52 protein-coding genes (2 of these 52 running past the window's edge) are annotated in these 56,318 nt (G+C 65.1%); 26 read left to right on the top strand and 26 right to left on the bottom strand.

Annotation, left to right across the window (positions count from 1 at the left end):
- Positions 1–1,722 carry the 3' portion of a thioredoxin domain-containing protein gene (locus ACNEOT_RS08370; protein ID WP_415973414.1) on the top strand. It extends 288 nt beyond the left edge of the window, so only the last 1,722 of its 2,010 coding nucleotides appear in the window; its start codon lies off the left edge, out of view; the stop codon is at positions 1,720–1,722.
- 111 nt (positions 1,723–1,833) lie between these two features.
- Complete coding sequence (locus tag ACNEOT_RS08375) at positions 1,834–2,745, top strand: GGDEF domain-containing protein (protein ID WP_415973415.1); 912 nt, start codon at positions 1,834–1,836, stop codon at positions 2,743–2,745.
- A gap of 6 nt (positions 2,746–2,751) precedes the next feature.
- On the opposite strand, the gene trhA is transcribed toward ACNEOT_RS08375, so the two are convergent.
- On the bottom strand, positions 2,752–3,417 hold the full coding sequence (gene trhA / locus ACNEOT_RS08380) for a PAQR family membrane homeostasis protein TrhA (RefSeq protein ID WP_415973416.1): 666 nt from the start codon (positions 3,415–3,417) through the stop codon (positions 2,752–2,754).
- A 161-nt stretch (positions 3,418–3,578) separates the two neighbouring features.
- On the opposite strand from trhA, the gene ACNEOT_RS08385 reads away from it, so the two are divergent.
- Complete coding sequence (locus ACNEOT_RS08385; protein WP_415973417.1) at positions 3,579–4,361, top strand: isoprenyl transferase; 783 nt, start codon at positions 3,579–3,581, stop codon at positions 4,359–4,361.
- Positions 4,362–4,448: 87 nt separating this feature from the next.
- Positions 4,449–5,219, top strand: a complete 771-nt coding sequence (locus ACNEOT_RS08390; protein WP_415973418.1) for an AfsR/SARP family transcriptional regulator — start codon at positions 4,449–4,451, stop codon at positions 5,217–5,219.
- Here ACNEOT_RS08390 and ACNEOT_RS08395 read toward each other — a convergent pair.
- Both ACNEOT_RS08395 and coaA read right to left on the bottom strand, forming a co-directional pair.
- Positions 5,188–7,818: a LuxR C-terminal-related transcriptional regulator gene (locus ACNEOT_RS08395; protein ID WP_415973419.1), complete on the bottom strand. Its 2,631-nt coding sequence runs from the start codon at positions 7,816–7,818 to the stop codon at positions 5,188–5,190. The two genes, ACNEOT_RS08390 and ACNEOT_RS08395, sit on opposite strands and share 32 nt — an antisense overlap.
- A gap of 14 nt (positions 7,819–7,832) precedes the next feature.
- Entirely contained in the window at positions 7,833–8,801 is a 969-nt protein-coding gene (gene coaA, locus ACNEOT_RS08400; RefSeq protein ID WP_415973704.1) for a type I pantothenate kinase, read from the bottom strand.
- A gap of 99 nt (positions 8,802–8,900) precedes the next feature.
- Between coaA and ACNEOT_RS08405 the strand changes: the two genes are divergently transcribed.
- From ACNEOT_RS08405 to ACNEOT_RS08415, 3 genes are all read left to right on the top strand, one after another.
- Positions 8,901–10,097, top strand: a complete 1,197-nt coding sequence (locus ACNEOT_RS08405) for a DUF885 domain-containing protein (RefSeq protein ID WP_415973420.1) — start codon at positions 8,901–8,903, stop codon at positions 10,095–10,097.
- Positions 10,098–10,160: 63 nt separating this feature from the next.
- On the top strand, positions 10,161–11,444 hold the full coding sequence (gene glyA / locus ACNEOT_RS08410) for a serine hydroxymethyltransferase (RefSeq protein WP_415973421.1): 1,284 nt from the start codon (positions 10,161–10,163) through the stop codon (positions 11,442–11,444).
- Between the two features lie 425 nt (positions 11,445–11,869).
- Positions 11,870–13,195 carry a PhoH family protein gene (locus ACNEOT_RS08415; RefSeq protein ID WP_415973422.1) on the top strand — a complete coding sequence of 442 codons (1,326 nt, stop codon included), beginning with the start codon at positions 11,870–11,872 and terminating at the stop codon, positions 13,193–13,195.
- 86 nt (positions 13,196–13,281) lie between these two features.
- Here the strand turns inward: ACNEOT_RS08415 and ACNEOT_RS08420 are convergent, their stop codons facing one another.
- A complete protein-coding gene (locus ACNEOT_RS08420) occupies positions 13,282–13,689 on the bottom strand; it encodes a limonene-1,2-epoxide hydrolase family protein (RefSeq protein ID WP_415973423.1) in 408 nt (135 codons plus the stop codon).
- Positions 13,690–13,903: 214 nt separating this feature from the next.
- Between ACNEOT_RS08420 and ACNEOT_RS08425 the strand changes: the two genes are divergently transcribed.
- On the top strand, positions 13,904–14,761 hold the full coding sequence (locus ACNEOT_RS08425) for an acyl-ACP desaturase (protein WP_415973424.1): 858 nt from the start codon (positions 13,904–13,906) through the stop codon (positions 14,759–14,761).
- Between the two features lie 103 nt (positions 14,762–14,864).
- On the opposite strand, the gene ACNEOT_RS08430 is transcribed toward ACNEOT_RS08425, so the two are convergent.
- On the bottom strand, positions 14,865–16,268 hold the full coding sequence (locus ACNEOT_RS08430) for a class II fumarate hydratase (RefSeq protein ID WP_415973425.1): 1,404 nt from the start codon (positions 16,266–16,268) through the stop codon (positions 14,865–14,867).
- A 44-nt stretch (positions 16,269–16,312) separates the two neighbouring features.
- Complete coding sequence (gene glpX, locus ACNEOT_RS08435) at positions 16,313–17,353, bottom strand: class II fructose-bisphosphatase (protein WP_032380529.1); 1,041 nt, start codon at positions 17,351–17,353, stop codon at positions 16,313–16,315.
- Between the two features lie 135 nt (positions 17,354–17,488).
- On the opposite strand from glpX, the gene ACNEOT_RS08440 reads away from it, so the two are divergent.
- Positions 17,489–18,061 carry a DUF4245 domain-containing protein gene (locus ACNEOT_RS08440; protein ID WP_415973426.1) on the top strand — a complete coding sequence of 191 codons (573 nt, stop codon included), beginning with the start codon at positions 17,489–17,491 and terminating at the stop codon, positions 18,059–18,061.
- On the opposite strand, the gene ACNEOT_RS08445 is transcribed toward ACNEOT_RS08440, so the two are convergent.
- The 3 genes from ACNEOT_RS08445 to ACNEOT_RS08455 all read right to left on the bottom strand — a co-directional run bounded on the left by ACNEOT_RS08445 (position 18,058) and on the right by ACNEOT_RS08455 (position 20,197).
- Entirely contained in the window at positions 18,058–18,279 is a 222-nt protein-coding gene (locus ACNEOT_RS08445; RefSeq protein WP_415973427.1) for an exodeoxyribonuclease VII small subunit, read from the bottom strand. The genes ACNEOT_RS08440 and ACNEOT_RS08445 overlap by 4 nt on opposite strands.
- Before the next feature lie 14 nt (positions 18,280–18,293).
- Positions 18,294–19,472 carry an exodeoxyribonuclease VII large subunit gene (xseA, locus tag ACNEOT_RS08450; protein ID WP_415973705.1) on the bottom strand — a complete coding sequence of 393 codons (1,179 nt, stop codon included), beginning with the start codon at positions 19,470–19,472 and terminating at the stop codon, positions 18,294–18,296.
- 95 nt (positions 19,473–19,567) lie between these two features.
- A complete protein-coding gene (locus tag ACNEOT_RS08455) occupies positions 19,568–20,197 on the bottom strand; it encodes a lipid droplet-associated protein (protein WP_415973428.1) in 630 nt (209 codons plus the stop codon).
- Between the two features lie 111 nt (positions 20,198–20,308).
- Between ACNEOT_RS08455 and ACNEOT_RS08460 the strand changes: the two genes are divergently transcribed.
- Positions 20,309–21,316, top strand: a complete 1,008-nt coding sequence (locus ACNEOT_RS08460) for a 4-hydroxy-3-methylbut-2-enyl diphosphate reductase (protein ID WP_415973429.1) — start codon at positions 20,309–20,311, stop codon at positions 21,314–21,316.
- A gap of 133 nt (positions 21,317–21,449) precedes the next feature.
- On the opposite strand, the gene ACNEOT_RS08465 is transcribed toward ACNEOT_RS08460, so the two are convergent.
- On the bottom strand, positions 21,450–22,586 hold the full coding sequence (locus ACNEOT_RS08465) for a DUF6542 domain-containing protein (RefSeq protein ID WP_415973430.1): 1,137 nt from the start codon (positions 22,584–22,586) through the stop codon (positions 21,450–21,452).
- Between the two features lie 20 nt (positions 22,587–22,606).
- Positions 22,607–23,773 carry a DNA recombination protein RmuC gene (locus tag ACNEOT_RS08470; RefSeq protein ID WP_415973431.1) on the bottom strand — a complete coding sequence of 389 codons (1,167 nt, stop codon included), beginning with the start codon at positions 23,771–23,773 and terminating at the stop codon, positions 22,607–22,609.
- Positions 23,774–23,895: 122 nt separating this feature from the next.
- On the opposite strand from ACNEOT_RS08470, the gene ACNEOT_RS08475 reads away from it, so the two are divergent.
- Both ACNEOT_RS08475 and ACNEOT_RS08480 read left to right on the top strand, forming a co-directional pair.
- A complete protein-coding gene (locus ACNEOT_RS08475; RefSeq protein WP_415973432.1) occupies positions 23,896–25,086 on the top strand; it encodes an exonuclease SbcCD subunit D in 1,191 nt (396 codons plus the stop codon).
- Positions 25,083–28,091: an AAA family ATPase gene (locus ACNEOT_RS08480; protein WP_415973433.1), complete on the top strand. Its 3,009-nt coding sequence runs from the start codon at positions 25,083–25,085 to the stop codon at positions 28,089–28,091. The genes ACNEOT_RS08475 and ACNEOT_RS08480 overlap by 4 nt, the downstream gene beginning before the upstream one ends.
- On the opposite strand, the gene ACNEOT_RS08485 is transcribed toward ACNEOT_RS08480, so the two are convergent.
- From ACNEOT_RS08485 to ACNEOT_RS08510, 6 genes are all read right to left on the bottom strand, one after another.
- Entirely contained in the window at positions 28,073–29,308 is a 1,236-nt protein-coding gene (locus ACNEOT_RS08485; protein ID WP_415973434.1) for an AI-2E family transporter, read from the bottom strand. The two genes, ACNEOT_RS08480 and ACNEOT_RS08485, sit on opposite strands and share 19 nt — an antisense overlap.
- An 85-nt stretch (positions 29,309–29,393) precedes the next feature.
- A complete protein-coding gene (locus ACNEOT_RS08490) occupies positions 29,394–29,909 on the bottom strand; it encodes a methylated-DNA--[protein]-cysteine S-methyltransferase (RefSeq protein WP_415973435.1) in 516 nt (171 codons plus the stop codon).
- Entirely contained in the window at positions 29,906–31,372 is a 1,467-nt protein-coding gene (locus ACNEOT_RS08495) for an AlkA N-terminal domain-containing protein (protein WP_415973436.1), read from the bottom strand. Before ACNEOT_RS08495 ends, ACNEOT_RS08490 begins: the two co-directional genes overlap by 4 nt.
- Positions 31,373–31,487: 115 nt before the next feature.
- Complete coding sequence (locus ACNEOT_RS08500) at positions 31,488–31,658, bottom strand: YbdD/YjiX family protein (RefSeq protein WP_121873321.1); 171 nt, start codon at positions 31,656–31,658, stop codon at positions 31,488–31,490.
- Positions 31,659–33,932, bottom strand: coding sequence for a carbon starvation CstA family protein (locus ACNEOT_RS08505; protein WP_415973437.1), 2,274 nt, complete (start codon positions 33,930–33,932; stop codon positions 31,659–31,661).
- Between the two features lie 141 nt (positions 33,933–34,073).
- Positions 34,074–35,255 (bottom strand): ROK family protein, encoded by a 1,182-nt coding sequence (locus tag ACNEOT_RS08510; protein ID WP_415973438.1) that lies wholly within the window; start codon positions 35,253–35,255, stop codon positions 34,074–34,076.
- A gap of 142 nt (positions 35,256–35,397) precedes the next feature.
- Here ACNEOT_RS08510 and edd point away from each other — a divergent pair, with 142 nt between their 5' ends.
- The 3 genes from edd to ACNEOT_RS08525 all read left to right on the top strand — a co-directional run bounded on the left by edd (position 35,398) and on the right by ACNEOT_RS08525 (position 38,278).
- Positions 35,398–37,221: a phosphogluconate dehydratase gene (gene edd / locus ACNEOT_RS08515; protein WP_415973439.1), complete on the top strand. Its 1,824-nt coding sequence runs from the start codon at positions 35,398–35,400 to the stop codon at positions 37,219–37,221.
- A 6-nt stretch (positions 37,222–37,227) separates the two neighbouring features.
- Entirely contained in the window at positions 37,228–37,869 is a 642-nt protein-coding gene (gene eda, locus ACNEOT_RS08520) for a bifunctional 4-hydroxy-2-oxoglutarate aldolase/2-dehydro-3-deoxy-phosphogluconate aldolase (RefSeq protein ID WP_415973440.1), read from the top strand.
- 97 nt (positions 37,870–37,966) lie between these two features.
- Positions 37,967–38,278 (top strand): CD225/dispanin family protein, encoded by a 312-nt coding sequence (locus ACNEOT_RS08525; protein WP_415973441.1) that lies wholly within the window; start codon positions 37,967–37,969, stop codon positions 38,276–38,278.
- A 31-nt stretch (positions 38,279–38,309) separates the two neighbouring features.
- Here the strand turns inward: ACNEOT_RS08525 and ACNEOT_RS08530 are convergent, their stop codons facing one another.
- Positions 38,310–39,080: an SDR family NAD(P)-dependent oxidoreductase gene (locus ACNEOT_RS08530; RefSeq protein ID WP_415973442.1), complete on the bottom strand. Its 771-nt coding sequence runs from the start codon at positions 39,078–39,080 to the stop codon at positions 38,310–38,312.
- Between the two features lie 102 nt (positions 39,081–39,182).
- Between ACNEOT_RS08530 and ACNEOT_RS08535 the strand changes: the two genes are divergently transcribed.
- The 3 genes from ACNEOT_RS08535 to ychF are packed head-to-tail and all read left to right on the top strand — an operon-like array spanning position 39,183 to position 41,940.
- Entirely contained in the window at positions 39,183–40,019 is an 837-nt protein-coding gene (locus tag ACNEOT_RS08535; protein WP_415973443.1) for a helix-turn-helix transcriptional regulator, read from the top strand.
- A gap of 34 nt (positions 40,020–40,053) precedes the next feature.
- Entirely contained in the window at positions 40,054–40,848 is a 795-nt protein-coding gene (locus tag ACNEOT_RS08540; protein WP_415973444.1) for a TIGR03620 family F420-dependent LLM class oxidoreductase, read from the top strand.
- Between the two features lie 12 nt (positions 40,849–40,860).
- Complete coding sequence (gene ychF, locus ACNEOT_RS08545; protein WP_415973445.1) at positions 40,861–41,940, top strand: redox-regulated ATPase YchF; 1,080 nt, start codon at positions 40,861–40,863, stop codon at positions 41,938–41,940.
- A 23-nt stretch (positions 41,941–41,963) separates the two neighbouring features.
- Here ychF and ACNEOT_RS08550 read toward each other — a convergent pair whose 3' ends face one another.
- On the bottom strand, positions 41,964–42,593 hold the full coding sequence (locus tag ACNEOT_RS08550) for a hypothetical protein (protein ID WP_415973446.1): 630 nt from the start codon (positions 42,591–42,593) through the stop codon (positions 41,964–41,966).
- Between the two features lie 138 nt (positions 42,594–42,731).
- On the opposite strand from ACNEOT_RS08550, the gene ACNEOT_RS08555 reads away from it, so the two are divergent.
- Positions 42,732–43,349: a class I SAM-dependent methyltransferase gene (locus ACNEOT_RS08555; RefSeq protein ID WP_415973447.1), complete on the top strand. Its 618-nt coding sequence runs from the start codon at positions 42,732–42,734 to the stop codon at positions 43,347–43,349.
- 78 nt (positions 43,350–43,427) lie between these two features.
- On the opposite strand, the gene ACNEOT_RS08560 is transcribed toward ACNEOT_RS08555, so the two are convergent.
- Genes ACNEOT_RS08560 through ACNEOT_RS08570 form a run of 3 tightly spaced genes read right to left on the bottom strand, consistent with a single transcriptional unit; the run spans position 43,428 to position 45,371 of the window.
- On the bottom strand, positions 43,428–44,600 hold the full coding sequence (locus tag ACNEOT_RS08560; RefSeq protein ID WP_415973448.1) for a winged helix DNA-binding domain-containing protein: 1,173 nt from the start codon (positions 44,598–44,600) through the stop codon (positions 43,428–43,430).
- A 4-nt stretch (positions 44,601–44,604) separates the two neighbouring features.
- Positions 44,605–44,841, bottom strand: coding sequence for a hypothetical protein (locus ACNEOT_RS08565; protein WP_415973449.1), 237 nt, complete (start codon positions 44,839–44,841; stop codon positions 44,605–44,607).
- 23 nt (positions 44,842–44,864) lie between these two features.
- Positions 44,865–45,371, bottom strand: a complete 507-nt coding sequence (locus ACNEOT_RS08570) for a metallophosphoesterase family protein (protein WP_415973450.1) — start codon at positions 45,369–45,371, stop codon at positions 44,865–44,867.
- A 29-nt stretch (positions 45,372–45,400) separates the two neighbouring features.
- Between ACNEOT_RS08570 and ACNEOT_RS08575 the strand changes: the two genes are divergently transcribed.
- The 3 genes from ACNEOT_RS08575 (at position 45,401) to ACNEOT_RS08585 (ending at position 47,565) form a co-directional block, all read left to right on the top strand.
- A complete protein-coding gene (locus tag ACNEOT_RS08575; protein ID WP_415973706.1) occupies positions 45,401–45,478 on the top strand; it encodes a hypothetical protein in 78 nt (25 codons plus the stop codon).
- A gap of 63 nt (positions 45,479–45,541) precedes the next feature.
- Complete coding sequence (locus ACNEOT_RS08580) at positions 45,542–46,888, top strand: MFS transporter (protein ID WP_415973451.1); 1,347 nt, start codon at positions 45,542–45,544, stop codon at positions 46,886–46,888.
- Positions 46,889–46,926: 38 nt separating this feature from the next.
- Positions 46,927–47,565: a hypothetical protein gene (locus tag ACNEOT_RS08585; RefSeq protein WP_415973452.1), complete on the top strand. Its 639-nt coding sequence runs from the start codon at positions 46,927–46,929 to the stop codon at positions 47,563–47,565.
- A 55-nt stretch (positions 47,566–47,620) separates the two neighbouring features.
- On the opposite strand, the gene ACNEOT_RS08590 is transcribed toward ACNEOT_RS08585, so the two are convergent.
- Positions 47,621–48,031 carry an ABC transporter permease gene (locus tag ACNEOT_RS08590; RefSeq protein ID WP_415973453.1) on the bottom strand — a complete coding sequence of 137 codons (411 nt, stop codon included), beginning with the start codon at positions 48,029–48,031 and terminating at the stop codon, positions 47,621–47,623.
- A 240-nt stretch (positions 48,032–48,271) separates the two neighbouring features.
- Positions 48,272–49,645, bottom strand: coding sequence for an FAD-binding oxidoreductase (locus tag ACNEOT_RS08595; RefSeq protein ID WP_415973454.1), 1,374 nt, complete (start codon positions 49,643–49,645; stop codon positions 48,272–48,274).
- A gap of 50 nt (positions 49,646–49,695) precedes the next feature.
- Here ACNEOT_RS08595 and ACNEOT_RS08600 point away from each other — a divergent pair, with 50 nt between their 5' ends.
- The 3 genes from ACNEOT_RS08600 to ACNEOT_RS08610 all read left to right on the top strand — a co-directional run bounded on the left by ACNEOT_RS08600 (position 49,696) and on the right by ACNEOT_RS08610 (position 54,496).
- Positions 49,696–51,456, top strand: coding sequence for a GAF domain-containing protein (locus ACNEOT_RS08600; RefSeq protein WP_415973455.1), 1,761 nt, complete (start codon positions 49,696–49,698; stop codon positions 51,454–51,456).
- Between the two features lie 95 nt (positions 51,457–51,551).
- Entirely contained in the window at positions 51,552–53,465 is a 1,914-nt protein-coding gene (locus ACNEOT_RS08605) for an alpha-amylase family protein (RefSeq protein WP_415973456.1), read from the top strand.
- Between the two features lie 74 nt (positions 53,466–53,539).
- The gene (locus tag ACNEOT_RS08610) at positions 53,540–54,496 is read left to right on the top strand and encodes an alpha/beta hydrolase (protein WP_415973457.1); all 957 of its coding nucleotides are present in this window, start codon (positions 53,540–53,542) and stop codon (positions 54,494–54,496) included.
- Here the strand turns inward: ACNEOT_RS08610 and ACNEOT_RS08615 are convergent.
- The gene (locus ACNEOT_RS08615; RefSeq protein ID WP_415973458.1) at positions 54,405–55,370 is read right to left on the bottom strand and encodes a glycosyltransferase; all 966 of its coding nucleotides are present in this window, start codon (positions 55,368–55,370) and stop codon (positions 54,405–54,407) included. The two genes, ACNEOT_RS08610 and ACNEOT_RS08615, sit on opposite strands and share 92 nt — an antisense overlap.
- A 34-nt stretch (positions 55,371–55,404) precedes the next feature.
- Between ACNEOT_RS08615 and ACNEOT_RS08620 the strand changes: the two genes are divergently transcribed.
- Positions 55,405–55,764: a VOC family protein gene (locus tag ACNEOT_RS08620; RefSeq protein ID WP_415973459.1), complete on the top strand. Its 360-nt coding sequence runs from the start codon at positions 55,405–55,407 to the stop codon at positions 55,762–55,764.
- Positions 55,765–55,817: 53 nt separating this feature from the next.
- Here the strand turns inward: ACNEOT_RS08620 and ACNEOT_RS08625 are convergent, their stop codons facing one another.
- Positions 55,818–56,318, bottom strand: the 3' portion of a protein-coding gene (locus ACNEOT_RS08625) for a PE-PPE domain-containing protein (protein WP_415973460.1). The gene runs 381 nt beyond the window's last position; the window shows 501 of its 882 coding nt (coding positions 382–882); its start codon lies beyond the right edge, outside the window; it ends in the stop codon at positions 55,818–55,820.

Genomic DNA, 56,318 nt, shown 5'->3' on the forward strand with positions numbered 1-56,318 from the left:
ACCGTCGCGATGACCGGCCAAGGCGGCTGGCCGATGACGTGCTTCCTCACCCCCGACACCGAACCGTTCTACTGCGGGACCTATTTTCCGCCGGCCCCGCGCCAGGGAATGCCGTCGTTCTCGCAGTTGCTCACCGCGATCGCCGACACCTGGTCGACGCGGCGCCAGGAGGTGTTCGACGCCTCCGCGGCTATCGTCACCGAGCTACGCGAACACAGCGGGGGCGTGCCCGCCGGAGGTCGACGCGTCGACGCCGATGCGCTGGCCGCCTCGGTCGCAGCGATCTGCGCCGACGAGGACACCACTTTCGGCGGCTTCGGTCGGGCACCGAAGTTCCCGCCGGGTGCACTGCTGGAAGGTCTGCTCCGACACTACGAGCGCACCGGGAACGAAGACGTCCTCGGCGTCGTACGGCGCTCCGCATCGGCGATGGCGCGCGGTGGCATCTACGACCAACTCGGCGGCGGATTCGCGCGCTACTCCGTCGACGCAGAGTGGATCGTCCCGCATTTCGAGAAGATGCTCTACGACAACGCCCTGCTGCTGCGGTTCTACGCGCATGCAGCTCGGGTCGACGACAATCCGCTCGCCCGTCGGGTGGCGTCGGACACTGCGGAGTTCATGCTCCGCGAACTACGCACCGACAACGGTTGTTTCGCATCCGCCCTCGATGCCGACACCGAGGGCGTCGAAGGACTGACCTACGCCTGGACGCCGGAGCAACTGACCGAGACGCTCGGCTTCGAGGACGGTGTCTGGGCGGTCGGCCTCTTCGCGGTGAACTCGGCGGGCACGTTCGAGGCAGGCATGTCGGTGCTGCAGCTACCCGCCGAACCGGAGGACTACGAGCGGTTCGCCCGGGTGCGCAGTACGCTCTCGGCCGCCCGCGCGACTCGGCCGCAGCCCGGCCGCGACGACAAGGTGGTCACCGCCTGGAACGGGTTGGCCATCACCGCTCTGGTGGAGGCCGGCACCGGGCTGGGGCAACCGAGATGGGTCGACGCGGCAGTCGAATGCGGCGAGCAACTGTTCGCCGGACACGTCGAATCGGGGCGGGTCCGCCGCGCCTCCCTCGGCGGTGCCGTGGGTGAGGCCAGCGGTGTGCTCGAGGATTACGCGTGCCTCGCGGTCGCCGCGGCCGCGCTGTTCCAGGCCACCGGAGATGCGGTGTGGACCGAGCGCATGACCTCGATCCTCGATGCAGCGATCGAGCATTTCGCAGTCCCCGACGATGTCGGTGGATGGTTCGACACCGCCGACGACGCCGAGGCCCTCGTCACCCGGCCGCGTGACCCGATCGACGGAGCCACCCCGTCCGGAGCGTCCACGATGGCCGAGGCGCTTCTCACCGCAGCTGCGTTGGTAGATCACATATCGTCGGCGCGCTACGCGGAACTCGCGGCGGCGTCGCTGACGCGTGCGGCTTCGATTCTCGAGCGCGCGCCCAGGTCCGGTGGGCATTGGTTGGCCGTCGCAGAGGCGTCCGTTCGCGGGCCGATTCAGATTGCTGTGTCGACGGCACCCGGGGGTGACCTGCTCTCCGCCGTCAGAGCAGTGGCACCGGGTGGTTCGGTCGTGGTCGCAGGCACGGAGAATTCGTCCGCGTTGCTGCTGGATCGTCCACCCGTCGACGGCCTCGAAACGGCGTACGTGTGCCGTGGGTCCGTGTGCGACCGTCCTGTGACCTCTGCCGAAGAAGTGTCGTTCGCACTGCGGAGATGACCGCGCTCGTCGATGCTGGCGATGAAGAAACGTATTGCCGCATCGGGTGTGCGGCCTGGGGGCAGTCGAACCTCCACCGGTGGATCGGCGACAGTCACGAGTGAGGGTGTCATGGGGGAGAGCGTCACTACGGACGGCATCGTGGACGAGTCGGTCACCGACGAGCAGCGCATTGCCGTAGCCGATTTCGTGGCCGCAGTTCCGATGGCGGTCATGGTGCATTCGATGCGCTTCGAGGTAGTCGGAGCAAACGCACACTGCGAAGATGTTCTCGGGTGCACCGTCGACGACATGGTGGGTCGGCCCGTGGCAGATTTCGTGCCGCTCGGGGATCGAGTATCGGCGAAGCGGATCGCGGATCGGCTCGAAGATCGTTATCCTGCAGGCGATTCCGGTCGACCGATCGGTGTCCTGCGCCGAGTGCGGCGCAGCGACGGAGAAGTTGTTTCCTGCTGGATGCATGTCGGAATTTCCACGATCGCCGGCGGACGGTTCATCGTCGCGCTACTGGACCTGGTCAATCCCGTCGTCGACGACACCGTGCACTGGCGCGATCGCGCCGAGCGCGACGAACTGACCGGATTGTTGAGGCGAGGTCCCCTGCTGGCTCACGTCGACGAATGGATTCTGGCGGATATGCCGGTTGCCCTGGCATTCGTCGACGTCGATCGGTTGAAGTCGGTCAACGATGTGCACGGTCACCCGGCAGGAGACGCGTTGCTCGAGGCAGCAGGTCGACGGCTACAGCAGTGGTCGCCGAGCGGCAGTGTCGTCGGTCGATACGCGGGAGACGAGTTCGTGTTCGCCATGACGTTCGACGCACCGAATCGGCTCGACAGCACCGAACTGGCCGAATCGGTGCGGTCTGCGATCTGCGGCGAACCGGTGCCGTTCGGATCACTCCTGCTCGGCGTCTCGGTGAGCGTGGGCGTCGCGATGCGTGAGGTAGGCGAGTCGAGAGACCTGCTCATCCAACGTGCGGACGCGCTGATGTACCGAGACAAGGCGTCCAGACCGACCTGAGAGGGCTCAGAACAAAACGAGCCACACCGCGACGAGGTGACAGATGGCCGCCAATACCGTTGCCGCATGGAAGAACTCGTGATGGCCGAATGTCGTCGGCCACGGATTCGGCCATTTGGTCGCATACAGCACGGCCCCGATGCTGTAGAACACGCCACCGACGAGCAGCAGCAGAAACGGTGCGTAGCCGACGTGTTCGATCAGTGTGGGGGCGACGGGCACGATCGCCCAACCGAGGATCAAGTACAGCGGCACTCCGACCCAACGGGGAGCGGTGGGCCACAACATCTTCAGGGCCACGCCGCCCAAAGCTCCGATCCACACGACGATCAGCAGTGTGCGTCCCGTCGAGGCCGGAAGACCCAATACGGCGAACGGCGTGTAACTGCCTGCGATGAACAGAAAGATCATCGAATGGTCGGCGCGCTTCATCCAGATCTGAGAGGCCGCGGTCTTCCAGTTGACGCGGTGGTAGGTGGCACTGACCCCGAATACTCCGCAGACGGTGATGGAGTACACGCTCGTGGCCAACCCCGCATCGACCGAGACCATGCTGAACGCGAGGGTGACGAGCGTGATCGCACAGACCACGGCCACACCGAACGCATACAGGTGAATCCACCCGCGCATGCGAGGTTTGACGGGTATCTCGTCCAGTCCGAACATCGTCATGAAAAATGACCTCTCCGTACCGCCGTCGAAACCTACGCCACCGTAGGTTCAGACGCTACTGTACCGGCGGCCGGCTCGCAGACGTCGGCGTAAGGTGATCCCGCAGTGCCGAAGGAGCAGTGGTGATGGAGCAGTGGTGACTGAGCAGTGGTGACGAAGCAGTGGTGATCATTCCGCAGAAGGTGCGCGGCGTCCTGTACAACGTGTACGAGCGGCGACTGCTGAGCCAGCTCGAAGGGGTGCAGCACCCGCGGCACGTGGCAGTGATGTGCGACGGCAATCGCCGCTGGGCGCGAGAGAACGGGTTCACCGACGTCGCGCACGGGCACCGCATGGGTGCGCTCAAGATCGCCGAGATGCTCGGCTGGTGCGACGCCGCCGGAATCGAGATGGCGACCATCTACCTGCTCTCCACCGAAAATCTCCGCCGTGACGCCGACGAACTCGATTCGCTGCTCGACATCATCACCGACGTCGTCGAGGAGATATGCGGACCCGAGATGAACTGGGGCGTCAAACTGGTCGGCACACTCGACCTGTTGCCCGCGTCGACCGCACGTCGACTCAAGGAAGCGGCCGCGCTCACCGAGGGGCGGTCGGGAACGCATGTCAACGTCGCCGTCGGATACGGAGGTCGACAGGAGATCGCCGACGCCGTGCAGTCCTTGGTGACGGAGAAGATCGCCGAGGGCGTCTCCGGGGAGGACCTGGTTGCCTCCATCAACGTCGACGAGATCGGTAGCCACCTCTACACCTCCGGCCAACCCGATCCGGATCTCGTCATCCGTACCTCCGGCGAACAACGACTGTCCGGCTTTCTGCTATGGCAGAGCGCGTACTCGGAAATCTGGTTCACCGAGGCCTACTGGCCCGAATTCCGTCGCGTGGACTTCCTGCGCGCACTGCGTGACTTCGCCGCCAGACACCGACGCTTCGGTATCTGACGAGTTCGGCCGAGCACTACGTACTTATGGTTGTACCACTACGTAGTCGGTGGCGCGGTTGTTCTCCAACTCGGAAAATTTGCGATCGTGGAATACAACGTGCTCGGACCCATGGTGGTGCGCGACGCGACCGGCGTGAAGGCGGTCGGTGGGCTCAAGCAGCGGACCGTGTTGGCGGTGCTGCTCGTGGAATCGGGAAACGTCGTCGAGTTCGACCGTTTGATCGACTTGGTCTGGGATTGCCGACCACCGGCCAAGGCGTTGACCTCCCTGCGCGCCTACATGGCGAATCTGCGACGGGTTCTCGGGTCGGAGGGCGGAGCGCGGCTGGTCACCACGTCCTGGGGTTACCGGTTGGACTTGGGCAGTGACCGATTGGATCTGCGTGAGTTCGAGATGTTGGCCGCTCGTGGGCGTGAGGCGCTCGGTCGTGGCAGGTTGGCCGAGGCCGACGGACAGTTCGGTCGGGCTCTTGCGCTGTGGCGCGGCCGGGCGCTCGTCGAGTTCGGGGATCTGGGCTTCGCCGTCGACGAGCGGGTGCATCTCGACGAGGTACACGCCGTGATGCTCGAGTCGGCGTTCGAGGCCCGCCTGCGCCTCGGCCGACACGAGACTGTTATCGCCGAGATCGAGCGCGCCCTGCGCTCCGCTCCGTTGCGCGAGCACCTGTGGGGACAATTGATGATCGCCCTCGACCGGTCGCATCGGACGGCCGAGGCGGTGGTGGCGTTCCGACGGGCCGAGGCGGTCCTGCAGACCGAACTGGGGGTCGGTCCGTCGCAGTACCTGCTCGACATCGAAGCGTCGCTGTACACCGTCGGTTCGGTCAATCGAGCAGTGAGCCTCGTAGCGATGTGAGCTCGGCGCGGGTGCTGATGCCCAGCTTGCCGAAGATGCGATTGAGGTGCGTTTCGACGGTACGAATCGACAGCACGACGGCGTCGGCGATATCGCGGTTCGACAGGCCGGCCGCGGCGAGAGACGCGATCTGGCGTTCGCGTGCGGTCAGGGCCGGGTCTCGTGTTCCGGCCAGCAGTGGGGTGACGGGATGCCCGCAGCGCTCGGCCAGCACGTGGCCTTGCCTGCCTGCGGTCGCTGCTGCGCGAGGGCTGCTGCGCAACAGCAGGTTTCGAGCATGAAAGTACATCTCTGCGGCGTGCAGGTCGAGGCCGTGCTTCTCGGCACTCGCGGCCACGGCCACCACCTGATCGGCCACCGCAGTGTCCGTCCCGGCCGGTGCCGCGAGCACCTCGACCATGCGTATCTCGGTGCGGGCCAGGTCGCCTTCGATCAGGCCCGCGAGGTGGTTGACAGGAGCTACCACTGCGGCCGCCGCTCCGCAGCGTGCGGCGTCGACGTAGGAGAACAGGGCGGGTAGGTGGTGGTCGATGGCGGCGTGCGCTTCGGCCGAGGCAATGAGCAGCTCGCACGCCTTGTCGACGTCTCCGCACGCTGCGGCGGCCCAGCCCAGCGCTGCGAGCCGTATGCCACGAGCTCCGAACAACGCCGGTGAGGCTGGGTTGTCGAGGTCCGCGGCCTCGATCAGACCGGACGCCTCCTCGGAGCGCCCGGCGAGCGCGAGTGCGCGGACCAGATCGCATGCCACCATCGGCTCCATCGACTTCTGGCCGAGACTGCCCGCAAGCGTGTAGGCCTCGGAGCACCAGCGGATCGCGTCGGAAGCGTGGCCTTGGGAGAGCAACAAGCCTCCGCGGGCCCACCCGAACCACGCCTGCTGCAGCGGCGAGAACTGTTCCACCGCTTCGTCGTATCGATACCGGGCGAGCGCTGTTGCTTCCTCGAAATTGCCTGCACAGGCGATCGTGAAGCACCGCGATAGATCCAGCACCGTCGCCGCCGGATTGTCCGGCTCGGGCTGCACCCTGGCGAGCGCGGAGAATGCGGCCGACAAGCGGCCCGCGACGGTGGCCCCGGCGGCGACGGCAAAGCTGGCCGAGATCAGCGTCGCGCCGTCGAGATCGTCCATCAGAGGTTCGAGCAACTCCAGCGAACCCGCGGTATCGCCGATGGCATGCATCATCAGGCCCCGCTGCGCGCGCAGTTGCGTACGGATGTCGGGGTCGACGATGGCGTGTTCGGTACTGGAATTGAGCGCCAGCGCCCGCGTCGGATCCGCCAGCCGCAGCACCATGTTGTCGGTACACGCGCGCACGGCCGTCGCGCGCCGAATGTCGTTGTCGGCCCCCAGCAGAAGCTCGTCGAGACGCTGCTGCGCAGACTCGGTCATGCCGAGCTGGCTTTCCGTCGTCGCAAGAATGAGCTGGGCGTCGAACCCGCCGCCTGCTGCCGCTGCGGCCGAGGCGAGCTTGTGCGTCGTCTCCGGCGGGACGAAGCGCCACGACAACCGAGCCGCCTCCACCGCCGTCGGGGCATCGAGCGCGAATCCCGCGTCGATCCGCAGCAGTGCAGAGGTGACGCGTTCGCGGGGGCCGAGCCCGTCGGCCGCGCCGTCGAGAGCGTCGGCCACCGTCAGACTCAGTCGACGTCTGCGCAGTGTGGCCATGTCGTCGGTGCGCACCTGAGCAGTGATGGGCGTCGAGAAGGTCACCCGGTCGATGTTCTGATCGGTGCGGATCGTCAGCACACCGGCCGATTCGAGTTCCTCGATCAGACGTGAATCCACTACGGCGGCAGCGGCTCCGAACGCCAGCGAACCGGCGAGCGCGATCATGTCCAGGGCGTCGTCGATCTCGGCGGCACCGGCGTAGTCGGCGAGGGCGATCACCTCGGCCAGATGATCGCGAACCACATCGGCCAGACCGGCCGATACGGGCAGGGGAGCTGCGAGACGCCACACCTGGGACGAGACCGTCAGCGCGTGGCGTTCGACCGCCGTCGCCACCAGATCTCGAAGTACGACGAGGTTGCCCGAGGACAATGCGGCGACGGCGAAAACTGCTGCACTGTCCACTATTTCACCGTCGCGGCGAAGCATCGACTCCATCAGCGAGCGGCACTGCTCCGGGGTGAGCGGCTCGAGATCGAGGCGGTCGATCAGACCGTCCTTCCACAAGGCGTCGAGCACGGGGGTGCGGCGTCGGCCTGCGCTGACGCTGAGCAGTACGAACAATTCCTTCGATCCGACGCGTCGTGCGAGCAGTTCGATGGTCGAATCGGCCAGCCACTGGGCATCGTCGATGACCACGACCGTGCGCCGGCCGCCGTGCGCGTCGGCTAACGTGGCGGCCAGAGCTCGATCCGATTCGACGGGGACGAATCCGGTACCGGTCGGCATCACCGTCACCACTCGGTGGGGATGCCACCCGAGGCGCACCAGCGACCGGACGGCCTCGGTCAAGAGGCGGGTTCGGCCGACACCGGGCGCGGCTTTGACGGCCATCCCGCCGTACGTGCGGGCGGCATCGAGAATTCGCTGCAGCTCGCCGTCCCGACCGATCAGCGGTACCTCGCCGATCGCCCGCTTTTCCACCGCCATTGCGCGATTATGGTCTACAACTTACGAAGTCGCAGCCGGTTGATCGCGTGGTCGTTGTCCTTGCGTAACACCATGGTCGCTCGTGGTCGCGTCGGCAGGATGTTCTCCACCAGGTTCGGCAGGTTGATCGAATGCCACAGATCCTCGGCCGCGATCTGCGCGTGGTCGTCGGACAGGCCGGCGTAGTGATGGAAGTGCGAGGACGGATCGGTGAACGACGTCTTGCGCAGCGCGAGAAAGCGCTTGACGTACCAATTCTCGATGTCCTCGATGCGCGCGTCGACGTAGATGGAGAAATCGAACAGGTCCGAGACCATCAACCGCGGTCCGGTCTGTAATACGTTGAGCCCCTCTACGATCAGGATGTCGGGCTGCCGGACCATGTGGTACTGGCCCTTGACGATGTCGTACGAGACGTGCGAGTAGACCGGAGCGCCCACCTCCTCGGTCCCGGACTTGACCTCGGTGACGAACCTGAGCAGCTTGCGCCGGTCGTAACTTTCGGGAAAACCCTTGCGGTGCAAAATGCCTCGACGCATGAGCTCTGCCGTCGGGTACAGGAATCCGTCGGTGGTGACCAGATCGACCCGCGGATGATGGTCCCATCGGGCCAGGAGTGCCTGCAGCACACGGGCCGTCGTCGACTTTCCGACGGCGACGCTGCCCGCGACACCGATGACGAAGGGGACCTGACGGTCGGGGTGCTTCTCCCCGAGGAACGTCGCGGTCGCGGCGAAGAGCCGTTGCCGGGCGGCGACCTGTAGGTGGATCAGTCGTGCCAGCGGCAGGTAGACCTCGGCCACCTCGTCCAGATCGATCTGTTCACCGAGTCCACGCAGACCGACGAGTTCTTCCTCGGTGAGTACCAACGGCGTGGATTGGCGCAGCGTGCGCCACTGCACACGGTCGAACTCGACGTACGGACTGGACTCGCTCACGCACGGCTCCCCTCGTGCGCGTTTTGCGTACTTGGGGGCATGCAAAACGCGCACGATGGGTCCGGAAGTCGCATGGTTCCAGATTGTGCTCGGTGCCGGCCGATCGCGCACGGGCGGGGTCGTTCGCCGTACTAGGGTTCGGATATGGATGCTGCTTCCCTCGTTCGCGAATACCTGCTGCTGGGCTTGAGTTTCGACCGGCTCGAAGACGGATTCGTCGACGCATACACCGGCGACCCCGAGTTGCGTCGCATCACCGAGAACGCCCCCGCCCCCGAGCCGCGTGAGCTGATTCGTCGAGCGCAGACCCTGCGCGCAGAGCTCGGCAACGTCGATCTGACCCCCGAGCGCACGACGTTCCTGGACGTCCACCTGCGCGCTCTCGAATGCTCGGCACGCAAGTTCGCAGGCGAGGACATCGGCTTCGTCGACGAGGTGTACGCCTACTTCGACGTCCGCATCGCCCCCGGTGATCAGGACCAATACCTGCAGGCGCACCGCAAGATGGACGAGGTACTGCCGGGTCCGGGCTCACTGAGCGAACGGTTGATCGCCCACCGCCAGGCCGACGTGATTCCGGCCGATCGATTGCAGGACTGCGTCGAGGCGTTCTCGTCTGCGCTACGCGACCGCGTCCGCGCCGAATACACGCTCCCCGACACCGAGAAGGTGACCTACGAGGTCGTCGGAGACAAGCCGTGGTCGGGATTCAATTACTACCTCGGCAACTTCCAGTCCACAGTCGCGATCAATTCCGACATCGAACAGCAGATGGCCAACCTGCCACACCTCATCGCACACGAGTCCTATCCCGGCCACCACACCGAGCACTGCCGCAAGGAGACGGGACTCGTCGGCGCAGGTCAGCTCGAGCAGACCTTGTTCGTGGTCAACACCCCGCAGTGTCTGATGGCCGAGGGGCTGGCCGACCACGCCCTCGGTGCGATCGTCGGCGAAGGCTGGGGACTGTGGGCGCAAGAGATCTACGCCGATCTGGGACTGCGATTCGACGGTGAGAAAGCCGAACGCCTCTCGGCTGCTTCGAGCCGGCTGTTGGGGGTGCGTCAGGACGCGGCCCTGCTGCTGCACGATCAACACAAGAGCGAGGACGACGTGGCCGCCTACCTGGAGCGTTGGTCGCTGGCATCGCCGAAGCGTGCCCGGCACAGTCTGCGATTCCTGTCCTCCCCACTGTGGCGGGCATACATCAGCACCTACGTCGAGGGCTACAAGCTGCTCGCGGGCTGGTTGGACCAGGGCACGACCCCGAGCGAGCGCGCGCAACTGTTCGGCAGGCTGCTCGACGAGCCACTGACACCCGGTGCAGTGCGCGTCTCGTAAACTGGCCCAGGTCCGTTGTTTATTGATGCCCCCTTACTCTGCTGTCCCTTGGAGACTCCTGTTATGACTGACGTCAACAACCTGTCACTGGCCGAGCTCGATCCCGAGGTCGCCGAGGCGATGGCAGGTGAACTGGGACGTCAGCGCGACACCCTCGAGATGATCGCGTCGGAGAACTTCGTTCCCCGCGCAGTGCTGCAGGCCCAGGGCAGTGTCCTGACCAACAAGTACGCCGAGGGCTACCCGGGTCGCCGCTACTACGGCGGTTGCGAGCACGTCGACATCGTCGAGGACCTCGCGCGCAACCGCGCCAAGGAACTCTTCGGTGCCGAGTTCGCAAACGTGCAGCCCCACGCGGGTGCGCAGGCCAACGCAGCCGTACTGATGGCGCTGATCAATCCGGGCGACAAGATCATGGGCCTCGATCTGGCGCACGGTGGCCACCTCACCCACGGCATGAAGCTCAATTTCTCGGGCAAGCTCTACGAGGTCGAGTCCTACGGTGTGTCGAAAGAAGACCATCGCATCGACATGGACGAGGTGCGCAAGCAGGCCATCGCCGCCAAGCCTCAGGTGCTGATCGCAGGCTGGTCGGCCTACCCACGACACCAGGACTTCGCCGCGTTCCGCTCCATCGCCGACGAGGTCGGCGCACTCCTGTGGGTCGACATGGCGCACTTCGCCGGACTCGTCGCTGCGGGCCTGCATCCCTCACCGGTGCCCTACGCCGACGTCGTCTCCTCCACCGTGCACAAGACCCTCGGCGGACCCCGCTCCGGCATCATCCTGGCCAAGAAGGAATGGGCCAAGAAGCTCAACTCCGCAGTGTTCCCCGGCCAGCAGGGCGGACCGCTGATGCACGCGATCGCCGCCAAGGCCGTGGCCTTCAAGATCGCCGGAACACCCGAGTTCAAGGAACGTCAGGAGCGCACTCTCCTCGGCGCATCGTTGCTCGCCGAGCGCCTCACCGGCTCCGACGTTGCTGACAAGGGCGTCTCCGTCCTCACCGGCGGAACCGACGTGCACTTGGCACTGGTCGACCTGCGCAACTCCGAGCTCGACGGCCAGCAGGCCGAGGACCTCCTGCACGAGGTCGGCATCACCGTCAACCGCAACGCAGTGCCCTTCGACCCGCGCCCGCCGATGGTCACATCGGGCCTGCGCATCGGCACCGGCGCTCTGGCAACCCGCGGATTCGGCGAAGCCGAGTTCACCGAGGTCGCCGACATCATCGGTACCGCACTGGCCACCGGCGAAGCCAGCGATTCCCTCAAAGACCGCGTCGTGAAACTGGCACAGAGCAAGCCGCTGTACGAGGGCCTCGAAGACTGGAAGCTGCTCGGCTGATCCTGTTTGGGCACCCCGGTCCGCGTCAATGGACCATTGCACCGCTCAGACGTAGGTAGTGGTCCATTCACGCAGCACCCCGGTTCGCGTCAATGGACCATTGCACCGGTCAGACGTGTGCAGTGGTCCATTGACGCATCCGGGGAGGGCGGTTTCGGCACCGATCGGCTGACGACCTGGGGCGGTTCGGCCGTAACGCGTTGTTCACCGACACGCCAGACTTCCAGCGAGCCGAACCTCGATTTCGGCGGTACCGTCGGCAGTAACAGGCAGCGGGGAAGCTACCTGTGCGGGAGGTTCTGATACGTGACTGAGCTAGTGAGCGCGAGAGGGCCGGTACCCGGTCCTCGTGTCACCTGACACATCGGACCCGACCGGCCGAGCGACAGAGTTTGCGCGGTGCCGCGCAGACGTAGGAGCCCCACGTGACCACTTCACGCTCCGTTTCCGCCCCTCTTCGGACATTCGTGCTCGATACCTCGGTCCTTCTCTCGGATCCCTGGGCAGTCATTCGGTTCGCCGAGCACAATGTGGTACTTCCGCTGGTGGTCATCAGCGAGTTGGAGGGCAAACGCCACCATCACGAATTGGGATGGTTCGCGCGGGAATCCTTGCGCATGCTCGACGACCTTCGCGTCGAATTCGGCCGACTCGACCAGCCGGTTCCCATCGGAACATCGGGTGGCACACTGCAAGTCGAGCTCAACCACACCGATCCGTCAGTTCTTCCCGTCGGATTTCGCACCGACTCCAACGATTCTCGAATCCTCGCCTGTGCCCTCAATCTGAAGGCCGAAGGCAAGGACGTCGTCCTCGTCAGCAAGGACATTCCGTTGCGCGTAAAGGCGGGTGCAGTCGGTCTTCCCGCCGACGAGTACCACGCTCACGACGTCGTGCCGTCCGGTTGGACCGGCATGACCGAGCTCGACGTGCCGTCCGCCGCAGTCGACACACTCTTCAACGACGGCATCATCGACCTGGCCGAGGCGCGAGACCTGCCGTGCCACACCGGAGTTCGATTGCTTGCCGGACGGCAGAGTGCGCTGGGGCGGGTCACGCCCGACAAGCAGATCCAGCTCGTGCGCGGCGAGCGCGAGGCATTCGGCTTGCACGGACGTTCGGCGGAACAGCGTGTGGCGCTGGATCTTCTGCTCGACGAGAGCATCGGCATCGTCTCCCTCGGCGGAAAGGCCGGTACCGGTAAGTCGGCTCTGGCGCTCACTGCCGGCCTGGAGGCCGTCCTCGAACGACGCTCGCACCGGAAAGTCGTTGTCTTCCGGCCCCTGTATGCCGTCGGCGGACAGGAACTCGGCTACCTGCCCGGTAGCGAGAGCGAGAAGATGGGACCCTGGGGCCAGGCGGTCTTCGACACCCTCGAAGGTCTCGCGAGCCCCGAGGTGATGGAAGAGGTCATCGCCCGCGGAATGCTGGAAGTGTTGCCACTGACGCACATTCGCGGTCGATCGCTGCACGATTCCTTCGTGATCGTCGACGAGGCACAGTCACTCGAGCGCAACGTGCTGCTGACGGTTCTGTCCCGGCTGGGGTCGGGCTCACGCGTCGTACTCACCCACGACGTCGCCCAGCGTGACAACCTCCGCGTCGGACGCCACGACGGCGTTGCTGCCGTGATCGAAAAGCTCAAGGGCCACCCGCTTTTCGCTCACATCACCCTCACCCGCAGCGAGCGCTCACCGATCGCGGCACTGGTGACGGAAATGCTCGAGGAATTCGGACCCTCGGGAGCCTGACCTCCCTGTCGGCGTGGAGCCTGTGGGTCGTTCCGCAGGCTCCACTCCTGCCTCCTAGTCCGCTACGAAAGTTTCACTCACCTCGGCTACCGTCCCACGAGGGCTCGAAACAACCCTCGTGCAACACCTTTCAAGAAATCGACGGTGTCGAAATAGTCTCGCCACACAGCTACTTTGCCGTCGCGCAGCTCGAAGGTTCCGCACACCCAGAACTCGACGCGAACCCGACGCCAGATGAGGGCGTCGGTGCGTTCGGTGAGGACGATGTCTCCGTCGGCCGCGAGGTTGTGCATCGTGACATCGAAACCGAAGGCCGGCCTGGCGAGCAACGCCAGGAACCTCCCGACGTTCGAGGTACCGCGTACCTTCGGTAACCCGACGTTGTGCCACACGATTCTCTCGTCGAGAAGGCCCAGTGCGCGATCGGTGTCGCGAGACCTCAGTGCATCGAACAGATCTTCCACGATCTCGGTCGCCTGCTGTGTATCGGTCATGTTGTGTGTCACCCCGTCTGTCGCTGTCGAGAATTTCGAGTGTGACAGCGTTCGTCTCGAATGTCGCCCGAGAAGCAAATCGGCCCGCCACCGACACAGTGCGACGACTGCTGGAAAACGCGAAGGAAGACCCGCATCGACCTGGCATTGGGAGAATTCACAGAGGTCAGGGGCACGACGTCGGGTGTTCGGGCGCAGGCGCTACGGTTACCGCATGTCTACGAACCTGTCCGACGGTGATCTGCTGGTCCGTTTGGAGCCCGCGGTCGAAGAGAATCTACGACGCCATATCGAGGCTGCGAGCGAGTGGCACCCCCACGACCTCGCGCCGTTCGACGACGGCAAGAACTTCGCCTTCCTCGGAGGCGAGGACTGGACGCCCGAGCAGTCGCACCTCAGTGATGTCGAAATCCTGGCCGCGACGGTCGCTGTTCTGGTGGCCGACAACCTGCCCGCGTACCACCGCGAACTGGCCCACGCGCTCACCGGCCTCGGAGCCTGGTGGAAGTGGACCGGCCGCTGGACGTCGGAGGAGAACCGGCAGTCGATCGTCTTGCGCAACTACCTGGTGCTCACCCGCGCTGTCGATCCGGTGGCGCTCGAGCGCATCCGGATGGAGCACATGACACTGGGCTACGACGCGCCGAGCCATCATCTGCTCGACATTCTGGCGCACTTCGCCATCGAGGAAGCTGCCGCCGCGCTTCGTCACCGGAACACAGTTGCCCTCAGCAAGGACCCGGTCCTGGCTACCATCCTCGGCAAGATCGCCGACGACGATGCGCTGCAGTCGAAATTCTTCGCGACAATCCTCGACGAGGCCTTTGCCGTGGTGCCGGACCAGGCTGCCCGGGCGATCGCAGACCGCATCAACGGCTTCAAGATCCCCGTCGTCGACCTGCCCGAGCGCGGCAGCAGCACCGTCGCCCTCGCCGAAGCCGGAATCTACGACGCCGATCAGGAACGCGAAAAGGTGTTCAAGCCCCTGCTCGCAGGTTGGAAGATCTTCGACCGCACCGATCTGGGCGAGGACGGCCTGAAGGCACGCGAGGAACTCGCGCACCTGGCCTGAGGTTCGCCCCCCCCTTTCGAAAGCGTGAATGGTCCATCGCACACGTCTCGGCGGTGCAATGGACCATTCACGCGTTCAGGGGTCTGACGGGGCGAACGGAAACCTAGTCCTTGACCTTCGCCATTGCGAGGACGTCGAGGCGCTTGTCGAGTTCGGCTTCGCTGAGCTTGTCGCCGATCAGTCCGCGGTCGATGACCGTCTGACGGATCGTCTTCTTTTCCTTCAGTGCCTGCTTGGCAACGGCGGCAGCTTCCTCGTAGCCGATTGCGGAGTTCAGCGGCGTCACGATGGACGGCGAGGACTCGGCGAGGGTCTTGAGGTGTTCGACGTTGGCTTCGAGGCCGACGATGCACTTGTCTGCGAACAGCACCGAGACGTTGGCCAGCAGCTTGAACGATTCGAGTACGTTGCGCGCCATCATCGGGATGTACACGTTGAGCTCGAATGCGCCCGACGCGCCGCCGAATGCGACTGCGGCATCGTTACCGATGACCTGTGCGGCGACCTGCGTAACTGCCTCGGGCAGAACGGGATTGACCTTACCGGGCATGATGGAGCTGCCGGGCTGCAGGTCGGGGAGGGCGATTTCGCCGAGCCCGGTGAGCGGTCCCGATCCCATCCAGCGAATGTCGTTGGCGATCTTGGTCAGTGAGACCGCGATGGTGCGCAGTGCGCCCGAGGCCTCGACGAGTCCGTCGCGTGCAGCCTGAGCCTCGAACGAATCCTTGGCCGGCGTGAGCGCGTCGATGCCGGTCGACTTGACCAGTTCCGCAACGACTTTCGGGCCGAAGCCGTCGGGTGCGTTGAGGCCGGTGCCGACCGCGGTACCGCCGATGGGCAGTTCACCGAGCCGCGGCAGGGTTGCCTCGACGCGTTCGATGCCGGCTTCGATCTGACGGGCGTAGCCGCCGAATTCCTGGCCGAGGGTGACCGGAACGGCATCCATGAGGTGGGTGCGGCCGGACTTCACGACGTGCTTCCACTCCGTGGCCTTGACCACGAGGGCCTCGTGCAGGTGCCGCAGTGCGGGCACGAGCGACGTCACGGCTGCCTCGGTGGCGGCGACGTGCGTGGCCGTCGGGAACGTGTCGTTGGAGGACTGCGACATGTTCACGTGATCGTTGGGGTGCACCTCGACGCCGTTCGCCTTGGCGATCGACGCGATGACCTCGTTGGCGTTCATGTTCGAGCTGGTGCCCGAGCCGGTCTGAAAGACGTCGATCGGGAACTGGTCGTCGTGCTTGCCGTCGGCGATCTCGGTGGCCGCCGCGATGATCGCGTCGGCCAGTGCGCCGTCGAGCAGGCCGAGGTCCTTGTTGACCTGTGCGCAGGCTGCCTTGAGCAGGCCCATCGCGCGAATCTGAGTGCGCTCGAGAGGACGCCCCGAGATGGGGAAGTTCTCCACGGCACGCTGTGTCTGGGCCCGCCAGAGCGCGTCGATGGGAACGCGAACCTCTCCCATGGTGTCGTGCTCGATCCGGAACTGCTGTTCGTCTGTCTGCGTCATGAGCCTTACTTTGCCAGTGGTGGGTGCGGTGGAGGTGAACGTGGTCAGAACGACGGTGCCTGGCCGGATTCGTCGGCGTCGAAGTCGACCGAGGAGTACTCGCGCAGCTTCTCGAGGCGGTGGTAGGCGTCGATCATGCGGACGGTGCCGGACTTCGATCGCATGACGATGGACTGGGTGTGCGCTCCGCCGCCCGCGTAGCGGACGCCGCGCAGCAGATCGCCGTCGGTGACGCCGGTGGCGGTGAAGAAGACGTTCTCGCCGGAGACGAGGTCCTTGGTGTCGAGGACGCGGTCCAGGTCGTGGCCCGCGTCGATGGCTTTCTGCTTCTCGTCGTCGTCCGTGGGTGCCAGACGCCCCAGGATGGCGCCGTCCATACAGCGCATCGCGGCGGCGGCGATGATGCCCTCGGGCGTGCCACCGATGCCGATCAGCATGTCGGTTCCCGAGTCGGGGCGGGCGGCGGCGATGGCACCGGCGACGTCACCGTCGGAGATCAACCGGATTCGGGATCCGGCGTCGCGCACCTGCTGGATCAGTTCGGCGTGCCGGGGACGATCGAGGATGCACACCGTGACGTCCGAGGCGGATCCCTTCTTGATCTTGGCGATGCGGGCGATGTTCTCGGCGACGGGCGCGGTGATGTCGATGACATCCGCGTAGTCGGGTCCGACGGCGATCTTCTCCATGTAGAAGACGGCGGACGGGTCGAACATCGCGCCGCGCTCGGCGACGGCGAGTACCGAGATGGCGTTGGGCATGCCCTTGGCCATCAGTGTGGTTCCGTCCACCGGATCGACGGCGAAGTCGACGTCGGGTCCGTTGCCGTTGCCGACCTCTTCGCCGTTGTAGAGCATCGGCGCTTCGTCCTTCTCACCCTCGCCGATGACGACGACGCCGCGCATCGAGACCGAGGCGACCAGCTGACGCATGGCGTCGACTGCAGCTCCGTCGCCGCCTTCCTTGTCGCCGCGACCGACCCAGCGACCCGAGGCGAGCGCACCGGCCTCGGTGACGCGTACGAGTTCGAGTGCGAGGTTGCGATCTGGCGCCATGGCGCGAGTGGACTCGGTGCTGGCCGTCATCGGTTTGTAGCCTCCTGTTTGGTGGGGTGTTACCCAGGCGCGATTATCTCACTTCTGTGATGCCCGCGGTGGGGTCGGGTCGGCTGTGAGGCACGCGCCGATCGAGCATCGCCGCGCAGAGGGGATACTGGTGCTGTGGCAAACAGCAAACCTCGGATTCTCAACAACAACCGCGACATGGTCTGGTCGCTCATTCCGCTGGTCATTGCGTGTCTGTTGATCGCGGGGGTTGCCAGCCAATGCTCGCTCAGCCCCGGTGGGCCCAAGCAGGGTCCCATTCCGAATTTCGACGTGAATTCCGCACTGCAGTACGACGCTGCGGAAATCGGCTTCCCGGTGCGTAATCCGGTTGTTCCCGAGGACTGGACGCCCAATTCGGGTAGCCGCGCGACCATCTCCGGCGACAGTGGAGGCGCAGCGTCGACTGTCGGATACATCACCGGCACCGGTGCTTACCTACAACTGACGCAGAGTTCGGCAACCGAGGAACAGTTGGTTCCGTTCGTGGCCGGAAGTGAGACGGCGTACGCGTCGGGCGCGCAGAACGTCTCGGGTCGAGACTGGGTGGTCTACGGCGAGGAAGGCTCACGGACGTACTGGGTTTCGGACTTCGGCGACGTGCGAATCCTGCTGGGCGGCACAGCAGGAACCGAGGACTTCACCACGCTGGCGGCGGCCCTCGAGGTCACCGAACCGCTCGTGCCCTAGCTGTCCTTCTCGGTGCTCGCGAGCGCGGTCTCGATCCGCTTGCGAGCACCGGCGAGCTGTTCCTCGCATCGAGCGGCCAGCTGCTCGCCCCGCTCCCACAGGGCGAGGGAGGCGTCCAGATCGAGCCCGCCCTGCTCGAGGATCTTCACCACACCCACCAGTTCGTCGCGGGCCTCTTCGTAGCCCAATTCCGATACCGGCTTGTCGTTCTCGCTCATCCGTACTCCTTGTGTCATTTGACTCGGCCCATGACTGCGGCGGTGACGGCACCGTCGGCCACCCGCACTCTGATCTGTGTACCCGGTGGTGCGTCCTCGACCGAACGCAGCACCTCGGGATCCGAACCCGCAACCACCCGCTGTACGACGGCGTAGCCCCGGGCAAGTGTGGCAGCAGGCCCCAGCGTCGAGAGCCGGGCCCGTAGATGCTCGACGAGCGTGTCCTGGGTGGTGAGTTCGCGTTGTACGTCGCGTCGAGCAGCGTCGAGCAGGCGTTGCACTTCCTCGCGCCGTTGGTCGAGCGAGGCCAGTGGGTCCGCCAGTACCGGTCGGTGCCGGAGCATGTCCAGTCCGCGGGCCTCGCGCTCCACCCAATTACGTAGCGCGGCAGCACTTCTCGACTTCAATTCCGAGACAAGGGCTTGTTCGGCGACGGCGTCGGGCACCACGAGTTTGGCGGCATCGGTAGGCGTTGCGGCCCGCAGATCTGCGACGTGATCGCTCAGCGGGCTGTCGGGTTCGTGGCCGATGGCGCTGACGATCGGTGTGGTGGCCCGAGAGATGGCGCGGCACAGGGCCTCGTCCGAGAACGGAAGCAGATCCTCGACGCTACCGCCGCCGCGGGCGAGGATGATGACGTCGACGTTCGGGTCGTCGTTCAGGTCCTTCAGCGCGTCCAGAATTGCCGGGACCGATTGCGGACCCTGTACCGGAGTGTTGCGAACCTCGAATCGTACTGCGGGCCAACGCCTCTGCGCGACGGTGAGCACGTCCTTCTCGGCTGCGCTGGCGCGCGCGGTGATGAGGCCGATGGTGCCCGGCAGAAACGGGAGCGGTCGTTTGAGGCGTGGGTCGAACAACCCCTCCGCGGCCAGCAGGGCTCGGAGTCGTTCGATGCGGGCGAGCAGTTCGCCGACGCCAACAGCACGAATATCCGTGGCGCGCAGCGAGATCGTTCCACGGCCGGTGAAGAACGACAGCTTGCCGTAGAGGATGACGCGCGCACCCTCGGTCAGGGGAACGGGGGAGCGGTCCAGCAACTGCGGCGAGCACGTCACCGACAACGACATGTCGGCCGACGGGTCGCGCAGCGTCAGAAACGCGGTGCGGGTGCCGGGACGAGCATTGATCTGCGTCAGCTGGCCCTCGACCCAGATGCTGCCGAGCTTGTCGATCCACCCGGCGACCTTCATGGCGACGGTACGCACCGGCCACGGTTGCTCGGCGGTGCTCGCGCCTGCCTGTGTCGAACCTGGCTGGGTGGGACCGGACTGGGTTGGGGGAGTGCTCACTTGGCCTTGGCGGTGGTGATGCGGTTGGCGAGCATCGTCTGGAAGGGTGCGCGGGAAAGCGTGTCGTTCTCGTAGTCCAGGAGAGTTTCGAGGTCCTCGATCGACAGGGTGCGCAGGCGGGCGCGCAGCTGTGCCAGGGCGAGGGTGTCGAAATCGATCATCTCGACTATCTCCGGCTTGGCAGCGGACGGAGCGCGCTTGGCCGAGGTGTCTTGCACCGGCTCGTCCAGCGGTGGCGTCGAGTACAGCGCAAAGCGGCCGTTCGCGGCAACCGGTTCGGCCACGGGCGCGTCGGGCACATCGACATCGTCGGTGATGGCAGCGTCGTCGAATCTCGAATCGGGATCGAAGGCGGTGTCGAAGGTCTCGTCGCCGTCCTCGTCGAAGCTGGCCCATGCAGGCTGCTCTTCGTGTGGGGTTCCGATGATCGGCAGGTTCGCGATGATCAGATCGCCCTTGATGGCCAGCGCCGTCACCTGTTGCTGCAGCCGCATGCTGCGCGCGAGCGCTTCGCTGACGACGGTCATCGGCAACATCAGGGCGGAACCGGGAAGCTTGCGCGCCTCTTCCACGACGGTCACCGCGACGCCGGCAGCCACACGCGCTGCAAAGGGGACTCGAGTCATGTGCACCAGACTGCCCGAAACGGTGAACTTTGGGTAGCCGACACCCTGTAGCGGGCATCGGGGCCGCGCGGGAGGGAGGCAGCCGAACAGGGTGCACGTATCCTGGACGGTATGTCTTCGGCTGTTCCTCTGAATCTTGGTATTGCACACTCCGCCGGTGCGGGTAAGTCCGCCTATGCAGGGGGTAAGCGAGTGCTGCTCGCTGAGCCGCGAGGTTACTGCGCGGGTGTCGATCGTGCGGTCGAGACGGTCGAGAAGGCACTGGAGCAGCACGGTGCGCCGGTGTACGTGCGCAAGGAGATCGTGCACAACCGACACGTGGTCGAGACGCTGTCCGATCGTGGCGCGGTGTTCGTGGAGGAGACCGACGAGGTGCCGGAGGGATCTCTGCTGGTGTTCTCGGCGCACGGTGTGTCGCCCGCCGTGCACACCTCTGCGGCCGAGCGGAATCTGCGCACCATCGACGCCACCTGCCCGTTGGTCACCAAGGTGCATCAGGAAGCCAAGCGCTTCGCCCGGGACGATTACGACATCCTGCTGATCGGGCACGAGGGCCACGAGGAGGTCGAGGGCACCGCCGGTGAGGCTCCCGATCACATTCAGCTGGTGGACGGCCCCGAGTCGGTCGGCAACGTCACCGTCCGGGACGAGAACAAGGTCATCTGGCTCTCGCAGACCACGCTGAGCGTCGACGAAACGATGACGACGGTCGCGAAACTGCGTGAGCGCTTCCCGGCACTGCAGGACCCCCCGAGCGACGACATCTGCTACGCCACCCAAAACCGTCAGGTCGCGGTGAAGGCCATGGCACCGGAATGCGACCTGGTGATCGTCGTCGGATCGAAGAACTCCTCGAACTCGGTGCGTCTGGTCGAGGTGGCACTGGGAGCCGGGGCGCGGGCCAGCTATCTGGTCGACTACGCGAAGGAAATCGACTTGGCCTGGCTCGACGGGGTCGAGACGATCGGCATCACCTCGGGTGCGTCCGTCCCGGAAATTCTGGTGCAGGGCGTCATCGAACTGTTCGCCGAGCACGGATACGCAGACGTGCAGCCGGTCACCACCGCGAACGAGACCCTGGTGTTCTCCCTGCCCCGCGAGCTACGCCCGGCTCGCTAGAACCAGATCGCGCGCAGGCTGAGCACAAAAAACGCCCCTCGTTGTGATCCACGCCCGGTACTACGGGCTCGGATCACCACGGGGGCGTTTTTCGATTCGTCGTGCGCGCAACGCCCGGCCAGTAGGCCGTTGTTCAGTCCGTGTGGCGGTCGCGGTAGCGGACCTGCGGCACCGGATGCGGGGGAATATCGTCCCGGTGCGAGGCAGGGGCGGCGTGATTGCCGTGGCCGCTGCCGGCGGTCGTGTTGCCGGGAGCACTCATCGGGGGAGTCGCGACGGGCCGCGCTCCGGTGCTGTACGGATCGGCGACCTCGCGAGGAGACTGCACTCGCGCCGAGCGCTCGCGACCAGGCTCCGACGAGTAACGGGGTTCAGCCGAATAGCGGGGCTCTGCCGTGTGCCGTGACTCGGACGACTGCCGGGACTGTGCCTGCGGATACTGCGCGCGCGGGTACTCGGGCTTCTGATAGTCCGGCTTCTGGTACTCGGGCTTGTAGTCCTGCCGGGGGGAGTCGGTGGCGGTGTATCGAGGCTGTGGTGCTGCCGGCGCAGCCGATCGACGAGGGCTCACGGTCGGATCGGTCGCGGCACGCGTACCAGCGCGAGGGGTCGCGCTGGAACGAGGGTCGGTGCGCGGGCGAGATTCGCTGCTCCTGCGGCCGACGTACGGCTCGGGCACGATGTCGGTGGCCTCGGTTGCGGACACGGTGCTGCGATCGGCCGCAGCTGCTCGCCTGCGGGACCGTTCGGGTCGTTCTTCCTGTGCTCGTCGCTGCGCTCTGGTGGGCTTGTCGTCGCTGAGCTTCGGGCTGCGTCGAGCGGCGGGAGCATGTGTGTTCTGTCGTTTGAGCACGATGCGCAGCGCGCCGAGGCCGACCGCAACCACGGTGCCGAGCAGCATCAGAGGAAAGCGGTTGACCAGCGGAATGGCGACGTTGAGGATGATGTCCTTGAGGCTGGTGCCTGCGTTGTCGGTGAAGTACTGGTACGACAGTGGCACGGCCACGAACAGGATCAGCGGGGCTTGCACCATCGCGGTGAACAGTCCGCGGAAGCGAACGAGAAGGACGCCGGCGATGCAGCCGAGGACGTACATGAACGCGAACGCACCGGTCAGCTCGGTTCCACGGGCGGCATCGATGAGGAATCCGAGAAAAGTCAGTCCCGCAGCGATCGCGACGGCACCCCAAGCGGGCACGCCGGGCAGGGTCGCGAGGATGGACCGGTGATCCAGCGGTACCCCGGAGCGGGCACGTTGGGAGGTAGACACCCCCCGAGGTTAGCCGTTGTTCAGCCGACTGCATCGCTGACATGACCGAAGTCGTGCCGGTAGCGGGATGAATCGGACAGTGTGGGTCGCTCGTCCACTCTGGCGATGTCCACGGGATCGGCGTCGAACAGCTCGAGCTCGTGCAGCTTTCTCGCCGTCACACTCACGCGGGTGTCGACCGATCCGACGGTGGAATTGAAGGACTCCACCGCCTTGCCGAGGTGGGCTCCGAGCTTGTTCAGGTGTGTCGAGACGACGCCGATCCGCGCGTACAGCTCGCGTCCCAGTTGCTGGATCCGCGCCGCATCCTCGGCCAGCGACTCCTGCTTCCACGTGTAGGCGACGGTGCGCAACAAGGCGATCAGAGTGGTGGGCGTGGCCAGGATCACGTTCCGGCCGAAGGCGTACTCGAGCAGACTCGTGTCCGAGGTGAGGGCAGCGTCGAGAAACGGGTCGCCGGGAACGAACAGCACGACGAACTCCGGTGTCGGCTCGAACGCCTGCCAGTACGCCTTGTCGGCCAACTGGTCGATGTGGGTGCGTAGCTGTTTGGCATGGCGACGCAGATTCTTCTCCCTGGTGCCGGGATCCTCGTCCTGAGCAGCGTCGAGATAGGCCGCGAACGGCACCTTGGCGTCGACGACGATCTGACGACCTCCGGCGAGGCGGACGATCATGTCCGGTCTGATGCCGTCCTTGCCGACCTGCGTGTCGAAATCGCAGTGTTTGACCATCCCCGCCAGCTCGACGACTCGTTCGAGCTGGATCTCACCCCACCGGCCCCGGATCTGCGGTGCCCGCAGCGCAGTCACCAGCTGGCCGGTCTGGGTGGACAGATGCATCGACGCTCGATGCATGCCGGTGACTTGCTCCGACAGGCCCGCGTACGCCCTGATGCGATTGTGTTCCACCTGCCGCACGTGCTCGGAGAGCGCATCGACAGCGTCGTGCAGCGGCTCGACGAGGTGGGAGATCTGCTGACCGATGACCGTCGAATTGCGTCGCGCAGAATCCTCGTTCACCGCGCCGAGCGACTGGCGGAGCAGCGCCTCGTTCTGGCGAAGAGCAGACAGTTGAGCTTCCGCTCGGACGGCCCGATCGCCCGTCCGAGAGGCATGCAACAGCCAGCCCATTGCCGCGCCGATGCCGAGAGCCACGAGCAGGCCGAACGCGGTGAGAATGTTCATGGCGCAGATGATGCAGGACGGTACCGACAACTTTCGTTCGCGAAGCCCGTCGATCACGCTGGGTTCCGACAGGCCGACTCGCCTCGGAGAGTTTGTCGGTGGTTCCCGATAGCGTCGTCGGTATGAGAATCCTGCACACCTCGGACTGGCATATCGGTCGCACCTTTCACGGTGTCGACCTGTTGGCCGACCAGGGCGCTGTGCTCGAGTCCATCGCGAAACTGGTTGCGGCACAATCGATCGACGTGGTGGTAGTACCGGGCGACATCTACGACCGCGCAGTTCCCAGTGCGGACGCAGTCCTCGTCTGCAATCGCGGACTGGAAGCAATTCGAGCAGCAGGTGCCGTGATCGTCGCGACGTCGGGAAACCACGATTCACCCGCGCGGCTCGGAGCCGGTGCTGCGTTCGCCTCGGCGGGAGGGCTGCATCTGATGACCCGGGTCGGTGACGTCGCAACCCCGGTCGTCATCGACGACGAGCACGGCTGCGTTGCCTTCTACGGCATCCCGTATCTCGAGCCCGAGACCACGCGAGTCGAACTCGACGTTCCCTCTGCGCGCACCCACGCCGACGTGCTCGGTGCTGCGATGGATCGGGTGCGCGGTGACCTGACAGCGAGAAGTGATGCAGGGCAACCCGTTCGCTCGGTCGTGCTCGCCCACGCGTTCATCGTCGGCGGTGAGGCGACGGGTTCGGAGCGTTCGATCTCCTCCGGAGGTATCGAAACAGCACCGGCATCGGCGTTCGACGGCGTCGACTACGTGGCGCTGGGCCATCTGCATTCCCCACAGACTCTCACCGATCGAGTGCGGTACTCCGGTTCTCCCTTGCCGTACTCGTTCGGTGAACGATCGCACCGCAAGGCCGTCTGGATTCTCGACCTCGATGCCGACGGCCTCTGCAGCGTCGAGCGAGTGGACCTGCCGGTGGTACGCGGCCTCGCCCGAATCGAAGGCACCGTCGAGGAATTGACAACAGACACAGCCTATTGCGAGTTCGAGGACCACTACGTCTCCGCCGTCCTCACCGACGAGGTGCGTCCGGTGGACGCAATGCGACTGCTGCAGCGGCGTTTTCCGCACGCGATACATCTGGAGTGGCGTCGCCCCGAGGGTTCCGGCGAGCTTCGCTACCGCGACCGAGTGCGCGGCCGTAGCGATCTCGACATCGCCACCTCGTTCGTGACGGATATGCGAAGCGCACCCACCGCAGCGGAGTCCGCACTCCTGGCTCGCGCGCTGAGTTCCGTACAACGCGAAACCGAGTCCACTCGCGAGCAGGCCACCGCAGCCGACCGCGGCGCCGCATGAGGCTGCATTCACTCGAGATCACCGCCTTCGGTCCCTTTGCCGGTACGGAGACGGTGGACTTCGACGCCCTCGGAGCCGACGGGCTCTTCCTCCTGCACGGCCACACCGGAGCAGGCAAGACGACGGTCCTCGACGCCGTCGCGTTCGCGCTGTACGGAACCGTGCCCGGAGCTCGCCGTGAGGGCAAGCGGCTGCTGTCCGATCACGCTCCCACCGGAGCGGTTCCACAGGTCACGTTGGAAGCGACACTCGGTGGTCGACGCGTCAGGATCGTGCGCAGTCCGGAGTTCCTGCGGCCCAAGCTCCGAAGCACGGGCACCACCAAACAACATGCCAAAGCCAGTCTCACCTGGCTCGACGGCCGTGGGCAGAACCTCACTCGGCTCAGCGAGATCGGTGACGCCGTCAATGCATTGCTCGGAATGAGCGCCGACCAGTTCTTTCAGGTGGTGCTGCTGCCGCAGGGCGAGTTCGCGCGATTCCTGCGCGCCGACAGCGACGAGCGCGGAAACCTGCTCGAAAGACTCTTCGACACAGGCAGATTCGGTGATGTCGAAGAGTGGTTCGCGCGGCGCCGTCGAGAGTTGGCCGCCGAACTCGCCGACGCTCACCACGGCATCGACATCATGCTCGGCCGGGTATCACAGGCATCGGGAGTGCCCGAGCCCGCGAACGAGAACGGCGAGCAACCCGATCCCCTCGAATGGGCCGCCGACGTTCTCGACGACGCACGACAGAACCGGACTCTCGCGCAAGGTCGGGCGGTGTTGGTCGACGCGGCAGCTCGGCGCGCGTCGGCAGCTCTTGCCTCTGCCTCCACCGTCCTCGATCTGCAGCGGCGGCGTGCGCTCGCCGAGAGCCAACTGGCGCAGTACCGCGACGGTGAAGCGGCTCGGGCAGCGCTGCGACGCACACTCTCGGATTCCGCGGCGGCAGGCCCGATCGCAGACGCCGCAGCCGACCTTCGCCTCGCACGGGCGGCAGCCGATGCGGCGACTGCTGCACTTGCCGCGGCCGACAGCGCTCTGCCCGACACCGCCGAGGGACAGCGCTTCCGCGACGCGTTGCACTGGCCGCCCGCGCCTGCCGACCCTGCGGACGAGCGCACTGTCATCGCCGAGTTCGTGCGCACCTGGACCATCGACGTGGCGCGGCTGCAGTCTCTGCTCGGTCTCACCCGCGAAGCGGACCGGCTCGACGCCACTCTCGCCGACTATCGTGCACAGCAACGCACCACCGCAGCAGCGATAGAACGCACCGTGCAGACACAGAACTCGATGCCCGAGAAGATCGCAGCCGTCGAATCGCGGATGGCACGAGCCTCCGCGGCTGCGGCAGAGCTGGCGGGCCTGGAGGAGCGCTGCGTACGGGCCCGCCTGGCAGCGGAGTCTGCACTCGAATTGGTGCGCAAGCGTGCCGCTCTGGCCGAGGCCGAACGTGCCCGCGACACCGCTGGAGCGGCCCACAACAAGGCCTGGGAGCATCTGCTCGATCTCCGTGAGCGCCGCATCGATGGGATGGCGGCCGAGCTGGCGGCTCGGTTGTCTGCGGGCGAGCCCTGCGTGGTGTGTGGGTCGCAGGTGCACCCGCATCCTGCTGCGGCGTCGCCGTCGACCGTCACGAAGGCGCAGGAAGACAAGGCTGCTGCCGCGGAACGTAAGGCCGCGGCTGTGCTCGATCTTGCGGTCGCAGATGTCGCAGAAGCACGACGCGGCGTCGACCTGCTGCACGACCGCACCGGTGGAGCCTCCACTGCGGAATCGGCCCAGATCCTCGACGCTGCAACCAGCGCACTGCGGGTTGCCCGCGAGAGTGCTGCCGATGTCGACCCGGCACACGCGGAGCTGAGGCGGCTGCGCAGCGAGTCGGCTGCGCTGACGGTCACGCTTCACGATCTCGTCGCCTCGCGCGGCGCCGTGGACGAGCGCATATCGGTCACCGAGGAATCCGTGGCGCAGATGCGCGCATCGGTGGCCGCGGAGGTCGACGAGGGTGTCTCGCTGGTGGACCGAATTGCCGAGCGAGAAGCGTCGATCGACGGTGCCCGAAGAATTCAAGAGGCGCGCATCGAGTGGCTCGACGCCACCGCGCAGGCGGATGTTCTACTCGCACAACTCGATCGACGAGTGGAGGCGTCGAACTTCGATTCCGTCGACGCCGCAGCCGGGGCAGTTTTGGCGGCAGACCGTGCCGAACGGATCGAGGCCGAACTCCGCGCAGCCGAGGAGACCAGAGCACACGCCGAACATGTTCTCTGCGAGCCCGCCATCGTGGCCGTCGCCGGGCAGCCACCGGTTGATCTCGACCCGTTGCGTCTGGCCTGCGAGGAGTTGGACGGCCAGGTCAGGGCTGCCGCCGCGTCGGTTGCGGAATGCCGAAGGCGCGCAGACGATCTGGAACGACTGATCGCCGAACTGTTCACCGCAGCCCAGGCCATTGCGCCGCAGCGGGCCGAATTCGACGAGCTCGCCAACCTGGCGGACGTGGTGGCAGGCCGCGGCCAGAATGCACGCAAGATGTCGTTGCGGTCCTACGTTCTTGCGTCCCGACTCGAGGACGTCGCCGAGTCTGCATCCGCGCGGCTGCGTCGAATGTCTTCGGGGCGTTACGAATTCGTCCACTCCGACGAGGCGGGCGTCCGCGGGAAGCGCGGCGGTCTCGGGTTGGACATCCGGGACGACTACACCGGCGTCGTGCGCTCCGCGAAGACGCTCTCGGGCGGTGAAGCGTTCCTCGCCTCGCTCTCGCTTGCGCTGGGTCTGGCCGACGTCGTGGCCGCCGAATCGGGCGGCGTAGTGCTGGACACCATGTTCATCGACGAAGGATTCGGCACGCTCGACGCCGACACCCTCGAATCGGTGATGGCCGTCCTCGACGAACTACGCGCGGGCGGACGCGTCGTCGGCGTCGTCAGTCACGTCGACGAGATGCGGCAGCGAATTCCCAGTCGCCTCTACGTCAAGCGGGAGCGCACCGGGTCCACCCTTCAGGTCGTCGCGTCCTGACCCGAGGCAGGTTTGTCGGACTTCGACTCGTCCTCGTCCAGACCGGCCTGTTCGTCGGTCAGTCCTTCGGGCGGCGGGATCTCGTCTTCGAGCTCGTCCTGATCCGGTTCGGTCGAGCGTGCGTCGATCTGCTCGGACAGGTACCTGATCAGCACTGCTGCGACCGCTGCGGCGGGCACTGCGAGGAATGCGCCGATGATGCCGAACAGCGAGCTGCCGCCGGCGACGGCCAGCAGCACTATCGCCGGATGCAGGTTCATGCTGCGGCTCTGCAGAATCGGCTGCAGCACATTGCCCTCCAGCTGCTGCACCGCCACGATGATGGCGAGCACGATCAGCGCTGTCGTCAGGCCGTTCGCCACCAGAGCGACCAGTACCGCGAGAGCGCCCGCGACGAAGGCACCGATGATCGGGATGAAGCCGCCGATGAACGTCAAGGTTGCCAGTACCAGTGCCAGCGGAACGCCGAGAATGACGAGGCCGACACCGATGAAGATGGCGTCGATGAAACTGACGATGGCCTGGGTTCGGATGAACCCGCCCAGCGTCGCCCACATTCGCGACAGCACCTCGCCCAGGTGGGTTCCGGCGCGGCCACCGGAGAATCCGTGCAGCCACGGCAAAAATTTCGGTCCGTCCTTGACGAAGAAGAACGTCAGAACCAAGACCAGCGCCAAGGTGACCAGTAGCGAGCCGGCAGCCGACACACCACTGAAGACACCGCTGGCGATGACCTCCCCGCTGTCCTGCAGGCGCGAGACGATGGCCGACACCGCCGAGTCGATCTGGTCGTCGCCGATGTTGAGCGGCGGACCCTTCAGCCAGTCCTGAACCTGTGCGATACCGCCCGACGCCTGGTCGACCAACTCGGGAGCCTGCTCGGCGACCGAGGGGATGATCAGGGTGATCACGCCGCCGATGACGACGAAGAACACGACGAGCGATACCGACGCGGCCAAGGCGGGAGGAAAGCCCAGACGCATCATCAGCTTCGCCGGCGGCCACAACACCGTTGCGACGATCACCGCGAGCAGGACCGGAAGCAGAATGACCCAGAGATGCCCGATCAGCCAGCCCAACACCCACGCTCCGGCGGCGATCGAAATGAGGATCAGCGACCACTTGGCAAGCCACATGCCGCCGACCCCGATGAGGTCACCGCGGTCTCGGCTGGACTCGGACTTCGACGTACTGCCGGGAACTGCCGATTCGGTCACTGTGGGGTCCTCACATTCGGCGGGTGGCGGTTCGTGAAGAACCATAACGTCCCGGCATGCGGTGGGCTCGCGTCACCGCCTTCGATCAGGCGGCTTCATGCGCCAGCAACCACTTCTTCACCGGCAATCCCCAACGAAAGCCGCCGAGGGCGCCGCCGATCCGCACCACCCGGTGGCACGGCACGAACAGCGCGGCGGCATTGCGAGCGCAGGCCGACGCCGCACCGCGGATGGCGGTTGGTCGGCCGGACAGTTCTGCGAACTGTGAATAGGTCACCGGTGCCCCGGGTTCGACGGTTCGCAGCACGCCCCAGGCATGCATGAGAAATTCGCCGGATCGTTGGGCGACGGCAACGGAGTCGATCACGGTCAACTCGCCGCGATGGTAGGCATCGACGGCTCGGGTCACCTCGCCGAGGTCCGGCGCGTCACGCACGGTGTCGGGCCGCATCGTCGGGTGGATCAGTATGCGGAGCTCCTCGACGTCGGCGGTCCATCCGGATGCGAGGACGCGCTGATCGGCGTCGACGATGGTGGTGAACGGACCGATCGGGGTGTCCTGCGTCGCGGCGGTTGCTGGGGTGAAAATACCGGCGGTCATGCTTCTCTTCTTTCCAGTGCGGTGATCCACAGGTGCATCGAGACGTATGAACGCCACGGAGCCCAGCGGGCAGAATTGTCCAACGAGATGTCCAGCGCCTGAGCGCCTTGACGGACGACGAGATCGGTGTCGAGCAGAACATCGGGGTCGCCGAGTAGCCGCATCACGACATAACGGGCGGTCCAAGGGCCGATTCCTTTGAGTGCGAGCAGTTCTCGCTCGAGTTCCGGCCCTTCTCGCGCGGGATGCAGCACGACGCTTCCCGACGCGATGGCGTCGGCGACGCGGATGACGGTCTGTACTCGGGCGGCAGGTCCGGTGAGTATCTCGTGGCCTCGTTCGGCGATGACGGCGGGTTCGGGGAACAGTCGGGTGACGCGTCCGTCGCCGAAGTCCAGGGGTGCGCCGAGGGCATCGACGAGCCGGGCGGTGTGGGTGGCGGCTGCCTTCAGTGAGATCTGCTGCCCGATCACGGTGCGCAGCAACATCTCTGCGCCGTCGACCACTCCGAGGGCGCGGATGCCGGGGTGGGCGTCGACGCTCGGTGCCAACTGCGGATCGCTGCGTAGGGCGTCGTCGACGGCGACTGGATCGGCATCGAGATCGAGTAGGTGTCGGATCCGGGCGACGGCGGGTGCCAGATCGCGCATGTCCTGCAATGTCACTGCGGCACTGATGTATCCGTCCATCACCCGTAATGCCACGAGCCCGGCTGCGTGCGGCAGGGCTAGCGAGCGCACGTATTCCCCATCCTCGGCGAAGGACTCGATGCCCTCGACCACGTGGCCCTTGAGGAACCACTCGATCCAGCCACGGTCCAAAGGTTGGCGGTAAGGCAACCGCAGTGTGACGGTTCCGCCTGCGGCCGAGACGGCGGTGCGGTGTGCCTCGCGGCGCAGCGTCGACGGGTCGACGGCGAAGACTTCCTTGATGGTGTCGTTGAACTGCCGGACGCTGGAAAAGCCGGCCGCGAAGGCGACGTCGGCCATCGACATGTCGGTGGTCTGGATCAGCGTGCGGGCGGTGTGGGCGCGATGCGCGCGGGCCAGAGCGAGCGGTCCTGCCCCGACTTCGGCTGTGAGCACGCGGGTCAGTTGCCGGGTCGAGTAGCCGAGGGTGCCGGCGAGGCCGTCGACGCCACCGCGTTCGACGGCTCCGTCGGAGATCAGCCGCATGGCGCGAGAACTGAGATCCGAGTGGATGTTCCAGCGTGGGGAACCGGGAGTGGCGTCGGGCTGGCAGCGGCGGCAGGCGCGGTAGCCGGATTGTTGCGCCGCCGCCGCGGTGGCCAGGAACGAGACGTTGCCGGGCTTGGGTGTGCGGGCCGGGCAGGAGGGGCGGCAGTAGATGCCGGTGGTGGAGACGGCGGTGAAGAACTGGCCGTCGAACCGTGCGTCACGCGAGGAGACTGCGCGATAACACCGATCGAAGTCCAGTTCTTGCACCTGACTGTCGCTGCTCATACGTCCACTGTGTCAGTGCGGACGTGTCGGAGCTAGCGGAAATCGGACGTGGCTGCGCCCCTCGTGCGCGTTTTGCGTACCTCCAGCTACGCAAAACGCGCACGAGGGCGAAGCCCTAACAGCAGCGGGCCCCCGGGTTTCGGTCCGCCTCTGCGTGGCGGTCCTTCCAGTACTGCCGCACGGTCGGTGGCTGCTGGCCCGGGTGGTGGCGGGCCAGATGGGCGACATAGCGGTCGTAATCGTGGTCGCCCATCACCGAGGTGATCCACCACCACAGCCCGCGCATCTAGTGCGCCGATCCGGGGCGGCGGACGGTACCTGCTTCGATCAGCTCGTCCCATTCGGCCTGGATCTTCTTCTCCGCCGGGGTGAGGACGAAACCGGTGGGGCCGAAGATCTTCGACGGCACCTCGGGCTCCTCGTTGTCCGGAAGATCGACTCCGCGAACGGCTTTGACGCACACCCACACTCCGGCGAACACGACGACCAGCACCAGCACCGCGAAGATGATCGACAGCGTGCCCTGGATGAAGGTGTTGCGGATGACGGCGTCGATGGCCTCGGGGGTCTTGGCGCTGCCGAAGGTGCTCAGGCCCTGCGCCTTTGCGTCGCGGAACTGCGAGTGTTGCGTCCAGTATCCGATGGCCGGGACGGAGGAGAAGATCTTCTGGTACGACGCCGTCATGGTGACGATGAGGTCCCAGGCAAGGGGGAGTCCGGGGATCCAGGCCCACTTGTAGAGGCCACGCTTGACGACGATCACCAGCACCACCGTCAGTGCGATCGCGGCGAGAAGCTGGTTGGCGATACCGAACAGCGGGAACAGGGTGTTGATGCCGCCGAGTGGATCGGTGACGCCCATGAGAAGGATTGCGCCCCATGCTGCGACGACGATGAGGGAGCAGATCCAGGCACCGGGACGCCAGGACGGATCCTTGAACTTCTTGGCCGTCGAGCCGGGCAGGTTGCCGATGCTGTCGGAGAGCATGAAGCGCGCGACGCGGGTTCCGGCGTCGACCGTGGTGAGGATGAACAGTGCCTCGAACATGATCGCGAAGTGGTACCAGAACGACTTGAGCCCCGGCCCGCCGAACACCTGGTGCAGTACCTCGGACATACCGAACGCCAACGTCGGTGCGCCGCCGGTGCGCGAGATGATCGACTCCTCGCCCACATCGGCTGCAGCCTGGCTCAATTCGGCGGGGGTGATGGCATCGCCGCTCAGCGGCAATTTGCTGACGTACTCCGCCGCAGTCTCAGGTGTGCCACCGGTCAGCGTCGTCGGAGCGTTCAGTGCGAAGTAGATGTGCTGATCCAGAACGCAGGCCGTGATCAACGCCATGATGGCGACGAAGGACTCGGTGAGCATGCCGCCGTAGCCGATCATGCGCATCTGCTTTTCCTTCTCGAGCAACTTCGGCGTGGTGCCGGAGGAGATCAGAGCGTGGAACCCGGAGAGCGCACCGCAGGCGATGGTGATGAACAGGAACGGGAACAGCGATCCTGCGAATGCCGGGCCGTTGCCCTCGGTGGCGAAACTCGTCATTGCCGGCATCTGGATCTCGGGACGTGCGATGAGGATGCCGACGGCCAGCAGTGCGATGGTGCCGACCTTCATGAACGTCGAGAGGTAGTCGCGCGGTGCGAGCAGCAGCCACACAGGCAGGATGCAGGCGAGCAGGCCGTAGCCGATCAGCAGCCAGGCGACGGTCACCTTGGAGAGGGTGAACCAGTCTGTGCCCCATTCGGTTTCGGCTACCCAGCCGCCGGAGACGATCGCGAGCAGCAGCAGGACGACGCCGATGAGGGAGACCTCGGTGACGTTGCCCGGTCGCAGGAAGCGCAGGTAGACGCCCATGAACAGTGCGATCGGGATGGTCAGCGCGATGGAGAAGACGCCCCACGGGCTTTCGGCGAGTGCGTTGACGACGACGAGGGCGAGCACCGCGATGAGGATGATCATGATGACGAACACCGCGACCAGGGCGGCGGTTCCGCCGATCACTCCGAGTTCGTCTCGGGCCATCTGTCCGAGGCTGCGGCCGTGCCGACGCGTCGAGATCCAGAGCACCAGGAAATCCTGTACGGCACCGGCGAACACGACGCCGATGATGATCCACATGGTGCCGGGCAGGTAGCCCATCTGAGCGGCGAGGACGGGTCCGACGAGCGGTCCGGCTCCGGCGATCGCGGCGAAGTGGTGGCCGAACAGCACCCGACGGTCCGTCGGCATGTAGTCCCTGCCGTTCTCCAGAATTTCGGCGGGCGTGGCGCGGTCGTCGCGCGGGAAGACGATCTTGCGTTCGATCAGCCTGGCGTAGAAGCGAAAAGCGAAGATGTACGTGCACACCGCGGCGATGACGAACCAGACGGCGTTGGGGTTCTCACCGCGGACGATGGCGATGATCGTCCAGGCGACGCCGCCGAGCAGGCCGATGGCAACGAGCATGAGCCGCTTGATCGTGGTCATCGGATGTGACTCGACGACGCCGACGGGCGGTAGATCGGGATCTGTCTTCAGCAATTCGACGTGTGGTTCGTCGGCCGCTTTCAGTGACATGTGTGGGGTCTCCATGGTCGCAGGTGTGACTGCGATCACCCTATGTGCGGCGCGGGTGCACGTCCTCGAATCGACGCATCGCGGTGCGCTCGGCGGTTGCTGGAGTGCGACGAGCGGCAACCCTGCCGAGATGCCCGCAGATCAGCCGCCGAGGGCGTCGTCGACGGCTCGGGCGCTGAGTACCTGGTCCAATACCAGTGCTGCGCTGCCGATGACCCCGGAGAGGTCGCCGTGGGTGGTGGCCTGGATGGTGAGGGCCTTGGTGGCCAGGGCGGTGGCGTTTCCGTAGACGGTTTCACGCAGCCCGGCGACGAAGATGTCGTAGGCGTTCGCCATGTCGCCGCCGATGATGAGCACTTCGGGGTTGAGCAGGTTCACGGCACCGGCCAGAGTTTCGCCGATGTGGCGGCCACTGTCGCGGATGAGTCTGCGCGCTTCCGGGTCTCCGCTCACCGCGAGGTCGACGACGCCGCGGATGTGGCCGACATTGCGCCCCTGCTCGTTGAGCGCGCGCACCAGTGCCCAGCCGCCGGCGATGGCTTCGAGGCAGCCGCTGTCGCCGCACCTGCACGCGACGCCCACTGCGGCTGCAGTCTTGGTGTGGCCGAATTCGCCTGCAGCTCCTAGTGATCCACGCTGCAGCGCGCCGCCTGCGACGATTCCGGCTCCCAGGCCCGTCGACGCTTTGACCAGCAGGGCATTGCGGAAGCGATCTCGATTGTCTCGGCGTTCGGCCAGGACCATCGCATTGGCGTCGTTGTCGAGAAACACCGGAGCCGATGTGGTGTCGGCGAAGAACGGCGCCAGCGGCACCCCGTCCCAGCCGTGCATGATCGGCGAATCCAGGCTGCAACCCCGGTCGGTGTCCGCAGTGCCGGGGATGGACAGACCGACCCCGAGGATGCGGTGGCCGGTTCGCTGCGATTCGTCGAGGAGTGCTTCCAGACGCTTGGTGATCTGCGGCATCAGCTCGTCCGGGCCGACGCCGATCTCCTGGTCGACGCTGTCGCTCGCGAGCAGTTCCCCGCCGAGTGTGAAGACTCCCAGTTGGGAGCGACTGCGTCCGATCGCGGCGGCGAGTACGACGCCGGCGTCGACGTCGAAGGACAGCCGTGCGGGAGGTCGGCCGCCGGTCGAATGCGTGTCCTCGGTTTCGACGACGAGGCCGAGTTCGGTGAGCGCGGCGACGCGGGAGGCGACGGCCGACCGGGAGAGGCCGGTGATCCGGCCGAGTTCCGTGCGGGTTTCGGCGTCTCCGTCGCGAACGAGAGCGAAGATGCCACCTGCCGTTGCAGGTGGAGCGCTCAGGCGCGGCATCGACATGGACGCCATTCAACCAACTGGCAACTTTTCCGGCAACAGCCTAAGAAGTGCCACTTATAACTTCGAAAAACATAAGTTGGGTTGCTGGACGACCCAAGCGGCCTTAGGGTTGATCGTGAGAGACCGAACATCGGAGATGCTCATGGACACACTTCATCCGGTTCTGCGGCAGGTCACCGACCGCATCGCAGACCGCAGCCAGTCCGCCCGCACCACATATCTCGCTCGCATCGCAGACGCGGGGGATCGAGGCCCCGCCCGAGGACGCCTCGCCTGCGCCAACATCGCCCACGGCTTCGCTGCCTCCGGCACGGCCGACAAGCAGGCCCTCCGCGGCATGGTCAAACCCAACATCGCCATCGTGTCCGCGTACAACGACATGCTCTCGGCGCACAAGCCGTTCGAGACCTACCCCGCCGTGCTCAAGAAGTCCGTTATCGACGCCGGTGGCATCGCGCAGTTCGCCGGCGGCGTTCCCGCCATGTGCGACGGCATCACCCAGGGTCGCGACGGCATGCAGCTCTCGCTCTTCAGTCGCGACATCATCGCGATGTCGACCGCAATCGCGTTGTCCCACGACATGTTCGACGCCACCCTCATGCTCGGGGTGTGCGACAAGATCGTCCCCGGAATGCTCATCGGCGCACTGAGTTTCGGTCATCTCCCCGCGGTGTTCGTGCCCGCGGGACCGATGACGTCCGGACTCCCCAACGGGGAGAAGGCAAAAGCGCGCCAGCTCTACGCCGAGGGCAAGGTGGGCCGCGAGGCGCTGCTGGACGCCGAGGCCGCGTCGTATCACGGCAGTGGCACGTGCACGTTCTTCGGAACGGCCAATTCCAATCAGCTGCTCATGGAGGTCATGGGTCTGCACCTGCCGGGATCGTCGTTCGTGAACCCCGGAACTGCGATGCGCGACGCATTGACCCGCGAGGCCGCCCACGTCGTCACCGGCCTGACGTCGCTCGGTGACAATTACACGCCGGTGGGGGAGATAGTCGACGAGAAGTCGATCGTCAACGGCTGCGTCGCGTTGCTCGCCACCGGTGGTTCGACCAACCACACGATGCACCTCGTCGCGATCGCGAAGGCCGCCGGCATCACGTTGACCTGGCAGGACCTGTCCGATCTGTCGGCCGTCGTACCGCTGATGGCGCGGATCTACCCGAACGGCAAGGCGGACGTCAACCACTTCCACGCGGCAGGCGGTCTCGGGTTCGTCATCGGGTCTCTGCTCGACGCGGGGTTGATGCATGAGGACGTCACAACCATTGCGGGCAAGGGTCTTTCGCGCTACACGCAGGAACCGAAGCTGGACGGGGACGGCGTCATGTGGCAGGACGGCACGCGAATCAGCCACGACGCCAGCGTGTTACGTGGAGCGAGCGAGCCCTTCAGTGCCGACGGCGGACTGAAGATGCTGACCGGGCCGATCGGCAAGTGCGTGATCAAGACCTCCGCGGTGGCGCCGGAACATCGGGTGGTCAGCGGGCCGGCGCGGGTATTCGACGACCAGGCGGACTTCCTCGCGGCTTTCGACGCGGGGCTGCTCGACTCCGATTTCGTTGCGGTGCTGCGCTATCAGGGACCGCAGGCCAACGGAATGCCCGAGCTGCACAAGCTCACCCCGGCACTGGGAATCCTGCAGGATCGAGGCCGGTCCGTCGCCCTGATCACCGATGGCCGGATGTCGGGAGCCTCCGGGAAGGTCCCTGCAGCAATTCATTTGACGCCCGAGGCCGCGAGTGGCGGACCGATCGCGAAGATCCTGGACGGTGACGTGATCACCCTCGATTCCCTCGGTGGAACATTGTCGATCGACGTTCCGCTCGCCGAATTCGAGGCACGGCCGGTCACCGGTCGTGTGTTGGACGCCGACGAGTGGTCGAGTACCGGTCGTGACCTGTTCTCCGGGATGCGTGCGATCGTCGGTCCGGCCGACGAGGGTGCCATGTTCGTGATGCGTTGACCCTCGATGGCTCAAGAAAAAGGTAAGAAATTGACTGCATCCCTGCTCGACCGCGTACCCGTCATCCCCGTCGTCGTCATCGACGAACTCGAACACGCCGTTCCCATAGCCCGCGCCCTGGTGGCGGGCGGAGTGCCCGTAATCGAGCTGACCCTGCGGACGCCGGTGGCCCTCGACGCCATCGAGCGCATCGCCGCGGAGGTTCCCGAGATCCTGATCGGTGCAGGCACGATCGTCACTCCCGGTCAGGCGAAACAGGCCGCCGACGCGGGCGCTCAGTTTCTGGTTTCGCCTGGCTGCACGCCGTCACTGACCAAAGCGATGCGAGACACCGGGCTGCCCCACTTACCCGGCGCTGCAACGGTATCCGAGGTGCTCACCCTCCTCGAGGCCGGCTACACCGAGCTCAAGTTCTTCCCGGCCGAGGGGTCGGGCGGCGCGAATTTCTTGAAGTCCATTTACTCGCCGATCCCCGCCGCAAAATTCTGCCCGACGGGTGGCATCTCCACTGCCAACGCGTCGAGCTATCTGGCGTTGCCGAACGTCGGCTGCGTGGGGGGATCGTGGCTCACCCCGGCTTCGGCCGTCGCGCAGGAGGATTGGGACGAGATCGTCGCACTGGCGGCAGCGACGGCCGACCTCGTCTGATCCAGCTCGACTCCGACGATTCTCGATTCGATGGAACCGGACGCGTCGATGCCGCGTCTTATAGCTGTCCGTCATCGAACAATCGGGGGAAATTTTCATGTCGAGTCCGTACGAGCAGTCCGAGTTTCAGCAGCCGTTCCCAGCAGCCCAGCCCTACGCGCAGGCACCGGCCCTGCCGGCCTCGAATGCAGGGTGGGCCGTGGTGGCCGTCATCTTCTTCTGGCCGTTGGCCATCCCGGCGTTCAATCACGCGCTGAAGGTTCATCCGTTGTGGCTGATGGGTGACGTTCAGGGTGCACAGTATTCGTCGAGCCGTGCCGGATTCTTCGGCAAGCTCTCGCTGGGCATCTTCGTGGTCTTCATCGTCCTCTACCTGGCATTCATTGCCCTTGTCGTCGCGAACATGTGACCGGTGGCCTGCGGATGGCGGCAAGCGCTGCTCATCCGCGGGTAACCGAGATGCCGCCGTCGACGTAGAGGGTTGTGCCGTGCACCATCGCGGCGTCGTCCGAGACCAGGAACAGAACGCCGTCGGCGATGTCCTGCGGCGAGAGCACTGTGCCCGCCGGCGTGCCGGCCGTCATGGCGTCCAACACCTGTCGTGCATCCTCGTTGCCCGGCGTCAGCGTCGCACCGGGTGCGAGGGCGTTGACCCGCACACCGCGTGGCCCGAACTCTGCGGCCCAACTGCGAGTGAGCTGTTCGTCGGCGGCCTTGGTTGCGGAGTACATCGCAGCGAACGGGCTTCCCATCGTGGCCATCCACGATCCGATGTTCACGATGACGCCGTTGCCGCGCTCGGCCATGGCCGGTGCCAGTTCACCGACGAGCACGTGCGGAGCCCGGATGTTGACGGCAAGCATTGCGTCGAGTTGGTCGTCGGCGAGATCTGCGGTTGCGGTGGCGGGATAGATGCCGGCGTTGTTGACGAGAATGTCGACTCGGCCACCGAGTGCGTCGGCAGCGCGTCCGGCGAAGTCTCGGATGTCCTGGTAGCTGCCGGAGAGGTCCACCGGTACGAAGGTCGCCGTGCCGTCGGCTGCGGTAATTCGGTCCACTACTGCCGAACCTTTCGCGGAGTCGCGGCCGCTGACGACAACCGATGCGCCGTGAGCGGCGAGAGTCGACGCGATGGCGGCACCGATACCGCTGGTGGATCCGGTGATGACGGCGGTCCGTCCGAAAAGTCGCTGTGGTGCAGAAGAAGTCATGACGTCATGTCTACGGGCGGTGGGCTCGACCAACCAGGCGTCGCTCTGCCTAGGTCTGTCGTGACCAGGTTGGCTATCGCCCGTGTCGCTACTGTGGATTTCGTGAGCAACGACAGGTCCGCCCTCAGTGCGTTTCTGCGTGATCGGCGTGACCGCATGACCCCGACCGAAGCCGGGTTGCCCACCTATCCCGGTGCCCGACGGGTGCCGGGGCTGCGGCGAGAAGAGCTGGCCGCGCTGGCCGGGGTGAGTTCGGATTACTACAGCAAACTCGAACAGGGACGCCAGGCCAACGTGTCGAACGAGGTGCTCCGAGCGATCGCGCGAGCACTGAAGCTGGACGAGGTCGAATGTGCACATCTACTGGACCTCGCCTCTCCAACGGGGCCCGTCGGCGACGCCTCGGAGCGACCGGATCCGGGATTGCTCCAGGTCATGAAGGCGCTCGATCACGTCCCGGTGCTGCTACTCGGACGCTCGGGCACCATCCTGGCCAGCAACGCACTGGTTCGTGCGGTGTTGAGTCTGCCGTCGTCTACCGGGGATTCGTTGTTCCACTACCTCTTCCGTAATCCCATCGCGCGTGAGCGGATCGTGAACTGGTCGCATTTCGCGGCCGCCTCGGTCGCAGCGCTGCGTCGCGATCTCGCTCGTCGACCAGCAGACCCGACCCTGACCGCGTTGATCGACGAATTGCGTTCGTCCGAGCCTTGTTTCGAGCAATGGTGGATCGATCACGAGGTCGCCGACTTTGCAGGTGCAATCAAGATCATCCAGCACCCGGCGGCAGGCACCCTCCAATTCGGAATCGAGTTCTTGACGTCGCCGAGCGCACCGAACCAGAGTCTGATCGTCTATACCGTCGAGGAGGGGTCGAGTACCTCGAAGGTCCTGCCCATCCTGGCCAGCTGGGATCCGAATTCGGCGATCACCTCTTGACCTGAACATTGCTCGAGGTTCTAGCGTCGCAGACATGGACACCCTGAACCTCGGCAGAATCGGCATTTCGATCGACGTGTCACCGTCGTATCTCGACGATGCGCGGACGTTGGAGTCATATGGCTTCACCGCTCTGTGGCCCGCGGGTGGGCAGATCGATCGACTCGGCAGGTTGGTGGACCTGGTTCGAGCCACCGAGACGGCCATCATCGTTCCTGGCATCGTGCCGGTCGATGTGTTCTCGCCCGCGCAGACCGGGGAACTGTTCGACGAACTCTCGGACTCCGGCCGATTCGTCCTCGGCCTGGGCGGACCGCAGACTGCTCGACCTTTGGCGGGGTTGCGTAAGTACCTCGACGAGCTCGAGGTGCCCGCCGATCGCATACTGCTCGCGGCGCTGGGTCCCAAGAAGTTGGAGATGGCCCGAGACCGCGCAGCCGGCGCAATCGGTTTGCTCGTGACACCCGAGTGGACGGCTCAGGCGCGGCACTCTCTGGGGGCGGCCGAGCTGGTCGTCGATCAATTCGTCATGGTCGAGTCCGATCCAGACCGTGCCCGCGCTGCAGCACGGGAGCCGCTGAGCTTTCTCGCGACGGTCCCCGGCTATCGGCAGAACTTCCTACGTATGGGGTTCACCGAGGCTGACGTGGACCAGCTCAGCGACCGCTTGGTCGACGCCCTGGTCGTGTGGGGGAGCATCGAGGACATGGCCGATCGGGTGGCCGCCCACCACGAAGCCGGAGCGGATCACGTGGTTCTTGCACCGCTCGGCGCGTCGAGCATCGATGCTGGCCGGGCACTGTCCGAGCTGGTGGTGTCGTCAAAGTAGACTCCATAGACCGTGAGCCTCACCCTCGGAATCGTCGGACTGCCCAACGTCGGCAAGTCCACCCTCTTCAATGCACTGACCAACAACGATGTGCTGGCCGCGAACTATCCGTTCGCCACCATCGAGCCCAACGTCGGTGTGGTCGCGCTGCCGGATCCTCGGCTCGAGAAGCTGGCCGAGGTGTTCGGTTCGGAGAAGCTCGTGCCCGCGCTGGTGTCGTTCGTCGACATCGCAGGCATCGTCAAGGGTGCGTCCGAGGGCGCTGGCCTTGGCAACAAGTTCCTCGCCAACATCCGTGAAGCCGACGCCATCTGCCAGGTCGTCCGTGTCTTCGCCGACGACGACGTGGTGCACGTCGACGGTCGCGTCGATCCGACCGCAGACATCGAGGTCATCGAAACCGAACTCGCGATCGCAGACCTACAGACTCTCGAGAAGGCCATCCCGCGTCTCGAGAAAGAGGTGCGGATCAAGAAGGATCGCAAGCCTGCACTCGACGCAGCGCTGGCAGCGCAGGCCGTGCTCAACGACGGCAAGACGCTGTTCTCCGCGAAGGCGAAGCTGGACTTCGAGTTGCTGCAGGAATTTCAGCTGCTCACCACCAAGCCGTTCCTGTACGTATTCAACGCCGACGAGTCGATCCTGACCGACGACGCGAAGATCGGCGAACTCGCACGTCTCGTCGCCCCTGCTGATGCGGTGTTCCTCGACGCCAAGATCGAATCGGAACTGCTCGAACTCGACAAGGAATCGGCAGCCGAACTGCTCGAATCCGTCGGTCAGACCGAGCCCGGTCTCGACGCCCTCGCCCGCGCCGGCTTCCACACCCTGGGCCTGCAGACCTACCTCACCGCCGGCCCGAAAGAGGCCCGCGCGTGGACAATTCACCGAGGCGACACCGCACCGCAGGCAGCGGGCGTTATCCACACCGACTTCGAGCGCGGCTTCATCAAGGCCGAAATCGTTTCCTACGAAGACCTCATCGCCGCGGGATCGATGGCCTCGGCCAAGGCTGCCGGCAAGGTGCGCATCGAGGGCAAGGAATACATCATGTCCGACGGCGATGTGGTGGAGTTCCGCTTCAACGTGTGACGGACTTCGGCGCGTCAACCGCCTCAAGGTCCAGGTGACCAGTAGCCGCCGCCTTCTGCGCCGTCGGAGACGCAGAACATGTCGAGTCCATCCGGCGACACCGCAATGCCTCGGACAGTCGGATCACATGCCGATCCTGCCGCCGCGTTGTTGTCGATTATCGGTGCGGACTGTACCCAGCGTGCGCTGGTCGACCCTGCATAGGTGCATTTGAGGAATGTGCCATCGGCGGAAGTGTCGTGATTGTCGGTGCTTGGATCGCACGGACCGTCCAACTCGGGCTGAGAGACGATGGGTACCTCGGTCGCGTCGTCGGTGGTCTCCGCCGGAGGTAGAGGCGTCGTGGTGAACGGAACCGTCAACATCGCGGTTGCCGGTACCGAGTACGGCGTCAATGTTTCGGTGGATGCCGAATTGCTCGGCGTGAGAGATCCGAACCCGTACAGGAACGTCGCGACAACGAGCAGTTCGATCACCCCGATCGCCAAGCCAGCGATGGCAATTCCTCTACCGGCAGGTCGCCAGAAGGCCAGGATCCCGAACACTATCGCGACGGGAAACAGCCCAAGGAGAGCTGCCACCAGTGAGATCACGGCGTACAGGTTGACCGGTCCGGCGGCGCGATCGTCGCCTTTGGTGAGATCTACGGTCATCGACTCGTTCCCCGTTCACGGTGCGGAAAGTCATTCGGTGCGAACGCTACAGGTATTGGCTGCGGGTACGAATCAGCCGTCGTCTGCGTGGAACATCGAAGTTGGCTACGCTCCGAATCAGACGATAGGAGAACGTAGATGGGTCTGCAGGAACTCGAAGCGTTGGTACACCAGACAGCTACCGCTGGAGAACCTTTCGAGCGTGGAGCCGATGAAGCGGAGCAAAAATATCTGTCCTCGCTTGCGGTCCGACCGAATACGAAGCTGGTCTGTGAGGTCGGGTTCAATGCAGGCTTTTCCAGCTGGGCTTTTCTGTCCGCGTCACCCGACGTGACCGTCGTATCCTTCGACTTGGCCGCGTACACCTACAGTGCCGCTGCGAAAGCCCATATCGACGAACACTTTCCGGGCCGACACACACTGATCCAAGGTGATTCGCACACCACCATCGCCGCATACGCGAAGGAACGCCCGGACGTGCGGTTCGATGTCATCTTTGTCGACGGTGACCATTCGGTGGAAGGTGCTCGCGCAGACCTCGACGATCTACGTGCGCTCGCTACCGCCGAGTCGGTGGTCGTCATGGACGACATCACCCCGTGGCTCTGGTTCGGCGAAGGCCCGACCCAGGCGTGGCAGGAAGCAGTCGACACCGGCCGGATCCTGCACACCAGCTACTTCCGCGACGGAGAACCTGTCGACGAGGTGACCCCGCCGGCTGCCCGCGCCTGGGCCGAGGGTCGCTACCCCTTTTGACGCGACAGTTTGCCCACGGATTGTGCAGTTGCCCACCTGTGACGATGGGCAGATGAACAATTCGTAGGCAAATGCCGGCTACTTCTTTCCCCGCAGCTTCTTCTCCAACGGCGTCGGGAACGACGGGACCACCGCGGTACCGTCGAGCAGGGTGGTTATCCTTTCCACTTCGGCGGCAACGGCTTTCGAGACCGTCGATCCGACGTCTTCCAAGAATTCGGTAGCCACTTCTCCGGCACCGGTCACAGCCCAACCGCCGACGATGCGACCTCCGGACCAGATGGTCGGGCCGATGTTGCCGAAGGTGTCGAACAACGGGGCCTTGTGCTCGCCGAGATACCAGGCGCGATGTTTCCATCCCATCGGTGTGGGATCGAGCGCGGGCAGCAGCACAGTGCTCGTCCCAGCGGGCTTGTCGAAGGCAGTGCCGGGCAACATGATTCCCTCACCCTCGGTCAGTTCGACCGCCACGGTGTCCAATCCGGAGACCGCTCCGCGGGTTTGTGTCTTGTTCCACCCCGTCCACCACTGCAGGTCGTCGAGGGTCGCCGGTCCGAATACTTCGAGCCAGCGTCGGGCAAGTTCGGCGCGTGCCTCGGTTTCATCGAGATCTGGAATTCCGTCCGGCCACCAGTGGTCGATCGGTGCCCACGCGTGCCGTCGAGATGTCCACGCTCCCCGCGGTTCGACGCGCACCAACTTTCCCTCGGCAGCCATCATGACCAGTACCTCGGAGGTGACGTACCGCTTGACGTCGTACACCTTGTCGGTCGTCGGCAGGTAGGCCGTTTTCAGGCCGGGGACCGCGGCGGACAGCTCTGCTCCGGTCGCGGTTCCCATCGAACGTAGCGCTGTCTCGGTCTCCTGTTCGGTTGCAGCGAGCCATGATTCGACGTCTGCGATCACCGGATCGGTGGGCAATGTCGAGACCTGTTTGATCAGGCGCGTCCGCATAGTGCGGGCAACCCCGAGGCTTGCCGCGGCGTGAATGAGGGGAACGTCGTCGTGTGCGACGACGAACATCGTGCGACGCATGGCCATCAGTCGAACGAGGTTGCGGCGTTCGTACATCGCTTCGCGTACGTCTTCGAGTCCGAGCGACCGACCTCGGGCGAGTACCGAGAGATAGACCGTCGCCGGATCGGTCGCATGCAGAGCCAGCAGTGAGGATGTGACCGCCTCGGCGCTCGGCTGCTCGGCGAAATGCTGCGCGACGAGCCGGTGTCGCCGCTGGGCGTCGGTGATCTTCACGCGATCAGTGTGACGGCTGTTGAGGCGCAGGGCCGACAGAACCGGTGAGAAGGGCGTCGGCGATGTCGTCTCGGCCGTTTGCGCAAGCGTCTGCAGCTGCGCCGATGTGGTCGTAGCCGACCTTCTCGAACGAGACTGCCCAGCCGTCGCGCCCGTGGTCGTCGATCACCGCGTACCGCGCATGCGGGGAGCCCGATTCCATCACGTGCGGGTACGGCTGATCGTCGTCGTAGGCAGGCATGCCGACGCTGTCGGGATTGACGATCAGCGTGCCGCCGGCCAACCTAGCGGTGCGTTGCAGATGAGTGTGCCCACAGGCGATGACGGCGAACTGCGTGAAACCGGCTGCTCTGGCGGCGATCTCGTCGGTAGTGGCCGCACGGGAACCAACGGCATCGACGGTGTCGAGGAATACTGCTGGTCGTCGGTGGGGGTTCCGTGCACCGCCAAGACTCCCTGACCCGGTTCGAGGGAGGACGGCAACGAGGTGAGCCACCGCCGATGATCGTCGCCGATCTGCCGATGGGCGAGAAGATCGGATCGGCCCATAGTTTCGGGGTTCTGCTCGAGCAGGTAGCGGTCGTGGTTGCCGGCAATCGTGGGGAAGTCCAGCGCCATCAGCCGGTCCGCAGTCCGGCGCGGATGCAGGCCGCCGGAGAGCAGATCGCCGAGGTTCACCACGGAGTCGACGCGTTGCCGTTCGATGTCTTCGAGCACGGCGTCGAGCGCCGCGATGTTGCCGTGGATATCGGCAATGAGGGCTACTCGCACGTCCACAGGATCGCAGCACCGGCAATGGACTGCAACAGAGCCTCTCGCGGGAAATAGCTGGAGATTTCACCTCAGAACAGGGACTGTGGTGGATGATTTATCTATAGACCGGTGCCCGCCTGAACCTTAACGTGGTCCAGGTCACTTTCCGCACTACGGAAGCCGAGTCCATGTCCGCAGACACAGCCACATCCGAGCTCGAATCGCGGGTGGTCAAGAAGGTCGCCCGACGCATCATTCCGTTTCTCGGAGTGGCCTACTTCGTCAACTATCTCGATCGCACCAACATCGGTCTCGCCAAGCTGACCATGAGCGACGAATTGGGGCTCACCGAAACGATGTTCGGGTTGGCGTCCGGACTGTTCTTCATCGGCTACCTGCTGTTCGAGGTGCCGAGCAATCTGGCACTGCACAAGTTCGGCGCTCGTCGCTGGATCGCCCGCATCATGGTCTCGTGGGGAATCGTGGCCGCCGCCATGGCATTCGTACCCACCGCGGGGTGGCTGTACGGGCTTCGCATCGTTCTCGGTATCGCCGAGGCCGGCTTCTTCCCCGGTGTTCTTTTGTACATGACGATGTGGTTCCCGCGCGCCTATCGAGTCCGCCTGATGGGCCTGTTCATGCTGGCTCTGCCGGTCTCGTCTGCGCTCGGTGCACCCCTGTCGAGTGCGATCATCCAGTACTGGGACGGACTGTTCGGCCTCTCCGGTTGGCGCGTGATGTTCTTGATCGAGGGCTTGCCCGCAATTGTTCTCGGCGTGATCACCTGGTTCTATCTGACGGATCGGCCAGCACAGGCCACATGGCTCGACGACGACGAGAAGGCCTGGCTGACTGCCGAATTGGAGTCCGAAGGATCGTCGAAGGGTGCGCACATCGCCGGTTCGGTCAAACGCGCTCTTACCGACGCACGGGTGTGGATGCTCGGCCTGGTGTACTTCGGCATCACCTACGGTCTGTACTCGTTGAGCTTCTTCCTGCCCAGCATCGTCGCGGGTTTCAAGAAGACGTTCGACACGGACTTCTCACTCGTGACCACCGGTCTGATCGTCGCGGTCCCGTTCGCGGTGGGCGCCCTGGCCATGGTGTTGTGGAGCAGGCACTCGGACCGAACCGGCGAGCGCACGTGGCACGTCGCGATCCCGACGCTACTCGGCGCGGTGTCCATTCCGTTTGCGCTGTACATGGATTCGCCGTTCACCACGATGATCGCGGTGACGGTCAACGCGGTGGGCGTGTTCTGCGCTCTGCCGGTGTTCTGGTATTTGCCCAGTGCATTCCTCACCGGGGCAGGCGCGGCGGCGGGCATCGCGATCATCAACTCGGTGGGCAACATGTCCGGCTTCGGCGCACCCTACGTGACGGGCTGGCTACTCGACGCCACGGGGAACGCCCGCGCCGGACTGTGGGTCGTCGGCGGGGTGATGTTGGTGGCAGTGGCCTTGGTGCTCGTACTGCGCCGTCGCACGATGGGCGACAGGACGAGCAGCGATGTGGCAGCGCCGATAGCGCATTGACGATCGCGTGAATGAGCTGCTCCGGACATACTTGCAGCATGACGAGTCGTGGACGGGTTCGGACCTGGGAGATTCTCGGCATGCAGGGCGTGATCGATAGCGACGACACACCCGGCGGTAGTTGGACGCCGTCGGGATCCGTTGCTGTGCAGGAATTTCCTGTTCTGACTCCTGGCCAGGACGTGGAGTTCGAGTGGCAGCGACAGGAAGAACCCGTTGACGGGTACAACTTCTTCACGGTTCGCGCGTGGCCGCTGGGCACCGAGCCGGTCGCCCAGTCAGCTCGTCGGACGTCCGGTGCTTGGGATATGGCCCCCGACGGCACCGTCACCGAAGTGACAGATCTGGATTGGGAAGAACCGATTCGGGTTCGAACGTGGTCCGTCGGAGTGGTGTCCGTGTGGAACGGCGAAGAGAGTTGGGGCGTCATCGATTCCGAGGACACTCCGGGTGGGTGCTGGACTTTCTTCAGTGCCCTTCATCCAGACGAAGTCATCGACTCTCGATCGGTGGGAGGTTTCAGCATCGGCGGAGGTGTCTCCGACCTCGAAGTAGGCGAACCGGTCGACTTCGAGTGGGAGCCTGCTATCGATCAGGACGGGTATCGGTTTCGTGCGATCAAGGTTCGACCGCATCGCGAGATTCCGCCGTGGCGGATCGAGCGATTCGAAAGCTGACACGGTTTTTGCACGACGGGGTGGTAGCCGTCGATGTCATCGCCTGGTTCATGTTTCAGGTGTTCTTTCCGAGTTCACCGCGCGGGGCAGATCGCTGAAACGTCGCTGCTATCGATCCGACGACCGCCATCGGAAGAGCGAGAAAGAGCATGTCCGAGTAGGAGTCATGGGTCGCGTACACGACCCCGGCAAGGAACAGAACGACGAGGGCGGAGACGGCGAACCAGGAGACCCGCTTGCGCATTGCTATCGCTGCCACTGCAGGTGGCGATGCGAGCAACAGGCCCACGGCAACGAGAGGCCACACCCCCAGCACGTCGATGGCTCGGTCACTGCATTGGTAGGAACCGCCCTCGCCGATCTTGGAGCACGCCATCGACACGTCGAACATCGTCATCGACATCCCGCTCCACGCGGTGTAGGCCACCGCGCCAACGGCCAACGCCCACCACACCGATCGCACCATGCCCGCAGCCTAACCGCCGTACGGGATAGCAACGCCAGCACGCGTACCGATCGTAGGTTGCTTCTGATGCCAGTATTTCTCCTCTACTGGGGGATCCGGAGTAATCGAGAGCTGGGGTATTTCGCGGTTCGCCCTGAGTCGGCAATGGTCCCTGGAGTGTGCTGCTCGGCCTGCCGAGGCTGCTGGTGACCGCGCTGCACAACGGCAATCTGCGCACTCAACCGTAGGATCTCAGCGCCGTCAGGGTGCGAATACCTTGCCCGGGTTCAGGATCCCGTGTGGATCCAGCGCCTTTTTCACCGCGCGGTGCATGTCCAACACCACCGGATCCAATTCCTGTGCCAGGCCGTCCATCTTGAGCAATCCCACGCCGTGTTCGCCGGTGACGGTGCCGCCGAGTTCCAGTGCAGCGTCGATGATGTCGGCGAACGCGGCTTGCGCGCGCTCGCGGGCCGGAATGTCGTCGTGCGGAGTGATGAGCAGCGGATGCAGATTGCCGTCACCGGCGTGCGCGATATTGGCGATGGTCGTCTCGTACCGCAATCCGATCTGCTCGATACGCGAAAGCATCTCGGGTACATGCTTCTTCGGCACGCAGACGTCCTCGGTCAATACCGGGCCGAGGCGCTCCATTGCGGGATACGCCAACCGGCGAGCGGCGAACAGAGCATCGGCCTCCTCCTGATCGGTCGACACCGCCGACCACGTGGCCCCGGCCTCGTCGAAACACGACAGCATCTTCTCGGCCTGCTGGTCTCCGATCAGACCCGGATCGTCCACCCGCCCGAGCAACACCACATTTGCCTCGACCGCCAGGCCCATGTTCTTCCAGGCGTCGACGGCGATGAGGCACTGTTTGTCGATCAACTCCAGCGCGGACGGCGTCAAACCGGCGGCGGCCACGGCAGCGACGGCGCGCCCCGCGTCGACGATGGAATCGAAATAGCCGGCGACGGTGCGCTGCGGATCCTGGAGCGGACGCAGCTTCAGCGTGACTTCGGTGATGATTCCGAGGGTTCCTTCGGAGCCGGCCATGAGGCCCGCAAGGTCATATCCTGCAACACCTTTCGCGGTCTTACGCCCGAGTCGGACCAGTTCTCCGGTTCCGGTCACGACCTGCATTCCCATGACGTAGTCGCGAGTGACCCCGTATTTAACGCAACACAGCCCACCTGCGTTGGTGGCCACATTGCCGCCGATCGTCGACCACGGCGCACTGGCCGGGTCCGGGGGATACCACAGACCCTGCTCTGCAACAGCAGCTCTCAGGTGATCGTTGACTACTCCCGGCTCGACGACGGCATAGCGCTCGAGCGTGTCGATTTCCTTGATGGCGTCCATCCCGTCGAGCGCGAGCACGACGCATCCCTCGGTGGCGTTGGCCCCGCCCGACAGGCCGGTGCCCGCGCCACGCGTGACGATCGGAGTGCCATGAGCAAGGCAGGCTCGAACGATCGACTGAACCTCCTCGGCGGTCCGCGGCCGCACGACGGCAACCGGCATCGAGTAAGGGGCCCATTCCGCCTCGTCGTGCTGGTAGGACGCGATCACGTCCGGGTCGACCACGATGCGATCGGTGGGCAAGGCCTCGGACAGTAGATCGACGAGCGTCATGTTCTCGACTGTAGCTGTGAGCTGGGTCTCGGCCAATGTAGGTTTTGTCCATGTCGAAGGCAAGGTCATGGATGGAACTTCTGCTCGACGACGCATCCATCGACGAGCTAGAGGCGCATCGCCGCGACTTCCCCGGTGCCGATGCCCACGCGGCTCTGCGTCTGCGTGCTCTGTTGGATCAGCGACGCCAACGCAGCATCGAGCTGGCGGCATTGAACGATATTGCCGTGCGCCTGACAACGGTGCGTGACAACCGTGCCCTGCTCCAGGAGGTCGTCGATCAAGCGCGCAGGCTGCTCGGGGTGGACCTCGCGTACATGGGATCGGTGCAGGACGACGAGTTCGTCATCGACGTCACCAGTGGAGCGTTGACTCCCAGGCTCGTCGGGCTCCGGCTCGCTCAGGACGAGGGCCTCGTCGGGTTGATCGTGCGGGGATCGTCCCCGTCGTGGACTCCCGACTATCAGAGCGAACCCGCGTTTCGACACATTACCGGCGCGGACAGCGCTGCACGCTCGGAGAACATGCGCGGTCTACTCGGTGTGCCGTTACGAGTGGGCGATCGGGTGATCGGGGCACTGTTCGCATGCAAGCGTCAGGAGCGAGAATTTGCCGACAGCGAGATCGCACTGTTGTCGGCGCTGGCCGCACACGCAGCCATCGCGATCGAGAACGTACGAACCATCGACCGGCTCGAGACAGTCAACGCCGAATTATTCGACCGCACAGCGGAACTGGAACGAACTCTGCAGTGGGATCGAACGCTGACACAGGTGGTGCTGCGCGGAGGCGGGGTTCGTAGACTCGTACAGGAAATCGCGACGCTGACCGACCGTCCGGCGTACTTCGTGCAGGATGCGGCCCCGGTTCCAGCATCGCTCGAAAGCCGGAAAAAGCAGGTGGGCGAGTTCCTCCGGCGGTGTCGCGAGGGGGAGGACACCGTCACCGGGACGGAGATGACGGCTCATCGGGTCGCGGCAGCAGGACAATTTCTCGGTGCGTTGATGTCGATCGGTCCGGATGATGTTAGGACGCGCCTGTTACTCGACCGTGCTGCACCGGCAATTGCTCTGTCGCTGGCCGAGGAGCGTGCTGCCGCCGACTCTGCCCGCCGTGCCAAGGGCGCTTTTCTGATGGATCTGCTCTCGCACCCGGCGTCCACGCCGGACGCCGAACGGCGTCAGCTTCGCCTTGCGGGACTTGCCTCCGATACGTCGTATTGCGTGGCCGTCGCTGCGGGCGCATCGAGAACGGGAGTAGGTGAGTTCCCGACCGGAGCCGTTGTGGCGGAACAAGGTTCGCGGTTGTTGGTGGTAGTACCTGCGCACGATAGCGCAACGGCGGTGGCGATGTTCGCCGCTGGTTTCACGGTCGGTGTCTCCGATCCCTGCGTGGGTGCCGAGGCACTCTCTCGAGGCTTTCGTGAGGCCCAGCAGACCGTCGACGTGTTGGTCACCCTCGGTCGAGACGGGGAGGTCTGCTCGGCGCGCGGGTTGGGGATCTACCGAATTCTGCTCAGCCACTTGGCTCGTGAGCATCTGGACGAACTCACCGAAGACAAGCTGGGGCCGCTGGTGGCCGAGCAGAGCAAGCGTGGGGTTCCGCTGCTGGAGACGTTGTCGACGTACCTGGCTCGCGGACGTCATCATTCGGCCACCGCATCGAGCCTGGGGGTGCACGTCAATACGCTCTATCAACGGCTGGACGCGATCGATCGCCTCATCGGAACGCACTGGCGCGACCCGGACAACGCCCTCGATCTTCAGGTCCTGATGCGACTGCGCAGATCGGCCGAGCTGCTGGGGCTCTGACGTCGACGCGAATCTCGGCACCCACGGTCTGTACAGACATCCCGTGTGTCGACCACTCTCGTTCCGAGGGAGGGGGTCGATGCCATGATGAGTCCATGGCGCAGACCACGATGTCCGATGTCGCCCGCGACATCCTTGCCGATCTTCCCGCCCACCGACGGGAGACGTTCGAGCTACGTCTCGAGCAGTGGTTCCCGGATCTGCACGACGCAGTCACGGCCGTCTACCCCGATCCCGACGCCGTGGCTGCAACATTGGTGGAGATCGCTGCGCACGCCTTCGCTGCCCGCGGGGAGGATCTGCACCGGCTCGATCAGCGTCGACTGCTCGAACCCGACTGGTTTCAGCAGCCCGACATGTTCGGCTACGCCTGCTACGTCGACCGGTACGGGCAGACCCTGCGCGGGGTGGGCGAACGGCTGGACCACCTGACCGATCTGGGTGTCACTTACTTACACCTGATGCCGCTGCTGCAACCACGGCCCGGCGACAACGACGGCGGATACGCGGTGATGGACTTTTCCGCCGTGCGAGAAGACCTCGGCACCAACGAGGACCTTCGCGCGCTCGCGGAGACACTGCGCGGGCGCGGTATCAGCTTGGTGGTCGACTTGGTGCTCAATCACGTTGCCCGCGAGCACGAATGGGCCGAGAAGGCCCGCGCAGGTGACCCGCAACATCGAGACTACTTCCTGATCTATCCCGATCGCACAACCCCGGACTCGTACGAACGCACTCTCCCTGAGGTGTTTCCCGATTTCGCGCCTGGCAGTTTCACCTTCGACGACGAACTCGGGGAATGGGTGTGGACGACGTTCAACGAATGGCAGTGGGATCTGAACTGGGCCAATCCTGCTGTGCTGCAAGAGTTCGCGAGCATCGTGCTGCACCTGGCCAATCTCGGGGTGGAAGTGCTGCGCCTCGACGCCATCGCGTTTCTCTGGAAGCGGCTGGGAACGAACTGTCAGAACCAGCCCGAGGTACATGCGGTCACCCAGGCCCTGCGCGCCACCGCCCGGCTCGCCGCTCCGGCTACGCTGTTCAAGGCCGAGGCGATCGTCGGGCCCCGCGATCTGCTGCCCTATCTGGGCCAGGGGAGGCACACCGGACGCGTCTCCGACATCGCCTATCACAATTCGCTGATGGTGCAGGTGTGGTCGATGTTGGCCACGGGCAGTACAGCTTTGGCGCGGCACGCATTGGCGTCGTTGCCTCCGACACCGCCGAGTGGCACCTGGGTGACCTATGTTCGCTGCCACGACGACATCGGCTGGGCCATCGACGACGGCGACGCGGCATCACTGGGGCTCTCGGGCGCGGGGCACCGCCACTTTCTGGCCGACTGGTACTCGGGCGAGTTCGACGGGTCGTGGGCCGAAGGCCTGGTGTTCCAGTACAACCCGGACACCGGCGACCGCCGGATCAGCGGAACCGCTGCGGCACTGACCGGCCTCGGCCCGTCCCGCCTGGATCCCGACGGCGCGTTCGGGCGAATATTCCTGGCGCACGCCGTCATTGCCGGATGGGGCGGAATTCCCGTCGTGTGGAGCGGCGACGAACTCGGCTCCCCGGGGGATCCGAACTGGGCCGAGGACCCGGCTCATGCCGAGGACAACCGGTGGGTGCATCGGCCGCGCGTGACCGACGGCGATCGCGCCGACCGACTCCGGCAGGGCAGCGACGCACAACGTGTGTTCGACGGTATCGCTCGGATCGCGAAGGTGCGCGCCGGACTGCCGATGTTGCACGCCGAGGCACCGGTGGACGTGCAGAGCGAGTCGGACGACGGCCTGCTCGTGGTGCGCAGGCGGCACCCCAGCGGCACCCTCGTCGCCCTGTACAACGTCACAGATCGACACCGATCGTTCCCGCACGCGCAGCTGATCGAACTCGGAATTCCGGCCCCGGTCGAGGTTCTCTCGCAGCACGATCTGCACGTCGACGAGACCGGCTCGGTGTGGTTGCCGCCCTACGCGGCCTGGTGGATCATCGACAACCCGCGGCGCTAGGGGAGGCGTCGCCGTGACCGGGCTGTTACCCTCCCCGAGACGGTCGGACGAATACGAACAAGGGGACAATTGCCATGCTGCATGGTCGGATACGAAGTCTGGTGCTCGCTGTAGTGGCGGTGTTGGTCGCCACGATGGCAACGGTGCTGATGGGGACCGGTGTAGCGAAGGCCGACTCCGAGCTCGTCTACGTCTACTCGCCGTCGATGGACAAGAACATTCCGGTCAAGGTGCTCACGGCTGCCGGGGGCGGCCCCGCGCCCACCCTGTACCTGCTCGACGGCCTGCGCGCGCCCGCCAACGACAACGGCTGGCTGATCGAGACAGACGTCGAGAGCTTCTTCGCCGACAAGCACGTCAACGTCGCCATCCCGTTCGGCGGCGGCGGCACCTTCTACTCCGACTGGCAGCGTGACGATCCCAAGTTCGGACGCGTGAAGTGGGAAACCTTCCTCACTCAGGAACTGCCGGTGTTCATGGCGGATCGCTTCGGCAGTGACAACGTCAACAACGCGGTGGCCGGACTGTCGATGAGTGGTACCTCGGCGCTGAACCTGGCCGCCCATCGCCCCGACTTCTACAAGGCCGTCGCATCGTTCAGTGGATACCCGACCGTCAGCAGCCCCGGATTCGCGCAGGGCATCTCGGTCGCCGTGGGCGAGATGGGCGGCAACGCGCGCAACATGTGGGGTACCTGGCCCTCCGCGGACTGGATCCGCAACGACCCGTCCCTCAACGTCGGCGCGCTGCGCGACACGGCCGTCTACGTCTCGTCGGGAAGCGGAGCTCCGTCCACCGACCCGTCCGTCAATCCGGTGAGCAAGTCGTTCGACCCGGTCAAATTCGCTCAGATGGTGCCGCTCGAAACAGCATCGGGCATGAGCAGTCGGGCCTTCGTACCGCTGTTGCAGGCGACGGGTAATCGACCCAACGTCAAGATCACTGCCGACGGAATCCACTGGTGGAACCACTGGGAGCAGCACCTGCACGAGGCCTGGTTCGAGACCATCGCCCCTGCTGTCGGCGGCTGATCCCGCGTTCGGCCAGCGCGTACCGCACCCGCATCATCACCGTTCCGTGTACGCTGCCGGCGCTCATCGCCCACATCCCTTTCGGTAGCGGCGTGAGGAACTTCGGTAGAAGTGGGTTACGGATCGCGAGCCCGTAGGCGAACAACAGCAACTCCCGGGCGCTGGGTTGTTCAGCTCCGTTCGGCTCATGTTTGTGGGTGACCTGCCAGGCAGACTTTCCGTATCCGACGCCTTGCCGAAAAGCGGCAACCATCGTCGTCCTGAGGCGGTAGGCCACCATCGCATCGGGCGCATGTCCGAGCGTCAACCCGGCCTGCTGTATGCGCCACGAGATGTCGGCGTCCTCACCGCCACCGAGGAAGCTCTCGTCGAACGGGCCTATCTGCTCCAGCACGCGTCGCCACATTCCGAAGTTGTTGCCGTGGGCGTAGGGGAGGTACGTCGTCTCGAAGCGTTCGTCGGGTTCTGGAACCGCTCGCCATGATGCCACTTCGGGTGAATTCAGAGTCTCTACCTCGATCGGCCCGCCGACGGCGTCGCACTTTTCCCCCGCTCGAGTGAGCGCGGTGAACCAGCCCGGATAGACGGCGTCGTCCTGATCGGTGAACGCGAGAAAGTCGCCACGGGCGGCCTCTATGCCCGCGTTCCTGGCGTGCGGTGTGCCCTGAACGTCCGAGCTATCGATCCAACGGATGTCGAGCGGTGATTCTCTACGTTCGAGATGGTCTCGAAGCCCGTCCGTCGAACCGTTGTCGCTGATGATCACCTCGAACTCCACGTCGACATCCTGTGCTTCGAGAGCGGAGAGTTGTACATCGAGGTCGGGCAGGCCGTTGTAGACAGGAACGATCACCGATACAAAACCGACTGTCATGTTTGTCGAGTGTAGTGGGAGTAATCTGCTCGGCATGAATTCACCGTTGATCACCGTCGACTACACGGTCCTCGATTGTCCCGATCCGGCAGCGCTCGCCCAGTTCTACAGCAAGATCCTCGGGTGGGAACAGGTGCGCGACGACGGCGATTGGGTGGTGGTCCACGGTCCGGGCGAATTGCGGCTCGCCTTCCAGCAGGCACCGGACTTCACCCCCATCGACTGGCCGAACGAGGGCATCAAGATCCACCTCGACCTGGTGGTCGACGATATGGAGCAGGCCAGGGACTTCGTCGTCGATGCCGGAGCAGAGCTCATCGACCACGCGCACTCCTCGTTCTGGGTGTTCCGCGATCCGGCCGGGCACATCTTCTGCTTGTGCAAGAGAAGCTGACGGAAGGATGTTCTCGATGGACAGGCTCGTCGGACCGGATTTCGAGAAGGGCCTCAGGCAACTCGCGACTGTGGCGGAGGAGAGCTGAGCGCGTCCTCCCGTCGATCCGCTTGTTCCCCGAGCCACCGCGCGAGAACCTGGCACCCGGTCAGGCCATCTGCATAGTCTTCGCGCGCGTAGGCGATGTGTCGGCCCCCGCCGGGGTTCGACCACTCGAATCGGTTCCAGCGCATCGATTGCGGCAGGTAGCCGGCCACTTCGGCGGCCGCGGTGCGGAGGCGTCGAACATCCTTCGCCCACTGCGAGGGCCGTAGTCGGGTTCGGGTCGCGTTCTGGAAGCTGTTGCTGCGCAAAAGTTTCCACAATTCCCGTAGCCATAGTTCAGGAGTGCGGAACGACATCCATCGGGTCAGGTCGGCGATGTCGCGAACGAGACTGTCGTCGCTGGCATTGCAGATCATGTCGGAGGCGAGGCCGATCCACTCGATCGAAATCGATTCGGGCAGAGCCGGACCCAGCCCGGCGACGCCACGCCCGGTGCATCCGTCGACGGC

The sequence above is a fragment of the Rhodococcus sp. 077-4 genome (assembly GCF_047782425.1).
In the GTDB taxonomy this organism is placed as follows: Bacteria; Actinomycetota; Actinomycetes; order Mycobacteriales; family Mycobacteriaceae; genus Rhodococcoides.

Excerpts from the sequence above, each read along its gene's own strand:
- ACNEOT_RS08565 (WP_415973449.1), bottom strand. The coding sequence starts at position 44,841 with ATGCCTGCCTACGACGACGATCAGCCGTACCCGCACGTGATGGAATCG.
- ACNEOT_RS08475 (WP_415973432.1), top strand. The coding sequence starts at position 23,896 with ATGAGAATCCTGCACACCTCGGACTGGCATATCGGTCGCACCTTTCAC.
- ACNEOT_RS08405 (WP_415973420.1), top strand. The coding sequence starts at position 8,901 with ATGGATGCTGCTTCCCTCGTTCGCGAATACCTGCTGCTGGGCTTGAGT.
- ACNEOT_RS08600 (WP_415973455.1), top strand. The coding sequence starts at position 49,696 with ATGTCGAAGGCAAGGTCATGGATGGAACTTCTGCTCGACGACGCATCC.
- xseA (WP_415973705.1), bottom strand. The coding sequence starts at position 19,472 with ATGAAGGTCGCCGGGTGGATCGACAAGCTCGGCAGCATCTGGGTCGAG.
- ACNEOT_RS08425 (WP_415973424.1), top strand. The coding sequence starts at position 13,904 with ATGTCTACGAACCTGTCCGACGGTGATCTGCTGGTCCGTTTGGAGCCC.
- ACNEOT_RS08375 (WP_415973415.1), top strand. The coding sequence starts at position 1,834 with ATGGGGGAGAGCGTCACTACGGACGGCATCGTGGACGAGTCGGTCACC.
- ACNEOT_RS08510 (WP_415973438.1), bottom strand. The coding sequence starts at position 35,255 with ATGTCGATGCCGCGCCTGAGCGCTCCACCTGCAACGGCAGGTGGCATC.
- ACNEOT_RS08460 (WP_415973429.1), top strand. The coding sequence starts at position 20,309 with ATGTCTTCGGCTGTTCCTCTGAATCTTGGTATTGCACACTCCGCCGGT.
- ACNEOT_RS08605 (WP_415973456.1), top strand. The coding sequence starts at position 51,552 with ATGGCGCAGACCACGATGTCCGATGTCGCCCGCGACATCCTTGCCGAT.
- ACNEOT_RS08555 (WP_415973447.1), top strand. The coding sequence starts at position 42,732 with ATGGGTCTGCAGGAACTCGAAGCGTTGGTACACCAGACAGCTACCGCT.
- glyA (WP_415973421.1), top strand. The coding sequence starts at position 10,161 with ATGACTGACGTCAACAACCTGTCACTGGCCGAGCTCGATCCCGAGGTC.
- ACNEOT_RS08480 (WP_415973433.1), top strand. The coding sequence starts at position 25,083 with ATGAGGCTGCATTCACTCGAGATCACCGCCTTCGGTCCCTTTGCCGGT.
- ACNEOT_RS08620 (WP_415973459.1), top strand. The coding sequence starts at position 55,405 with ATGAATTCACCGTTGATCACCGTCGACTACACGGTCCTCGATTGTCCC.
- ACNEOT_RS08470 (WP_415973431.1), bottom strand. The coding sequence starts at position 23,773 with ATGAACATTCTCACCGCGTTCGGCCTGCTCGTGGCTCTCGGCATCGGC.
- ACNEOT_RS08500 (WP_121873321.1), bottom strand. The coding sequence starts at position 31,658 with ATGCGCGGGCTGTGGTGGTGGATCACCTCGGTGATGGGCGACCACGAT.
- eda (WP_415973440.1), top strand. The coding sequence starts at position 37,228 with ATGGCTCAAGAAAAAGGTAAGAAATTGACTGCATCCCTGCTCGACCGC.
- ACNEOT_RS08530 (WP_415973442.1), bottom strand. The coding sequence starts at position 39,080 with ATGACTTCTTCTGCACCACAGCGACTTTTCGGACGGACCGCCGTCATC.
- ACNEOT_RS08595 (WP_415973454.1), bottom strand. The coding sequence starts at position 49,645 with ATGACGCTCGTCGATCTACTGTCCGAGGCCTTGCCCACCGATCGCATC.
- ACNEOT_RS08540 (WP_415973444.1), top strand. The coding sequence starts at position 40,054 with ATGGACACCCTGAACCTCGGCAGAATCGGCATTTCGATCGACGTGTCA.
- ACNEOT_RS08585 (WP_415973452.1), top strand. The coding sequence starts at position 46,927 with ATGACGAGTCGTGGACGGGTTCGGACCTGGGAGATTCTCGGCATGCAG.
- ACNEOT_RS08445 (WP_415973427.1), bottom strand. The coding sequence starts at position 18,279 with ATGAGCGAGAACGACAAGCCGGTATCGGAATTGGGCTACGAAGAGGCC.
- ACNEOT_RS08490 (WP_415973435.1), bottom strand. The coding sequence starts at position 29,909 with ATGACCGCCGGTATTTTCACCCCAGCAACCGCCGCGACGCAGGACACC.
- trhA (WP_415973416.1), bottom strand. The coding sequence starts at position 3,417 with ATGACGATGTTCGGACTGGACGAGATACCCGTCAAACCTCGCATGCGC.
- glpX (WP_032380529.1), bottom strand. The coding sequence starts at position 17,353 with ATGACGGCCAGCACCGAGTCCACTCGCGCCATGGCGCCAGATCGCAAC.
- ACNEOT_RS08420 (WP_415973423.1), bottom strand. The coding sequence starts at position 13,689 with ATGACCGATACACAGCAGGCGACCGAGATCGTGGAAGATCTGTTCGAT.
- ACNEOT_RS08580 (WP_415973451.1), top strand. The coding sequence starts at position 45,542 with ATGTCCGCAGACACAGCCACATCCGAGCTCGAATCGCGGGTGGTCAAG.
- ACNEOT_RS08505 (WP_415973437.1), bottom strand. The coding sequence starts at position 33,932 with ATGTCACTGAAAGCGGCCGACGAACCACACGTCGAATTGCTGAAGACA.
- ACNEOT_RS08615 (WP_415973458.1), bottom strand. The coding sequence starts at position 55,370 with ATGACAGTCGGTTTTGTATCGGTGATCGTTCCTGTCTACAACGGCCTG.
- ACNEOT_RS08550 (WP_415973446.1), bottom strand. The coding sequence starts at position 42,593 with ATGACCGTAGATCTCACCAAAGGCGACGATCGCGCCGCCGGACCGGTC.
- ACNEOT_RS08455 (WP_415973428.1), bottom strand. The coding sequence starts at position 20,197 with ATGACTCGAGTCCCCTTTGCAGCGCGTGTGGCTGCCGGCGTCGCGGTG.
- ACNEOT_RS08395 (WP_415973419.1), bottom strand. The coding sequence starts at position 7,818 with ATGGCGGTGGAAAAGCGGGCGATCGGCGAGGTACCGCTGATCGGTCGG.
- ACNEOT_RS08430 (WP_415973425.1), bottom strand. The coding sequence starts at position 16,268 with ATGACGCAGACAGACGAACAGCAGTTCCGGATCGAGCACGACACCATG.
- ACNEOT_RS08610 (WP_415973457.1), top strand. The coding sequence starts at position 53,540 with ATGCTGCATGGTCGGATACGAAGTCTGGTGCTCGCTGTAGTGGCGGTG.
- ACNEOT_RS08525 (WP_415973441.1), top strand. The coding sequence starts at position 37,967 with ATGTCGAGTCCGTACGAGCAGTCCGAGTTTCAGCAGCCGTTCCCAGCA.
- edd (WP_415973439.1), top strand. The coding sequence starts at position 35,398 with ATGGACACACTTCATCCGGTTCTGCGGCAGGTCACCGACCGCATCGCA.
- ACNEOT_RS08590 (WP_415973453.1), bottom strand. The coding sequence starts at position 48,031 with ATGGTGCGATCGGTGTGGTGGGCGTTGGCCGTTGGCGCGGTGGCCTAC.
- ACNEOT_RS08495 (WP_415973436.1), bottom strand. The coding sequence starts at position 31,372 with ATGAGCAGCGACAGTCAGGTGCAAGAACTGGACTTCGATCGGTGTTAT.